Below are 57671 nucleotides of genomic sequence, written 5' to 3' on the forward strand. Positions count from 1 at the left end.
GAGGACACTACATATTTGGTAATGGCTTTATCAGGCTCCGGGTACAGAGAGTTATATCTTGGAACTTATGAAAAAGCTGTAGCAAATGGAGATGGAACTAAAGATAAGGGAAATGACAGCTGGATTCATGGATATTTAAATAATGATAGTAAATATGAATTCAAAATACCACTTACAGATGATATGTTAAGTGGAAAAAGCGTAGCAGTAACTGCAATATCAAACAGCTATTATGAGAAATATTTAAATGGCACAAATGACCTTGCAAGAATATTCTATCCAAGACAATTTCAGATAGATGTTGAAAAAGGTACTTTAACAACAGGAGATTATGATGAAAAGGTTAATGTTACTGTAACAAATTCTACGGAATTAACCGGGCTTGATATTACACAGGCTTTTCTTAATACTGTAGGTGGTCCAAATTCAAATAATTATTCAGAAAAACTTATTATTATGATGGCTGACAATCAATATGACAAAGCATTTTTAGGAAATGCCAAGGATGCAGCTGTAAATGGTGGCACAGCCTTAAAAGATGGTGGTTTTGAATTAGAATTTAAGGATAATTTTGAAATAAAGACAGTAGTATCTTTTCATGATGCAGCTGCTAATACCTGGAAAGAGTTAAATGTATTTTTTAACAAAGGGGATTCAAGATTATATATATATCCGGCAAAACTTACTTCAGGAAAATACTTAATTGATCTTACAAGTTCTTTAAAAATGTTTAAATATGATAATCCTGTGGATGTAGTTGTTAAGGGAGATACTGCAACTGTGAAAATTCATTCTGTAGTTTCTAATTCCCGTTATGACAGGATGTTTATTGGAAAATATGCAAATCTTGATGAATCAAAAGCTATTGTAGGGGAGGCAGACCCTGGAAATGCAGAAGATAAGTCCGATGCATATTACTTTACATTTGATATTCCAACAACTTCTTTAACAGATTTTACTCCAATTTATTATGTACTTCGTTATCGTGAAGGTTATAGCCAAGATCATAGTGGTGACTGGTATCAGTCAAAAAGTAAAGAAGATTATTATCTTACAGTTACAGGTATTAAAAAAGAAAATACCAGTGCTGTTGAAATATCCGAAAAAGATGTTTCAGATATTTTAGATGTAGTTTATACAGGAAAAGCTTTAAAACCTGAAGTGACTGTTACTGTAAACGGCCAAAAATTAACAGTTGAAAAAGATTATATTATTACTTATACAAATAATATAAATGCCGGAACAGCTAAGGTGACAATAGAAGGAATCGGAGATTATGAAGGAAGTATAACAAAGACCTTTAAAATCAAGAAAGCATCTCAAAGCATAACTACAGCCTTTATCTCAAAGAAAGTAAATGCAACTAAGACTACTAATTATTCCATTTCAGCTAAAAAAGCCCAGGGAAGTCTTTCTTATAAAGTTGCAAGCACACCAAAAAAAGCAGCTAACTTTATTTCAGTAAATAGTAAAGGTGTAATAACCTTAAAGAAAGGTGCTTATGAGGGTACCTACAAAATAAAAATAACAGCAAAAGAAACTAAAAACTACAAGAGTGCTTCAAAAATAATAAGCCTTAAGGTGGAAAAAGCAAGCCAAAAGCTTGAAATAAAAGTTAAATCAAAAAAAATAAATTACTCAAATGTTAAAAAGAAAAATCAATCCTTTGAAATAGGTGCAAAGGCAGCAGGAAAAATAACTTATAAAATAGCTTCTACACCATCTAAAAACGCCGGAAAATACATAAGCGTGAATAAAAACGGTAAGGTGACACTTAAAAAGAATGCACCAAAGGGAAATTATGTAATAAAAATTACAGCAAAAGCCACAACTATATATAAACAGGCTACAGGATTGGTAAAAGTTGTAGTGAAATAGTAACAGCTTTTTACAAAACATCTAAAACTAAAAAGAAAAAGATCTCTACCGGGACATATATATTTGATGACCGGGTAGGGGTCTTTTTTTATTAATAATACAGAAAAAGTCACCCTCTATTTTTAAAAGGTATTTACCCGATATAAATAACAGATGTGGATAATAACAATATTTTTTAAGGAGAAGGTGGAAAAATGAAATTTGTAAAAAAAATAATATTTACATTGTTCTTTCTTTTTATTTTAAACATTGCTGTTAATTTGTTTCCTGTAAGGGATTTGGGAGTTTTGAAGGTGGAAGCAGCTACTAATATGACCTTGAAACTAAAGGGCAGACAACTGGTTAATTATAAAGGAAATGCAGTTGTACTTAGGGGAGTAAGCAGCCATGGTCTTGCCTGGTATCCGGAATTTATTAATAAAAATGCCTTTAAAACTTTGAAAAAAGACTGGAAAGTAAACCTTATAAGACTTGCTTTATATACAAGCGAATATGGAGGTTATGTAACCGGCACAGATAAGACTAAACTTGAAAAACTTATAGATAAAGCAGTAAAGGCTACTAAAAGTCTTAATATGTATTGTATTATAGACTGGCATATATTAACTGATGGAAATCCTCTGACTTATAAATCTCAGGCCATAAGTTTTTTTAAGAAAATGGCTAAAAAATATAAAGGCTATAAAAATGTATTATACGAAATATGTAACGAGCCAAACGGGGTAAGCTGGTCACAGGTAAAAAAATATGCAGATAGTGTAATTCCTGCAATCAGAAAATATGACAAAAATTCCATAATAATTGTAGGAACACCAACCTGGTCTCAGGATGTGGATGTAGTAGCAAAAAATCCCGTAAAAAGTAAGAAAAATGTAATGTATAGTCTGCACTTTTATGCAAAAACCCATACAGATTGGAACAGGGAAAAATTGATTACCGCCATGAAAAACAATACTCCTGTTTTTGTCACGGAATTTAGCATTTGTGATGCATCAGGAAACGGGGAAATAGATTATAATAGTGCCGCAAAGTGGAAAAAACTTATAAAAAAATATAAATTATCCTATGCAGGCTGGAGCCTTTCAAACAAGGCAGAAACATCAGCTTTGATAAAATCCTCATGTAAAAAATATAGTGGCTGGACAAGCAAAGATTTAACTGCTGCCGGAAGGTGGCTTAGAAAAATGACGCTTGGCAAATAGTTGACTTTTAAGGAAAAAAGCATTAAAATTTTCTTTAAATGCGACGAACAGAAGTAGTAAGTATTGCAGTCCACCCACAGAGATAAGCCGTTTGGTGCGAGGCTTAGGCAAGGCAATATCGAACCAGTCTGGGAGCAGCAGAAGGGAAAACCGGAGCTTTTCGGAAACTTCTGACGGAGGTCACCGTAAAAGGACAGGTGGGTAGATGCTCACCATAGAGAGCAGGCAAATGCCTGAATTTAGGTGGTAACGCGGATTTTATTCGTCCTAAGTATACAAAGTGATGTATGCTTGGGACTTTTTTTCTTGGTTTAAAAAGCCCCTTCTTTCAAAAGAAAGTTCAAAAAGAGGTTATAACAAACGAAGTTTAAGACAAAAAAGTTCAAAGGCATACAAAATTTTAGAATTTTTATAAACTGTCCCAATAAAAATGTGGCAGAAAACTTTAGAAATTTCAATATCAGAAAGGAAAGGCTAAAATGAAACTTAGTAAGCTTGTAGGAGTAAGATTTAAAGAAAAACCGGCTGATTGTGTAATTGACAGCCATGCATTTTGTGTAAGGGGAGGTTATATCAAACAGGTATCTAACGGAATTTTCTCATTATACACACCAATGAAAAGAATCACCCAGAAAATTGAAAATATCATCAGAGAAGAAATGGATGCAGTAGATTCCCAGGAGGTAATGTTTCCAGTAGTATTACCGGGGGCACTTTGGGAAGAATCCGGAAGATATACCAGTGTTGGGGATGAATTATTAAGATTTAAAGACAGAAATGACACAGCAATGGTTCTTGGTATGACTCATGAAGAGGCAGCAGTACATCTTGCAAGAGATTATGGTAGAACCTATGCAAATTATCCATTTTCTATATACCAGATACAGACAAAATACCGTGATGAGGCAAGACCTCGTGCAGGACTTATAAGGGTAAGAGAATTTACCATGAAGGATGCTTATTCATTCCATACATCTCAAGAAGACTTAGAAGAATACTATGACAGAATGGCAAATGCATATTTTAGAATATTCCAAAGAGCAGGTATTGATAATATCATTTCCGTAAAATCTGATTCAGGAATGATTGGAGGAAGTGTTTCCCATGAATATATGCTTTTAGCTGATGCCGGAGAGGATTCCATTGTAATTTGTGAAGACTGCGGTTACTCTGCAAATATGGAAGCGGCAGATACAACTGTGGACAACAGCGGATGCAGCGAAAAAGGAGAACTTACAAAAGTTTATACACCGGATTGTAAGACCATAGAAGATGTATGTAAATTACTGGAAACTAAGGTTGAGGAATCCTGTAAGGCTGTAATTTATCAGATAAATACCACAGATGAATATGTTGTAGTATTTATTCGTGGAGATTATGAAGTAAACGAAACAAAACTTACAAATCTTTTAAATGAGAAGGTTCATCCGGCAGAAGTAAGTTATGACAGCGGTCTTGTAGCAGGATTTTGCGGACCTTATAAGCAAAATGCAAAATGTAAAATTATTTATGATAAATCCCTTGAGGGCATTGAAAATCTTTGTTGCGGAGCTAATGAAAAAGATTATCATTATGTGGGATTAAACATAAAAAGAGACATTGGAGATGTAGAATATGTAGATGTAAGTAAAATAAGACAGGGAGGAATCTGTCCGAATTGTGGTAAAAAGACCATAAAAATAAGCAGAGGAATTGAAGCAGGAAATATCTTCCAGTTAGGAACAAAATATACAGAAAGTATGGAAATGACCTATACTGCTGAAGATGGAAGCTCTAAGACACCTATTATGGGATGTTACGGAATCGGTATAGGAAGACTGGCAGCATGTGTTTGCGAAGCCTATCATGATGACAAAGGTCCTATCTGGCCAATCACTATTGCTCCATGGCAGGTACATATCTGTTGTATGAGAATTGATGATGAAGAATGTAAAAACATGTCAGAATATATTTATAACGAATTGACCAAAATGGGTATAGAAGTAATATATGACGACAGAAAAGTCAGAGCCGGAGCCATGTTTGCAGATGCCGACCTTTTAGGTGTTCCTGTAAGAGTTACTGTAGGACCAAAGGCACTTGCCAATGGAGAAATAGAGCTTTCCACAAGAGACAAGACTATAAAAATAAATGTTAAAAAAGAAGAAATAATTGAAAAAACCAAAGAACTTGTTGATTCATTATTTAATAAAATCAATGAAAAGGTACAGGATAGAAAATAAAATCTAGGAGCCTCTTCTATCGATTTTTTTGTCTTTGTAAAACTGGGATTTTGAAGCATACATTTTTTTATCTGCCAGTTTTACCATGACATCAATATCATAACCGGCTTCCATTGGGGTTACTACCCCATAGGAAATAGACAGTTCACTAACCAGTTCACCGGACCAGTTGTTTACGCGTTCGTTGAACTGGTTTTCTAATTGTTTTCTAAGTTTTTCATCAACACGAAGTGTAACAACAAATTCATCACCGCCGATTCTGTAAAGCTTTCCGTAAGAAGAAAGGATTTCTCTCATGCAGGTGGCAGCACCTATCAAAAGCTCATCTCCGGCAGCGTGACCATAATTGTCATTTATATATTTTAAGCGGTTTACATCCATTGAAATTAAGACAAAGTCGTCTTCTAGGGGATGTGTTCTGTAATAATCAAGATCCTCTTCAAAAACTCGTCTGTTAAAAAGACCGGTCATAAAATCAGTGGTGGAACGCTTGAAAAGTTCTTCTTCTTTTTTCTTTCTGGTGTCAATAATCTGGGTAGTAAAAATTACTCTTTCGGCATAACCGTCTTCATCTATGTCAACAACACTGAAAGTGGCAAGAAACCAGCCGGTATAGATTCCCACGAATTCATCAGAGATACTCTTTTTTCCTACCATTCTTTTAGAAAGGGTAGAAAGGTCGGTAAATTTTAATATTTCTTCCTGATACTCTAAAGGTATAATACTTTTCATAATATTTTTCATTATTTTAGTTGCACCTAAAGAATAATCCATATAGGGTTTCAATAAATTATTGTCAGAATATTCTATAACCGAGTCATCATTCAGGTCAATAAGATGCATACTAAAATACATATCTGCCATGGATTTAAGAACATGGAGTTCGTTTTCCTTTTCTTTATAAAGTTTAGCCAGACGCTCTTCATTAAGCTTTCTTTGGGTAATATCATCCAAAAGACCTACAAAAGAGATAGGAGTACCATCCTTTTTTCTTGACACCCGGCCGGTGGAATGAAACCATCTTATACCATTATCTTTGGTATACATACGATATTCCGCATCATATATATTATTATCATCATAATTATAAACTGCATCCCAAAAGGAGGTCATAACATCAAGGGCATCATCCTTATGAATAAGAGTGCACCAGGAAGAAAACATGTCAGGAAAATCTTTACTGTCTTTAAAACCCAGCATATTTCTAAACTGTTCACTCCATTTACAGGAGGTGATTTTATAATGCCTATTAAATTTCATACTCCATGAACCATAGCCCAATACTTCATGTATGCAAAACAGGGAATCAATATCCTGGGAGTATTGCTTGAGGCGTTTATCTTTAATAAGCTGTCCATGCTCTAAACGCATCATTTCATTAATATTTCGCACCCCAAGAACACATTCTAAATCAGGATGATTAGAATCGGTACTAGCAAAAGTCATTTGATGCCATTCAGTATTTCCCGACGCTCCAATTCGTTTAAAATTAAAGGAATATATGGAGTTTTCCTTCAACTGAGCCTTAACCTTTTTTTCACTAAGCATCTGATACATGTAAGCTCTGCCTTTTGGGTCTACAAAGTTTTCAATGTATTGATTTGTAACTTGTTCATAATTTCCATAGGAGTCATTAATATCAACTGCTTCGCGAATGGAATTTTCATTAGTTGAACGAAAAAGTCTTATGGAAAGATCTGCGAAATTAACAATCCAAATGGTATGGAAATCCCTGGTAAGACCTCTTAGTATATCCAGACTTTTCTCCAGCTGGCTTAAGGTTTTGTCAGAAGAATAAAGGTCTGGGTATGAAGTTTTTTTACTTGAAATATTAAATTCATTTTCATCTTTATGCATATAACATACCCTTTTAAATTAGTCCTTAAAAATAATTATGACTCTTCAGTCTTTATTTCGGCAAAAAAAAGTGTTTTATAATTAGTTATATCGGAAAAAAAGAGTACAAATCAGAATTGTAAAAATTTTGTTAATTTTTTAAATTTATTATATAAAAACTATAGCATTTCTTGATATAATACAATTAGTGACAATAAAAAATTCGTCCTCTTATCTAAAAAATGTGCTCTTTAATATGAGGGATTTAGTAAAAAAACGGAAAGGAAAAGAAAAAATGAGTGAAGAAATCAAAGAGAGAAAAGAAATGAATCCCGATTTTATGTGGGACTTATCAACACTTTATGAAAATGATGACAAATGGGAAGAGGCTTTAGAGCCCTTAAATAAGCTTATAGATAAGGCCACTTCATACCAGGCTACATTAAAGGATGCAAAAAGCATAAGAGAGTTTTTGGATTTTGAAGTTGAATTAGAAAGAAAATTTTCTGATTTTTATTGTTATGCAAGTCTTAGAAATTCAGAAGATACAAGAGATAATAAGGCTATGGATATGGAAGCAAGAGCAATGGAGGTTTATTCCAGACTTGCTGTGGCACTTTCTTTTGAAGAACCGGAAATATTATCTCTTCCAAAAGAAGAGCTGGAAAAGATTGTTAAAGATCCTGTCTTAGAGCCTTTTTCTTTCCAATTACAAAAACTTTTAGATGAAAAGCCTCATGTACTTTCAAAAAATGAAGAGGAATTATTAGCCACTTTTACAGAGGTTTTTGGTGCGCCTTCAAAAATAGCCGGAAATTTGCAAAATGCTGATTTGAAATTTGAAGATGCTTATGACAGTGAAGGAAAAAAATATCAGCTTACCCAGGCTAATTATATTTTACTTCAAATGTCAGAGGACAGGAAACTTAGAGAAAGTTCCTTTAAAAGCCTTTATAAAAGTTATAAAGAACATATTAATACTTTTGCGGCTTCCTATAACGGTTGTGTAAAATATGCTCAGGCCAGCGCAAAGGTGCGACATTACGAAGACTCAAGGGCCATGAGCATGGCAGCTGAGCATATACCAAAAGAAGTATATGACGCTTTAGTGGATACCGTAAGAAAAAATATGCCTAAAATGTATCGTTATGTTTCTCTTAGAAAGAGACTTTTAGGCCTTGAAGACTTACATTATTATGATCTTTATACACCTTTGGTAGAGGGAAGCTCCAGAATTTACAGCTATGAAGAAGCACAAAATATGGTGCTGGATGCAGTTACTCCCCTTGGAAAGGAATATGTGGACAGGGTAAAAAAAGCATATGAAGAAAGATGGATTGATGTTTATCCTAATGCCGGAAAAAGAGGTGGTGCTTTTTCTTCGGGAACCTATGATTCCAATCCATTTATTCTCACCAGTTTTACCGGAACCTTAGACAGTGTTTCAACTATTGCTCATGAAATGGGACATTCCCAGCATACCTGGCTTGCAAATCATAATCAGCAGCCTCAAAATGCTGACTATACCCTGTTTGTGGCAGAGGTGGCCTCTACTCTTAATGAAAATCTCCTGGTGGAGAGGCTTTTGGCAAATACTACAGATCCTAAAGAAAGGCTTGTTCTTTTAAATCAATATCTTGAGGGATTTAAGGGAACTCTTTTCCGTCAGACCATGTTTGCTCAGTTTGAAAAAGAAGCCCACGATATGGCAAAAAGAGGAGAATCTCTTACTCCGGATTCCTTAAACGGAGTTTATAAAAAGCTCATAGAAGAATATTTTGGAGAGGAACTGATTATAGATGAGGAAGTTTCCTATGAATGGGCGAGAATACCTCATTTTTACAGACCATTTTATGTATACAAATATGCTACAAGTTATTCTGCAGCAGTAGCACTTTCTGAAGCTGTACTTAAAGATGGTAAAGAAGCTGTTGAAAAATATCTGGAATTTTTGTCAATGGGAGGCAGTGCTTATCCATTAGATGAGCTAAAACATGCAGGAGTGGATTTTACCACATCGGCACCTGTAGAAAGAGCTTTAAACAAATTTGAACAGATTCTTGATGACGCAGAAGAAACAATAAAGAGACTTGGAAAATAATACATTACTCGGTGAATAGTTTTATAAGGCTTAAAAAAGTCTTTAATGTGAGGGGTTTCATATGAAGATGTATAAATTTGATGATAAAACAAAAAGCGAAATGCTAGAGAAAGAATGTATTAGTGAAAGTATAGGAAAAAATATTTCTTATGACGCTCTGACTGATTTACCGGATATGAAATATTTTTTAATATTGGCTCAGGAGGCAGCAAGAGAAATCACTCTTAAGGGGAAAATCCCGGTAATGCTGTCATTTCAATTAGATGCCATAAATGCCTTTAATAAAAATACCAGTATAAGGGTAGGTGAAAAGCTTATTATATCCGTTGGTGAGATTTTAAAAAAATATTTTTCCCAAAAGGCGGTAACCAGATACTCAGAAGACCAGTTTTTTGCCTATGATGAAAAAGATGCAATAGAATTTAAGCTTTTTAATATTTTTGAAGAAGTAAAAAAATTAGGCATGGGAAGAAATTTCCCTATCAGAGTAGGTATTTATTATTCAGAAAACCGCAAAGAGGCAGTTTCTCCTAGTGTAGCCTGTGACAGAGCGAAAATGGCTGCAAATAAAAATAAGGGAGTTTTTGAATCAAAATTCTTTTATTATACAAAACAGATGGAAATAGCCCAAAAGGAAAGAGATTATATTTTAAACAATATAGACAAGGCTATAGAAAACGGTTGTATAAAGGCTTATTATCAGCCTAAAATCAGAACCGTAGATGATAAATTATGCGGAGCTGAGGTTTTGGCCAGGTGGGACGATTCTGATTACGGATTTTTATCCCCGTCTTCTTTTATCCCTGTTTTAGAAGAAAGTGGACTGACCTATAAATTAGATACCTTTATAATTAAGCAGGTGGCAAAAGACCTTGCAAAATGTGATGAACTTGGCATAGAAAAAGTACCCATATCCTTTAACCTTTCAGCTACGGATTTTCAGGTGATTAATCCTTTGGATATCCTTGAAAAGGTAGTAGCTGATACAAAGCAACCAAAAAAATATTTCAGGGTTGAAATTACGGAATCCATGGTGATTGCTGACCCTTCCCACATGAAAAAAAGTCTGGATGATATCAGAAAAGCCGGATATGAGGTAATAATGGATGACTTTGGAAGTGGATATTCTTCCCTGTCTATTTTAAAAGAATATGAACTTGATGAAATAAAAATAGATACCAGCTTTTTGAAAAATTTTGATCATAAAAGCAGGGAAATAATAAAAAGCATAGTATCCATGGCCAAAAATCTTGGCATGAAAACAATAGTTGAAGGCGTTGATAATAAAGAGCATTATGCCTTTTTTAAAGAAATTGGCTGTGATATGATTCAGGGCTATTATTACGGGAAACCGGTGACTTTTGAAGAATTTTCCGGGAAACTTAACAAGGTGTGTTTTCATGATGAAAATGATAAAGAAGATTTAAAAAATCAATTTAAAATATGTAATGAAAATGACTTTTCAAAGGAAAGTGCCTGTCAGGATATTCAGGATTTTTTGCTTAAAGAAATGGATACAAAAAAAAGTGCTGTCAACTTGGAAGATGTACTTAATGTCTATAAAAATCTCCCTGTGGGAATTTCAATAGTAAAGATGATTTTAGATAAAAGTAACAAGAAGGTTGAAGATGTAAAATTTCTTTATGCCAATAAAAGATATTGTACAGGTGTAAATAAATCACTTCTTGATATAATTGAGAAAAAATCTTCGGAGTTGTTTTCAAAAGAAGAAAACAAGATACTTTATAAGCTTTGTCAAAAGGCCTTAGATAAGGGAGCGGAGATTAAGGGCAACAAATTCAGTAAAAAGGTAAACAGCTTTCTTAACTATGTAATAGCCCCTGTTTTAGCACCGGATTGTTATGTAATTATCTGTAATTACTCTAAAGGTTCTAATCTTGAGGAGGATTTTCTTAGAAAAAATGATGAATCTGATGATATTGTCATTAGAATAGCAAAACTTTTAAGTATTGACGGGGACTATAAAAAAATAATGAACAGAGTTCTTGAAGAACTCAGTCTTATAATACATTCTGACAGATTGCATATTCTTGAATATGACCAAAGTCATAATGTTACAGCCTTTGAATGGTGCAAAAAAGGTTTACAGTCCGTAAGAGGAGCCTTTGATGAATTTGAACTTGAACAGGATTTTAACTGGATAAATTACTTGGCAAATAACAGCTGTATAATTATTGATGATGTAGAAGAGCTTAAAGAAAATTCTCCTAAGCTTTATAAAATACTTAAGGGACAGAAAATAAACAGATTTATTGCAGTTCCACTTTATATGGTGGGAAGACTTGTAGGTTATATTTTAGCGGATAATTATCTTCCGAAAGAAATAGAAGAAACAAGAATAATAATGGAAAATGTGGGAACCTTTATTGCAAGAAAAATCGTTACTCACAAATTGCTTTCTAAAATGGATAATTTAAGCAATCATGACTCATTAACAGGTGTCAAAAACAGAAATGCCTACATGAATGAAATAAAAGAAATTACCCTTCGTTGTATGAAAGTGGGAGTTATATTTGTGGATTTAAACGGATTAAAAAACATTAATGATAATTTAGGACATGATGAAGGAGACAGATTCATAATAAAAGCCACCAACTTTTTATGTGATTTATATGATAAAGAAACGGTTTTTCGCCTGGGTGGAGATGAGTTTGTGGTCATTTTCAAAAACATAAATGAAGCAGATTTTGAACACCAAAAAATCAGGATGGAAATGGCTTTTAAGGAAAATGAAGATGTGGACTTTTCCTATGGTGCAGCCTGGACAGAAGATTCTGACAACTTCATAGAAACAGCCAACGAAGCAGATAAGGCCATGTATAAATGTAAAGAAGCATATTATTCAAATCACGAAAGGCGAAGAAGCCGCATTTATAATAATCAATTATAGAAAAACAAAAAGCATTCTGTAATGTAATAGTTACAGGATGCTTTTTTTGACATTAAATGAGAAAAATTATTAATTACAGGAGAGTAAAAAGCCGCATTAAGCTTGATATGAGATGATTGAAATTGTTATAATTGGTTAGATAAATCTAACTGTTATTGGACAGGTTTTATAAAAAAATAATCAGGAGGAAATTATGAAAAAAAGGTCAATATCGGGCTGTAGAGTCAAAATACTAATGTGCTTTTTATTGTCATTTATGTATTTTTTTTCTTATAGTCAAAGTCTTTTGGGAGCATCAGTGACTTATATTGATGGTCAATATGAAGGAGAAGGAGAGGGCTTTAATGGAATAATAAAAGTGTCACTTTCCATTAAAGATGATTATATTGAGAGTATTAAAATACTATCTCAAAACGAAACACCGAAGTATTGGGACAAAGCCAAAGTTTTAACTGATGAGATAATAAAAAATCAAACAGTTGAGGTTGATGCCATTAGTGGAGCTACTATATCTTGTAATGGTATAAAAAAAGCAGTTTTGGACGCATTAAAAAAGGCAGTTAAAGAAAATGAAGATAAGACTTTGGTCTTTGCAGGGGGAGAAGGAACAAAAAATAATCCCTATCTTATAAAAACAGAAAATCAACTTATTAATTTCGCAGGAAGTTGTAATGAGAATAATGATTATTCCGGGCAATACATAAAACTGGATAATGATATTAATATCACTAAAAATGACTGGTCTCCCATAGGTGGAGAGGAATATAAATTTAACGGTACTTTTGATGGTGACGGACATTATATAAAGGGTCTGAAAAAAGGATCTTATTCCAAATCCGTGACCATAACAAATTTTGGCTTCTTTCGCTCACTGGATGAAAATGCTGTGGTAAAAAACTTAAATCTTTCTGATATTTATTTCAATGTTGATGGAAATAGCATGGTAAGTGTAGGAGGTATTACGGCATATACAGAAAAATCCTACAAAGAAGGAGATGTTAGCGGAGCTTTAATAGATAATTGTTCTGTCACCGGAACAATAAAATTATCTTCAAATACGGGAAATAATTTTGTGGGTGGAATAACCGGAATGCAGGTTAAGGGTGCTGTAATAAATTCTTACACTGATGTAGATTTGTATACCATTGTAAATGATGGAAAAATGCGCGCAGAAGTGGGAGGAATAGTAGGTTCTTTGGGAATGGGAACCATTGCAAACTGTTATAGTCTTGGAAATGTAACAGCCCTTCATGACGGAAATGATGGAATAGCAGTTGCAGGAAATATTACAGCTATAGCTGATGGCCCTGTAATAAATTGTTATGCCTGCGGAAATGTTAAAGTAAGAGGAAATATATCCTATGGAGGAATTATAGCAGGAATATCTGATGAAGATGGAAAAGTGTATTCCTGCAGATACAATAAAAATGCAAAAATAAACGGTTCTGCTAAGAATACTTTAGGAGTTTGTCACCGGATAGAGGTTCCTGATGAAAAAAATATTTTTCTCGAAGGTGGAATTGTGGAAGATGTTACAGCATTTTCAGGAAAAAATTATAAAGAAATTGTGAGCAGGTTAAATGCGTTATTTTCAGAGTTTCCAATAGATATTTCATGCTATATTTCCGATGATTATACACTAAAAAAATGGAAACTTGATGAGGATGAAAATGTAGTACTAAGTGATGAAAAGGCTGATTTTTTATATGTTTTGGCAAAACCGGTTTATGTTCCCATAGATATGAAAGATGGAAACTGGACAGGTAGAGATAAAAATAAAAAATCAATTGTTAGTATTACCGTAAAAAACGGTGAAGTAGTTAAAAAAAGTATTGTGGGAGAAAAATGCGGGGAAAACTTTGAAGAAGCCTTTTATAAAGCAAGACAAAAGGCAAATATAGGTGATAGTAGTGATTATAAAAAAGCTGATATGACTAAATTTGACAAAGGCAAAGGAACAAAAGCCTCTCCATATCTTTTACATACAAAAGAACAGTTAAGTTATATAGCTAAAGCTTTAAATGAAGATGAAAGCTTTAAAGACATTTATTTTAAATTAACTGATAGCATAACCCTTACGGGAAGTTGGCTTCCTATTGGCTGGAGTATTCAAAATGAAGCCGGAGAAGTAGTTGCTTCCTATCCCTTTGAAGGACATTTCAACGGAGATAATTACACTATATCCATGGTAAATATAGATGGCAGTGATACCAGAGCAGTTAGTAATGCAGGGTTATTTGGAATTGTAAAAGGTTCGGATATTTCAAATATTCATGTAAAAAATATAAACATTAAACTTCAGGACAATATAAAATCCCATAACATAGGAGGACTTGTAGCATATGCCACTGATGCATTAGTTAAAAATTGCAGTACAGAAGGCAAAATGTGTGCATTGTCCCCAAAATCAACTATTAATATAGGTGGACTTATTGGATATGGATATAAATCTAATGTAAATAACTGTTACAGTGATATTGAAATTGAAGGGGATTCTCCACTTGGAATGGTTAATTTAGGAGGATTGTATGGTATGGAAGATATGTTACATACTGTTAATGTTTCAAGTTTTGGAAGTATATATGTAACTGCTTCAAATCCAAGAACAGGTGGAATATCCGGCCAAAGCCAAAATGGCTCACATGAAAATGTGGTAGCTTTGGTAGATCTTTTAGATAGAGGATTTTCAGGGGCAATTTATGGACTTTCTATTAACAATAAAAATAAAAATGTGTTTTATAAAGAATCTAATTTACCGGCTATAGCCTATCCGAAAGGTGAAGTTGATGGTGCATTAAAAAAATCCTTAAATGAGATATTAAAAAAAGATTTTATAGAATTCTTAAACGAAGAAAAAGATAAATCTGACAAGAAAGAACTTAGAGATTGGATAATAGATGGGGATAAAATACATCCTTTTATTACATTTAATACACAGTCAAAAACAGATGTTAAGCCTAAACCTGAGCCTACAGTCAAAAAATTAAAAAAAGGAGATACCTTTAGCTACAAAGGAGCAACCTATCTCATAACCAAAACAGATAAAACAGTGCAATTCAAAAAATTAAATAAAAACAATTATAAGAGTGTAGATATTCCTTCTAGCATAAGGATAAAGGGGACTACTTATAAGGTTGAGGAAATAGGGGCAAAGGCATTGAAAAATATGACAGTTATTAAAAAGCTGACAATAGGAGAAAATATAAAAATCATAGGTGACGAAGCCTTTAGAAATTGTAAGAATCTTGAAAATATAACAATAAAGACAACTAAACTTACCCTAAAATGTTTAGGGAAAAATATTTTTAAAGATCTTTCAAAGGATAATTACAAAAAGCTTATAATAGTCGTTCCAAAAAATAAAATTAAAACATATAAAAAAATGTTTTTAAAGAAAGGTTTAAACAGCCTGGCTAAAATAAAAATGATTAAAAAAGAGGGAAAGTAGAAGAAAAATGAAAAAAGATTTAAGAACTAAAACAATAAAAAAAGTAGCAATCATTGGTTTCTTTTCAATGATGATGGTGTCTATGTCACCAAAAATTAAAGCAGATGCGGCAGTGACATTTAATCTTAATGCTAAAGAATATGGCAGTGATTCAGAAAATTACTATCTGGATGATACGCTGGAATTTACGGTTATTGATGAGGATAAAAAATATGTGTCTGTAAAATACGCTTTGGATGAATCCTACGAAGAATATGACGGATATGAAAAATTTACAATTCCGTCAAAAGTAATAAAAGATGATGTTGAATACAGTGTTGTGGATATTGAGGATTTTACTAATTATGAAGGGGCTTCTTTGGTAATTCCGGATACAGTTTCAACGATTTCGGATACTGCCTTTAAAGGTTGTACATATATTGAAAACATAGTTGTATCAGAAGGAAATAATGATATTAAAGTGATTGATGGGGTTTTGTACAAGGATAAAGGAAAAACTCTTATATTTTATCCTCTATCAAAGGAAGAAAATACTTTTACAGTACCTGATGAGGTTACAGGTATATGTTCAGAGGCCTTCGTTCATAGTTATTCAAAATTTAATGCAATAAAAACACTTAATCTTGGAGCGGGAATTAAGGATTTTGAACCTTTAAGTCTTAACAACTGTGGAAATCTTACAAGCTTAACTGTAAGTGAAAATAATGCATATTTTAGTGCAAAGGAAAGTGTATTGTTTGACAAAACCGGCAGAGAATTATTGTATTATCTTCCATCAAAAGAGGATACCTGTTATAACATTTCAAAAGAGGTTGTCAAAATAGGTAATCAGGCTTTTGAAAATGCCATTAAACTAGAAGAAATTACTGTAGAAGAAAATGTTGAAAATGTAGGCGAAAAAGCTTTTGCTAATTGTCAGAATCTGAAAAAGATAAGCTTTTTAGGAGTTATAACCCTGGGAAAAGAGGCTTTTTCAAGGGATACAAGTCTTGAAGAAGTAACATTGCCGGATAATCTTGAAACAATAGATGATGAAGCTTTTTATGGTTGCAGTTCTTTAAAAGAAATAATTATCCCGGCAAGTGTTAAAAATATTGGGAAGAATGTATTCTTTCAAAAATATAATTCTAATAGTCTTAAAAAAGTAACCATGAAAACTTTTTATAAAGATGAAAGCCTTCCGGTTTTAGCTGTGGATAACAATGGAAAAATAAATTCATTTAAAGGACTTGAGATTTCAGGATTTGAGGCGGTTTTTGAAGTTGCAACACAGGCTTTAAAGGATCTTCTTACAAGTGCCGGTATTTCACCTGAGAATATTAATGTTGATTCTGGTCTGATTGAAAAAACAAAAAAGCAAATAGCTGATGAAGAAGCTGGAAAAGCAGTTAATGAGCTTATAAATACAATTGGTGAAGTGACTTACCAAAAAGAGTGTAAAGAAAAAATAGATGAAGCTTTAAAAGCCTATGAAGAAGAAATAGAAAAAGACAAAGAGGCAGGAGAAGAAGTTTTTTTACTGATTAAAAAAATTGGGAAAGTAAAATTTACAAAAGAGTGTAAAAACTTAATAGATAGGGCAAGAAATGCTTATGATTTACTAACTGATAAGCAAAAAGCTTATGTTAAAAATATAGAAATATTAGAGAAGGCAGAGAAGACATATAAGAAATTACAAGAAGATGCCAATAAAAAGAAAGTAGTAACTTTAAATGGAATTACTTATGAATTAAATAAGAATACTGTCATTGTTAAAAGTTCTCAAAAAAATATAAAGAAGGCAATAATTCCAGCCAAGATAAAAATTGCAGGTAAGTTTTATAAGGTAACTAAAATAAATGCTAAAGCATTTTCAGGAAGAAAACAGCTTAAAACAATAATTATTGGAGAGAATATTAATACCATAGAAAAAGAGGCTTTTTCTAATACTAGTGCCCTTAGTTTAATTCATATTAAAACCAAAAATCTTACTTCAAAAAAAATAGATAACAAGGCTTTTTACAAAGCAGGAGGGAAAAATTATAAAAAACTGGTTATCATAAGTCCTAAAGGAAAAAAGAATATTTATAACAGGATTCTTATTAAAAAGGGAATAAATAAAAAATCAATATTTAAATAGAAAACCTTTCTTTCAAAATACTTAACAAAAAGCGCTATACCCGGTCAAAGGATATAGTGCTTTTTTGCTGAGAGAATTTCCCTGTAAATATATTGAATATCACAATTTTGACGATACAAGTATTGAGATTTTAGAAGAAATGTACATGTTAAAAAATGAAAGATGATGTGGATACTTGTGAAATATACATCTTTGTTTCACTATATAAAAGACTACAGATATAATGGGGTCTGGCGAGGGGAGAAAGATGGATTTTATTAATATACTTAAAAAATATATTAGAAGTGGAAAAAAAATAAAGCCGGTTCAAAAATTTGGACATGTCTTTGCCATCAGGGCAATTGTTCGGATTTTTGCGGTGATTTTCTTATTAGGGTATTTATCAGGGACTTTCATGGTAGGATATGCCAATGAAACCTATGAAGATAAGAAAAACAGATGGGTGAAGAATCATGATACCATAACTATAGGTTATCTGGATGATTATTCGCCTTTTACTGATGTCAGAAAACGCTTTGGTGAAGATGATAAAGTAAGTGATGCTGCCTACGGTATCTTTATAGATATTATTAAATACTCTTTTAAAAAACTGAATATTTATGACTATTACAAAGAGGATGAAATAATCTATCAAAGTTATGAAAGTTTTGAAGAAATGGTCAGTGATTTAAAAAAAGGAAAAATTGACCTTATGGCACCGGGGTTTGATAATGATACCTATGCCGAGGAAAATGATCTTTTACAAAGTTATGATATTGCTACCTGCGAGATGCTTTATATTTATAAAGACAAGGAAAATATTTTTAATGATGTCTCAAAGGAAGATTCCACAAAAAAAGTTGCCGTTTCTGAAAATATTTTTATTCAGGAAAAGTATCTTATGAAGTCTTATAATATGCATGAAGACAGGCTTTTAAAGAGAAAGTCATTAAACGAATGTCTGGAAGCGGTAAAAAAAGGCTTAGTTGCAGGTACCATTATGAACTCCTATGGTGCAAAGGTGGTTTTAAGAAACTATAGTGATTTAAAAACTATAAGTTTAAAGGATGAAGTAAGTTTTTGCTTTTATTCTTCCAAAAAAAATAAAGACTTAATGGCAATAATCAACAAGGGAATATCTTTTTATGGATTTGATAATATATCTGAATCCCTGATAAAAAACACTGATATTGCATATGGAATCTATAATGATGATGTGGCTTCTTTTATAAAACAGCACAGTTTAGTTATTTTTGGCTGTTGTCTGGCTGTTGTTTCCTTAATAATCTTTCTTATAATGCTTTCTGTCACCAAGGACAGAGAGGGAAGAAGATTTAATGATATGGCTCACAGAGATATAATGACAGAATTGTTAAACAGAAGAGCCTATGAGGAAGAATACTCCAAATTGATAAAAAAAGGCAGAAATCTGGATAGAAATCTGATTTATGCCTGTTTGGATGTAAATGATTTAAAGGGAACAAATGATGCTTTGGGACACGCAGCAGGAGATGAGCTTATTATAGCTACTGCAAAATGTATAAAAGAAGTTGTTAATAATAAGGGAAATATTTATAGAATCGGCGGAGATGAATTTGTTGCCATATTTACCGCAGGCAAACTGGAATTTGAAAATATGAAAAACCAGATGGTAACAGCCTTTGATAACTGGACCGGAATTATGGTAAAGAGTCTTTCGGTTTCCGTTGGATTTGCCAGTTCCAGGGAGTTTTCCAATGCTACGGTGGAAGAACTGGCTCGTATTGCAGATGGCAGAATGTATAAGGAAAAATTCGCTAGAAAGGATACCTATAAAGTAAGAACAAATACCGGAACCATAAGGGATGTGGAAGGCTATGGATTTTTATATAAAAACGAGGAGGAACAGGCACTTTTAGATGCTTTTATGCTGGCATATTCTGCTCAGTATGACACCTTAACGGGAATACCTACCATGTCATACTTTTTAGAAATGATAAATTCTTCTTATAACAGTAAAAATTTCGCTTCAAAAAACCCTGCAATGATTACCTTTAATTTTAATGATTTTAAAAACTATAACTTTAGGTTTGGTCTTCAGGGGGGAGATGAGCTTCTTGTTATTTTTGCCAAAATTCTTGAAGAGATTTTTGGTATGGAAAATATATCCCGTTTTGGGGAGGACAGATTTTATGCATTTTCTACAGAGGAAGAAGTAGAAGAAAAGGTTAAAAAAGTATTTGAGGAAATGTCAAAGGCAAATGAGGGAAAGACCTTAAGTGTAAGAGCTGGAATATATGTTTATTCTAAAGAAGAGGAGGCAAAACGCCATGCCAGCTCAGCCTGTGATAAGGCAAGAATTGCCTGTGAGCACAATAAAAAAAGCAGGGAATCCTCCTACAGATTTTTTGATTCGGAAATGGATAAGGAAATTAAATGGAGAAACTTTATTATATACAATCTTGATAATGCAATAGAAAATGGTCATATTATTCCTTTTTATCAGCCTCAGGTTCTTGCCATAAATAATGAAATCTATGGTTTTGAGGCATTGACAAGATGGATTGACCCCCAAAGAGGAATGTTGTTACCGGGAGATTTTATACCGATTTTAGAGGAATACAATATTACATATAAGCTGGATAAATATATAGCAAATATGGTAGCAAAGGATATGTTAAAAATTATTGAGGAAGGAAGAGAGCCTTTACCGGTTTCGGTTAACATATCCCGGTCTGATTTTTTAATGTCAAATCCTTGCGATGATTTAATAAGTATTGTGGAGGAGTATGAACTTCCAAGAGAATTATTCAAAGTAGAAATAACAGAATCAAATATTATATCTGACCCCTACAGAATGAAAAAGGAGATAGAAAAATTTAGATCAGAGGGATTTCAGGTATTAATGGATGATTTTGGAAGCGGACAATCTTCCCTTGGAACCTTAAGAGACTTTGAATTTGATGCCATAAAAATAGATATGGGATTTATGAAAAATTTTGATGAAAGATCAAAAAGCATCATAAAACCTATAGTAATGATGGCAAGGAGTCTGGGAATTCATTCTTTGACAGAGGGTGTTGAAAACAAGGAACAGTTGGATTTTTTAAGAGAAATCGGATGTGAATTTATTCAGGGCTATTATTATGGAAAACCGGCACCTTTTGAAAGCCTTTACAAAGAAGGAAGAGGTGTTGGAAAGCTGGTAATTAACGAAGCAGTAAAGAACAGACAAAAAAAGAATTTGTTAAATAAGAAAGAGAAAAGCAAAGATAAAGACAATGAGCAGGATATGGCTATAGAAATCTTTAAGAAAATTTATAATACCGTACATGCATTAAATCTTGAAGAAGATTATTATGAAGAAATCGTGGCAAATTATTCAATTCATAAGTTTATGGGGGAAAAAGGAAGCCTAAGTTCAGCCATGTCGAAGGTTACCAGAGTTTTAGCTACAAAGGACAATCTAGATGATATATGGGAATTTGTCAATATTAATACCTTGCCCCAAAGACTTTCTGATAGTGATTTTATTGAATATGATTTTAAGTCAAATACCGGAGAATGGATTAAGAGCGCATTTTTTGTATTAAAAAGAGACAATAATAATAAGGTTGTTAAAGTCTTGTTTGTAACCAGATATATCACAAAAAAATAATAATGAAATCTCCGGATGCCAAAAAAAAATATCAGCATCCGGAGAATTATTATAAATTAGACATTAAACCGTTTAACACCTGTTCTATTAAAAACAAACTGCCTTTAAATCCAAAGTGAGCTTTTGGAATTATGTCAGTATATCCCATTCCTGGAAGTGCGATTTCAATACCGCAAAAAATATGCTTATTAAGCTTTAATGAGGCTATAGTATTGGCATTTCCAAAAACCAGTTCAGCTTTACTTTCTTGAATATCCTTAAAGACATCCTTGAAAACTTCCTCTTTTTGAGCATGCTTACTTAAAAGCTCTTTGGTTTTTTCTTCAAGAATTTCATTTTCAGGTCCTACAAGACTTAAACATTCCGGAAGCATTCCCAGATAGTCCATAAAAAATTTGCTGTAGGAATAAATCTGTGACCAGTTTCCCTCCAGGGCAAAATATACTCCCTTGGGCTTTCCATAGCGTAAAAAGGTTTGATTTATGTAATACCAGGCTTTGGCTCTGCTTTTTTCTGCCTCTTGTTTAACAAGATTTTCTTCTATTTCATAGTTTTTACTTTTTAAAAGCTCACAAAGATCTTTTACCATTTTTTCTATGGCATCAAAACCAATTGGCAAACAATCGCATACATAAAAATCAGTACCGTAAGCTTCCTTTAATTTTTGGGCTGTTTCAAGACTTCTTTCCGGATAAAGGACTATATTTAAGTCTGCATTTGGTATTTTTTTAATATCTTCCAAAGAGGATTCCATACACAAAAAGCAGCCTGTATCAATGTCCATTTTTGTAAAAATATTCATTAGTTCTGCCTTATTTCCTTCATGGTATAAGTCATAAATTGACAAGCCAAGAATATTTACAAGGGGTCTTTTGTGAGTGATATTTTTAATTTTTTCATTGGTTAAAATCGAATCTAACAATAAATTTGAAGCTTTTTTATATCCGTCATCAAAATCCTCAGATAACCCCGGAGATTCTATAACCACTACAGGAATGTCAAGTAGTTCTTTGGCAAGAAGGGACGGATTATCCCCTATAAGGCAGGCTCCCGGAGAGTTGATTATTGCCATAATATCAAAATCAATATTATCTCTAAGATAGATTATGGCATCTTTAATTTTGGGAAGAGTCCCGTAAACATAATCATAGCCATCTAAATATGTGCAAGGTACCCTTGGCTGCATGAAAAAATAATTATTTAAAAAGGTATTACTTACAGGTTTTTTCTCATTATCATCTTCACCGGGAACATAAAGAATTGGTCTTATAGTTAAAAATTCCGAAGTAGAACTATGATAAAACTTGCAACCCATAGGTCCGTTAATAAGAACAATGATATTTTTTACTCCCTCTAAAGCCATGATACTGCCTGTTATGGAATCAGGCGAAATATTTTTCGAATAATGCTTTGTCATTCATCCACTCTCCATTTCTTTTTGTTTCAAAAAGCTTAGCCCAGCGTTTTAATATATTAATTCCCGATTGAAATCCGCAAACTAAAGTCATGGGAATTGCCTCAGCTACATAATCTCCAGCTCCCACTCTTTGGGTATGGTTGGAAATTACAAGATCAGGATGAAGCTTTTTGATATAATCTTTGGCAGTATCCCAATGAGTATATTCTTCAACTTTTATTTTTGAATCCTCGGTTATCATAATATCTTGGTGCAGGTAATTAATAACACCTATCCACACAAATTTCATTCCCACATCCTTGCAGGCAGAAATCAGCCAGTCAAGATTGGTATTAATAGTGGTCATAAGGATTGTTTTTCCATTAAGAACAGGTTTTAACATAGCTATTTCTTTTTCATAGATTTCTTTTTGATTTTCTACGATTCCATAAAGCTTATCTTTGCAGTTAAAAAATTCTGCTAATTCATTGAGCCATTTAACGGTCTGCTTAAAGCCTATAGGAAAAGATTTTTCAATAAAATTCACTTGATAATTGTCCTTAAGCCAGCTTTCAAGCATTCTTCCTGTTGGATTATCATCGGCAATGAGGTTTAAAGATGCTTTTTTAAAATTAATAATATTTTGTGTGGTGGTATCTCCTCCTAAGCGACAGTTTATTTCAATTCCCAATTTGTCTAAAAAAGACTTAATTGTGTTAAAATTAATGCTGCTGTTATTGGAAACTCCGGTTTCGTTTATAATATTTACAAATTTTCCACAGGGGATGATATCTTTATTTGCAAGCTTTTCCATAAGGATATGCCTGCACATTTCTATCCCCTTCATATAGTCGCCTTCAATATCCCCGTCTGCATTTATGGCTATAATCAAAGTATCTTTGGTAGACATTTCCTCAATCTGCTTTATATCATCACCGATAATACCACTGACACAGGAACTGATAACAATTATAAGTTTTGGTTTATTTAAAAGAGCCTCCGTAACTTTTTTTCTTAATTTATCCATTCCTCCAAATACCGCATCTGCGTGGTTCATATTTGTGGAAAAAAAGTTGGGATTTAGGGAAGAGGGCATAAGAATACCCCTGTTAAACAGATTTCTCCTTCCCGGGGATGTAATATTTTGCCAGGCATAAAATGAGCATGCTTTGGGAGCATGAGCTATTATGTAGGCATCTCTGACATGTATAGCTTCTGTGGTGGCACCATTAAAGGCACAGCCATAAAGAGGCATACGCTCAGGTACTTCCTCCTTTAAAGAATTATCCAAACAAGAATCTGAAAAATCCTTATTATCAATATCAGACTTAATAACAAGGTCATTATTATCAGTTGATTTTTCTTCAAATACTTTTCTTCTTTTTTCAGTTCCCAAAACTACATTTTCCAGTTCATCATCATCTAAAGGAAGAGCCTTATAAAGAGGTAACTGACCGTCAATATAATCAGCTATTTTAGTAAAAATTTCCTTTTCAGCCTCAAAACCCTCAATTTCCATAACAGTCATATTTTCTTCTTCAGCATAAGAAAAGGCATTGCTTCTTGGAACTTTGACAATAATGGGAAGATTAACGGCTTTGGCAAAACGATTTACCCTGCCGTCCTCATCACTTATTTTTCTTTCGTTATAAATTATTCCTGCTACTCGTTTTCCATTTTCACCGTCATAGTTTCTAACCCCTCTTAAGATATTGTTGGCAGCATAAAGGGACATATATTCTCCGCTGGTAACTAAAAAAACTGCATCGGCATATTCCTTCCTTACAGGAACGGCGAAACCTCCGCATACCACATCTCCCAAAACATCATATAAAATCCGGTTACAATCATCCTTTGCATGATGCTTCTTTAAAAACTCAAAGGCTGATATTACACCCCTTCCGGCACATCCCACACCGGGACGTGGGCCCCCTGCTTCTATACACTTTATTCCAAAACAGCCCTTTCTTAAAACATCAGAAAGAAGAGCCTTATCTTCTGGAGTTTTTCTTAAATATTCCACCACTGTGGGGATAATTTCCCCGTGCATAAGATATCTTGTGGAATCATGTTTAGGATCGCAGCCTATTTGCATAACCTTATTGCCCTTAATAGCTAGGGCAGCAGAAATATTTGCGCTTATGGTGGATTTTCCTATACCGCCTTTTCCATAAACGGCAAATTCTATTTTATTTTTATTCAATAATTATCACCCCTTAAAAAATAAAGACCATAAATAATATTTGTTAATAAGAATATTTTAACACTTATTTTAATAATACAAATACCTGAATATTAAACGGACGATATTTTTTCTTACCAAAAATAAAAAAATATTAAATAATCCCTTTTTAAATTTATTAATTGATAATGTTGATAATGTGAAATTCATATATAAGGTGCGAATTTAGTAATAATAATTACTGTTTTAGTTCTGACAGAATTGGAAAAATTGTTAATGCCGATAAAGATAATGATAGGTGGAGTGGGATAATAATGAATAAAAGAGGAACTTTTTGATGGAAGAGAATGAATACGCAAAATCTGATTTGAATAAAGAACTAATAACAAAGGTTATATCCTTTATGCCGGGAGGCTTCTTTATCTATCGTGCAGATGATAAAGAAGAGTTTTTGTATGCCAATAAAATGCTTTTAAACATATTAGAATGTGATACAACACAGGAGTTTTATGAGCTGACAGGTGGTACTTTTAAGGGAATGGTTTTGCAAGCTGATTTGGAGTTTGTAGAAGAAAATATTAATAATCAGGTAAAAAACAATGCAGACAGGCGAAATAATGCGGTATACAGGGTAAAAACAAAAAATGGTCTTATAAAAAGTGTGGCTGATTTTGGGATATATGTGGAAGATCCCAAAGAAGGTCCTCTTTATTATGTTTTTATTACTGATGCAAAGATAGGTTACGATGTTTTAACGGGACTTCCAAATCGTGACACATTTTTTGGAAATGTGATGGAAGATTTGGAGGAAATTCAAAAAAGTGAAGATATACCTGTGATGGTGGCCTTTGATTTAAGGGGATTGAGAGGATTTAATATAAAATATGGTATTTCAGAAGGGGATAAACTTCTAAATATTTTCGCCAATATTTTAAGAAAACATTTTGGTAAAGATAAGTGTTCCAGGTTTGAAAAAGACCAGTTTTATGCCCATACCCTAAAAAATATTTATGAAGAAAAAATAAAAAGTGTCTTTGATGACATGAAAATCGCAAATGAAGGAAAGACCTTGTATGTAAAGGCGGGAGTCTGTGATTATGAAAAGGATCTTTTGGTAAATGTATATTGTGACAGAGCCAGGATGGCCTGTGATATTCAAAAGGCCACTTATGAATCAGGTTATGGAATTTTTGACGAAACCTTGTCAAAAAATTATGAAAACAGGGAATACATTCTTAGTCATTTTGATGAAGCTTTAGAAAAGGGGTGGATTAAGGTTTACTTTCAGCCGGTAATAAGAACCCTTACAAATATGGTATGTAGCGTAGAAGCTTTAATTAGGTGGATTGACCCTGTAAGAGGCTTTATTTCACCGGGAGATTTTGTGCCTTTATTGGAGGAAAACGGACTTTCTTATAAACTGGATACCTATATGATAAACAAGGTTGCACAAGTACAAGAACAAGCCATGATTAAGGGACGTATTGTGATTCCGGTTTCAGTTAATATTTCCCGTTCGGATTTTGAACATTGCGATATAGTAGATGTGGTAGTCAGGGCTTTGGATGAGCACAATCTAAGAAGAAAATTAATTTGTGTAGAGATTACTGAAAGTGCCTTCATTACTGACGAAGGAATACTTGATGAAGCAATAAGGCGTTTTCATGAAGCAGGTATTGAGGTGTGGATGGACGACTTTGGAAGCGGTTATTCTTCCCTTAATGTCCTTAAAGACTTTAAATTTGATGAAATAAAAATAGATATGCTTTTCCTTAGAAATTTTGGGGAAAGGTCAAAGGTTATTGTTACAAAAGTTGTAGAAATGGCTAAAAGTCTGGGAATTCATACTTTAGCAGAAGGTGTGGAGACAGAAGAACAACTGAAATTTTTAAAAAGCATAGGTTGTGAAAAAATACAGGGCTATTATTATTCCAAGGCTATGCCTTATGATGACCAGATAAGACATTTAAATAATAAGGGAATGACATCGGAAACAAATGAACTGGCGGCCTTATATGAAAAAACCGGACTGGTTAATCTGGTATCCTATAGAGCTTTGGCACTTATTTTTTATAATGGTGAAAGTTTTGTAACCCTTTATGGTAATGAGAAATATAATATGACAATTAAGGATGCCGAGGTGAAAATCGGCAGAAACAGGGATGATAAGGAAAATAATAATATAACTCCGGATATAAAGTTTATAAAACTGGCTGAAAAAGCAATTCACAGTAAGAGTGAAGAGCCTATGACTTTTGTTAATAAAGACAAATATTTTTACTTTTCATTTAAGGAGATAGCCAGCAGCAGAAATGGCAGTATGCTTTTAGCTACCATTGACGGCTCGATTTATGAAACCAGAGAACAAAATAACAGACTTGATGATATTATGAGAAATATTATGTCTGTTTATGAAAGTATTTATCTTATAGATTTAAATGAAGACAGCAGATTTATCGTAGTAAGTAATCTTCCTAACGAAAAAGTGGGGGATGTTGCTTATAATCTAAGAGACTTTTATTACAATTACAATGCCAGATTAATCTTTCATGAGGATACAGACAGGTGGGGTGAATTTATAAAAATATTCAATGAAAAAAGAGAAGATTTTCACTTACAAAATGGCAGTATTTCAGAAGCTTTTCGTGTAAAAAATCCCATGGGAAATTATGAATGGACAGAATTTACGGTAATTGAATTAAAAGAAAACAGATATAACAGATATTTGATTTGTACAAAAACCTCGGCTTTTGAAGAAAACAATATGACTAAAGTGGATAATAGCGATATAAACAAGGAACTGGTAGAAAAAAATGTTTATGATGCCATAAAACACGGCTCCCCTATTAAATTCTTCTGGAAAGATACAAATAGAAGATTTGTAGGTGTCAGTGATGAATTTTTAAAGTATTACGGCTTTTCTTCATACAAAGAGGTAGTTGGAAAATGCGATGAAGAAGTTGGATGGCATATAAATGATGAGCTTTTAAAAAGTATAGAAGAAGAAGTTTTAAATAAGGGCAAGGTTTTTAAAAATGTATTGGCGCAAAATATCGTAGATGGAGCAGTTCATAATATAGCCACTACCAAATTTCCGATTTACAATGAAGGAAAAATAGTAGGTCTTATGGGATATATGATAGATCTGGATGAAGATATTAATGCAAATATTAAACTTAAAAGTGGTAGCTTTATAGATGAACTGACAGGTCTTATGAATATAAACGGACAGATTGTTTCTATTACGGAATTAGGTGATAATCTTAGAATCAATGGCGAGGATTATTCATATACCTGTTTGGAAGTTTTGAGTTTTACTGATATTATGAATGATTATGGTAAAAAAATAGCAGAAAGACTTATATTAAAGGTATCAAGAATAATTAAAGAAACCTTTGGTGTAAAAGCTGTTGTATCAAGGGTTTATGCCGGAAGTTTTGGAATATGTCTTAGAGGTGCAAGTTTTAATTATAGTGAAGAATTGGCTCAAAAGTGCATAGAAAGCATTAACAAAATCAAAGAAGTAGGTGGAATGACCTGTTATGTATATGCCCAGGCCGGTGTGGCTATGGGAAGTGAATGTGATACCATACATGAGCTTTTAATGGTAGCAAAAAACAGAATGATTGCCAAAAGCAGGTTTAGTGACAATGTTTCAAAGATTTATTCAGTTTATAATATGTATGGAAATTATAATTATATGAAACCTGATCCTTATATTGATATACCGGCTTGCTATTTTATTGGAAAGGTTCGTTTAAATGAGGATTTAAATGGAGCTGAGGACTTTGAATTTTGCTATGTCAATAAGGCTTATTGTGAATATATTGGTAAACAATATGATGACCTTGTGGGAAAAGGCTATATGGAGCTGTTTTACGAAAATGCCGATCCAAGCTGGGTTTACATCGGTTATAGTGCGGCTGTGCTGGGAGAAAGGATAAGAACCAGAAAAAAGAGCAGTATCACGGGATTATGGACAGATTCTCTTGTGGTTCCTGCTGCCAAATATGGATATTTTATAACCTTGTTGATGGATATTACAGAAAATTATGAGAAACAGAAAAAACTTCAGGATATTAAGGACAGAGATGAAATTATATTAAGAATTGCCAATCTTATGATGAGGGAAAATGATATAAATGTAGCTATGTCTAGTGTCCTTTCTATTTTGAATGAATCAATTTTTGCTGACAGGTTATACATAATGATAATAAAGGATGGAAGATTTAGAATGGCCACGGAATTATGTGCTTTAGGAGCTCAGGAAAACAAGAAAACAACCCAGAATGAATCTATAGATATTTTTGAAAAAAGTGGAAAAATTCTGGGTATGACAGATTATATTCACTTTAATAATGTTGATATTTTCAAGGAAAAAGACAGTGAAATATATGAATATTACAGGGAAAAGAATGTCAGAAGTATATTGTTGGTTCCTTTATATGGAGAAAAAGAGTTGCTAGGCTACATAGGTACTGACAACTACGAAATCAATAATACGGAATATGTTTTGGATTTGTTAAAGAGAGTGTCATTTTTCGTATCCTCCAGACTGATGTTTTATAATATTCTTAAGGCTGAAGGATTGACAAAAGACGAATACGAATAAAGATATAATTCATAAAATTATTCCGGACAGGAAATCTCATGTGTTAAAGATTTGTTTCTGTATACCAATTGATATAAATTATCTGTAAATATGAGAAAAATTCTTGATAATTCCCTTATGCAATTGAATATTATAAAAAAAGTTTTACAATTAAAGGGAATATCAAAGGGGGATAAGACAAATATGTATAATGAAGATTGGTACAATAATGAAACAAGGGTTCTTGAAGAAAAAGATAATTATTTAAAACTGGATTATGGATGCAAAGGTAAGGGAGAATTAACGGTTTACAGAGTATTTCCCAATATAGATTTGTATTTTATGGATATGGATACAGGGGATATTTTTAAAACAGCGGATTTTCCTCAGGGAATACTTAGTATAAGTCATTGCAAAAAGGGAAGATATGAATGCCAATTTGCAAATGAACATCAAAACTGCCTGTCTGAGGGGTGTTTTAGTATAAATGGAACAGATTTTTTGCCAGAGCGTTTTTGCTTTCCCATGAAAAAATATGAGGGTTTATCCATAGTAGTAGACTGGATAAACATACCTGAGAAGGTTTTAAGTATGATGAATGTATTTGGCATAGATTTTGAGAGATTGAAAAGTCTTATGGATGGGGAAAAAAGCTGGTTTGTCAGCGATACAGACAGTGAACTTTTTAATATTTTCAATGATCTTTACAAAGGGGTTAGAAAAAATGAAATGGAATATCTGAGGCTTAAAGTAATGGAAGCCTTGTATTATATAGGAAAAATAGAAATTGAAAAAAATAATGATTATAAATATTTTGACAAAGAGATGGTCAATAATACAAGAGCCATAAGGGAATATATTATTAATAATATAGGCTCAAATCTATCCATAGAAAAACTTGTAGCTAAAACCGGTATGAATATAAATACCTTTTACAGTATTTTTATGAAATTATACGGGGAAACCCCTTATGCTCATTTGAAAAAATACAGAATGAATCTTGCAGCAGTTTTGCTTCTTACAGGCAAAAGAAAAATAGGTGATATTGCAGTGGATTTGGGTTATTCAAATGCCAGCAAATTCTCAAAGGCCTTCTATTCAGTATATGGAGAACTTCCAAGCAGTTATCGTAAAAAAAATATTTAAGAATGGGCTATTTTTTAAATAAAAAAATATAAATGGAGTAGAAGACAATAAAAGGATATGTGTATAATATGCACGTGGTTAGAAAAGACTAACTGCGTGCATATTTTTTATACAAATGCCCAAAAGAAATTAAAGCAGGGCATGTAAATTTAACGGGAGGAAAAAATGAAAAAACAGGATAATTTAATTCCCCACATGTTAAGTTTTGCCGGGGATAAAGGTTTTTTATTGAAAGTTTCGCAGTTTTTGTCTGCCATTAGCGCCATTTTTATTCTTTTGCCCTTTATTTTTGTATATTTTGCGGCAAGTAAGATAGTAGATGCGTTTATTGGAACTTATTTAGATTCCGGTGAACTCTTAAAATGGGGAATTTTGGCACTGGTAACAGAATTAGTAGGATTGCTGCTTTATTTTGGGGCATTACTATGTTCACATACTGCGGCTTTTAACCTTGAAAAAAATTTAAAAATGGAGGCACTTAAACATCTTTCTAAAATGCCCTTAGGATATTTTGAACAAAATCCCAGTGGAAAGCTTAGAAAGATAATTGATGAAAACAGTGCTCAGACTGAAAAATATGTGGGGCATCAGTTGCCGGATCTGGTAGGAGCATATGTAACCATGATTGCAAGTCTGATTTTACTTTTTGTTTTTGACTGGAGAATAGGATTGCCCTTGTTTTTACTTTTTGCCATAGGATTTGCCCTTCAGTTTCTTCTTATGGGAAAGGAAACAATGACCTATATGCAAAACTATCAGGATTCGTTAGAAACCATGAATCACGAGGCAGTTGAGTATATAAGAGGAATTTCTGTTGTAAAGGTTTTTGGACAATCAGTGAATTCATTTTCAAAATTTACAGGTGCCATAGATTCCTACAGTAAAAATGCCATGGCCTTTACAATGGCCTGCCAAAACGGAATGGTGGCTTTTACCACAGTTATAAATTCACCTTTTTTAGTGCTTATTCCGGCTGCAGTTATTGTATCCCTTTTTTCAGGGGATATGGTTGATTTTACAAAAAACTTTTTGTTTTATCTTATTTTTACCCCTGCCTGTGCAGTAATGTTAAATAAGATTATGTATATGAATAATAATAAAATGCAGGCAAATGAGGCAATGAGAAGAATCGACATGATTTTAAATGCTCCAATTCAGGAAGAAGCAAAGGAGAAAAAAATTTCTAAGGAAAATGATATCGTTTTTGAAAATGTTACTTTTTCTTATGAAAACGCCCATAATCCGGCTATTAAAAACATTAGCTTTGTTGCAAAACAGGGAAGCATGACAGCTTTAGTGGGAAAAAGTGGCTGTGGAAAGAGTACAACAGCCAGTCTTATTCCAAGATTTTATGATGTGGACATGGGAAAAATAACAATCGGAGGAGTTGATATTAAAGATATATCACAAAAAGACCTTATGGAAAAGGTGGCATTTGTTTTTCAAAATCCTAAATTATTTAAAGAATCTTTACTGGATAATATTTTGTGTGGAAATAAAAATGCTACCAGAGATGATGCTTTAAAAGCGGCTCGTTTAGCATGTTGCCAGGATATTTTTGAGAAATTTCCTAAGGGAATAGATACAGTTATTGGAAGTGAAGGGGTTTATCTTTCCGGAGGAGAAAAACAGCGTATAGCAATTGCAAGAGCCATTCTTAAAGATGCGCCGGTTATAGTTTTAGACGAGGCTACGGCTTATGCTAATCCTGAAAATGAGGTATTGCTTCAAAAGGCAATTAAAAAACTTACACAGGGAAAAACAGTTATCGTTATAGCTCACAGACTTTCTGCCATAACAGATGCCAACCAGATACTTGTAATGAAAGAAGGAGAGATAGTTGAAAGGGGAACTCATCAGTCTCTTTTAAAGGATAAAAAAGATGGAATATATGCCCATATGTGGAATGATTATATGAAAGCAACCACCTGGCATATTGGAAATGAAACAGGGGAAGGAAATGAGGTGAAGGCATGTTAAAAAAATTGTTTGCCCTTAGTGATACCGGTGCAAAAAATCTTAAACTGGGGATTATTTCTTCTGCTTTTTATAATCTTTTAGTTATGTTCCCGGTGGGATTATTAATGATGGCTCTTGGAGATATTTTAGAAGCCATAAAGTCCGGAAAACAGCCAATGCAGGGAAAGACTTTATTTTATATTGCAGCAACCATTATTTTGTTTTTATTAATTTTTCTGGCTCAATGGATACAGTACAGGCAAACCTATACTGCATCATACAAAGAAAGCTCTAAAAGAAGAATAGCCCTGGCTGAGAAAATGAAAAAGCTTCCTTTATCTTTTTTTGCAAAAAAAGATTTAGCTAATCTTACTACCACAATAATGGGAGATTGTACCTCTTTGGAAATGACTTTTTCAAATGCCATTCCAACATTATTTGGAACCCTGATTATGTTTTTGGTAATTTCAATAAGTTTAATTGTCATGGATTATCGAATGGGACTTTGCATTTTATTACCGGCTTTTTTAGCTGCAATTGTACTTTTTGCCGCAAGGAAAGGTCAGCAAAAAGCTGATTTAAGGTGTGCCAATGCAAAAAGAAAAGCCTATGATGGTGTTCAGGAATTTTTGGATAATATTCAGGAAATAAAATCATCTTCAAGACAGGAAGAGTATCTTATTGGATTAGAAAATAAATTAGAAGATGTGGTTAAGCTGTCTTTTAAAAACGAGCTGCTTCCGGGATCGGTTTTGGCTGCTTCACAGTTTATATTAAGACTGGGGCTTGTTGCAGTTCTTATAACCGGAGGAATTCTGGTTTCAAAGGGAAGTCTTTCTTTGATGATGTTTTTGCTGTTTCTTTTAATTGCAGGAAGAATTTACGATCCTTTTTCCTCGGTTTTTATGCTTCTTGCTGAAATATTTTCCGCTATGGTAAGTATAAAAAGAATGAAAGAAATTGAGAAAACACCGGAGCAAAGAGGACAAAAGAGCTGTCCTAATAAAGGTTATGACATTGTATTTGACAATGTGAGATTCAAATATAGTAAAGATGAAGATAAAAATGTACTAGATGGAGTATCCTTTAGAGCCTGCCAGGGGGAGGTTACTGCATTAGTAGGTCCAAGCGGTTGTGGAAAATCAACAGTTTCAAAACTTGCAGCAAGATTTTGGGATGTTGACTCAGGAAAAATTACTCTGGGAGGAGCAGATATATCCAAAATTGAACCGGAGACCTTATTTAAGAATTTTGCAATAGTATTTCAGGATGTAATGCTATTTGATGAATCCGTCATGGAAAATATAAGACTGGGAAGAAAAGATGCCACAGACGAGGAAGTTATTGCAGCAGCAAAAGCAGCCCTTTGTGAGGAGTTTATTCAAAGACTTCCTGATGGCTACAATACCAACATTGGAGAAAATGGAAGCTTTTTATCAGGAGGAGAAAGACAAAGAATTTCCATTGCAAGAGCTTTGTTAAAAAACGCTCCGGTAATCCTTTTAGATGAAGCTACGGCTTCAATGGATGCTGAAAGCGAGACTTTGGTGCAGGAAGCCCTTTCTACCTTACTTTCAGGAAAGACAGTCTTAGTTATAGCCCACAGGATGCGTACGGTAGCCAGGGCAAATAAAGTTATATTTTTAAAAGATGGAAAAGTAGCTGAAACGGGAACACCTCAAAAACTATTGCAAAAAAACGGACTTTTTGCAGCTTTATATAAAGCTCAGGGTCTAAAAAATTAAAGAAAAGAAGGAGAAGAATCATGGAAAACAATAACAGATTATCAGCTAAAGATTTAATCAACACCGGTATTTATACCGCAATTTATGCAGTAGTAATGTTTGCATTTACTATTGTAACCTCATTCGCACCTATTACATATGTGCTTTTACCAGCCTTTTTGGCAATAATATGCGCCCCTATTTATATGCTTTTTATTACAAAAGTTAAAACCTTTGGAATGATAACCATAATGGGGATTTTAATTGGAATTCTTATGATGTTTGTAACAGGAAATTCCTGGATTATGTTTGTATTTTGTGCTTTATTGGGACTTATAAGCGATTTAATTACAAAAGCAGGAGGATATTCCAGCAAAAGTATGGCTTCATTTGGATATTATATTTTTTCATTCTGGCCAATAAGCTCATTTTTCCAGATTTGGTTTATGAGAGACAAATATTTTGATACTGTGGTAGCTTCAATGGGACAAAACTACGCAGACGGATTAAAAGCAATTACACCATACTGGATAATTCCTGTAATGTTTATTTATACTTTTGTTGCAGCAATTATCGGAGGCCTTATAGCTGGAAAAATCAATAAAAAACATTTTGCGAAAGCCGGGATTGCATGAAAAGCCTGGATTCCACAACAAAGATTTTATGCATCATAGCGGTAAATTTAATAATCACTTTCGGCATCAGCATTAAGATGGAATTTTTTATCCTTGCCTGTTTGAGTCTCTTGTTTTTAACCTATGGAAAAATAAGAAAATGCCTTGTATATATATTGATTTTTGCTTTTATGATATTTGGTGATAAGGTCTTGCTTCACTATATTACCATAGACTGGCTGGTAAGTTTTCTTTGCCTGATATTTATTACTTTTAGAAAATTTTTCTTTTGTATTATGACGGCAGATTTTTTCATATCAACCACTAAAATCAATGAATTGATTGCATCCCTGGAAAAAATCCATATTCCACAGGTAATAATAATACCTCTTGCAGTCCTTATAAGATTTTTCCCTACAGTTAAGGAGGAATGGGAACATATCAGGGCAGCTATGCATATGAGAAACATAGGAACAGGTTTTAAGGAGGTTGTATTTCATCCGGTAAAGACTATTGAATATATGCTTGTCCCCCTTTTGTTTTCAACAGTTAAAATAGGTGAAGAATTATCAGCAGCAGCTTTGGCAAGGGGGATAGGAATGGAGAAAAAACGCACCAATCTTTATAAAGTGTCTTTTAATATGGCAGATTATCTGGTAATGATTTTTTCTCTGGCTATGGTAATTTTTCAAAAAATATATGGAGGTTTTTAATCTGTATGGAAGCAATTAAACTGGAAAACCTGTCTTTTAGCTATAATGGTCAGAATTTAAACAACGGAATACACAATATTAATCTAAGTGTAAAAGAAGGAGAATGTGTATTACTTGTAGGAACAAGCGGCTGTGGTAAATCTACAGTTTTAAGGGCTATTAACGGCCTGGCTCCATATTTTTACGAAGGAAAGCTTGAAGGCGAAGTTTTTCTAATGGGAAAATCTGCAAAGAAAATCCGTTTTGAGAATAAATCAAAGATTTGCGGCAGCGTATTTCAAAATCCCAGGTCACAATTTTTTTATCTAAATACTTCCAGCGAGATAGCCTTTGGTTGTGAAAATCAGGGGCTGTCTCAAAAAGAAATTGAAAAACGGGTAAATGAAAGCATAAAACTTTTTCGCATTGACAATCTGGCAGACAGGGATATTTTAAAGCTCTCCGGTGGTGAAAAACAAAAAATCGCATTTGCGGGAATATATGCTTCAAGACCGGATATATATGTTTTGGATGAACCCTCTGCAAATCTGGATCTTGATGCTATAAAAGACATTAAAGCCATTATTAAAAAAATAAAAGAAGAAAAAAAGACAATTATAATTGCAGAGCACAGATTATATTACCTTATGGATATTGTTGATCGCATATTATACATGGATAAGGGGGAGATTGTTGAAGAATTTACTTTAGATGAATTTAAAAAACTCTCATCAAAAGAACTTAGAAAAAGAGGCCTTAGAGCACCGGATTACAGGATGCTTAAAAAAGAGGCATTTAATATAACAAAGAAAAAATCAGATTTTGATGAAAAGCTTATTTTAAAGGATATTACCTGCCAATATAAAAAAAGCAGATTTAAAACTTTAAATATTAAAGAGTGCCAATTACCCTTACACGAAAAAATAGCCATTATAGGACACAATGGCGCAGGAAAGTCAACTTTCGTAAATGGATTTTGCGGAATGAATAAAAATGTAAAAGCCAGGGTTTATAAAGATGGAAAACTTATTCCTTTAAGAAAAAGAGTAAGAGAAAGCTTTGAAGTTTTTCAGGAGGTAAACCACCAGCTTTTTACCAACAGTGTAGAAGAAGAGGTTTCTTTAGGCAGTGAAGATAATACCGGCAAAAACAAGCTGGAGTTATTAAGCAGTTTAGGTTTAAAGGATTTTCTTGATACTCATCCTATGGCATTGTCAGGGGGGCAAAAACAGCGTGTAGCTATTGCCTCAGCTTTATACAGTGGACGAAGAATGATTTGTCTTGATGAGCCCACAAGCGGACTGGATTACAGACAAATGGACAAAGTTGCCGGTCTGTTAGATACTCTGCAGTCCAAAGTGGACCTGACAATGGTCATAACTCATGACCTGGAATTAATATTAAAAACCTGTACTTATGTTTTGCATATTGAAAACGGTCAGTTAGTTGAAGAATATCCGTTAGATAAAGAAGGGAGGGAAAAACTTTTTTCGTTTTTTGATTATGAAAAATAAATTGTTTTTTGAAAGTTATGATAACAAAAATGAGGGAATCAATATCTTTTGCTTTCCCTATGCAGGAGGAGGTTCTCTGGTTTTCAGGGAATGGAAAAACAGGTTTGGAGAAGAGTTTTCTATATACGGGGCACATTATCCGGGACATGAAGACAGAATAATGGAAAAGCCTTTGTGGGATATTGAGGAACTGGTGGATAAAATTCATTATGAAATGAAAAACAGAGATTTTGATAAAAAACCTTTTATTCTTTTTGGTCATAGCCTTGGAAGCAGGGTAGCCTATGAACTATCTCTCAGATTTGAAGAAGAAAATAATAAGTGGCTTAAGGGACTTATTGTATCAGCAGGTCGTTCACCGGATAAGAAAGAGAAAAATCCCATATATGATTTACCGGAAAGGGAATTTTTTGAAAAATTGTCAAGATACAATAAAACCCCCAGAGAAATATTTGAAAATAAGGATTTATGGGAGCTGTTTGAACCGGTATTAAGAGCTGATTTTACAATGGCAGAGACCTATGAAGATAAAAAATACCGCAAAATTCATGTTCCCATCCTAGCTTTGAAAGGCACTTTGGATTATGAAATGACAAGGGAAGATATAGAAGGATGGGCTTCTTATACTACAAATGATTTTTATTATAAAGAAATTACAGGGGAGCACTTATTTATTGATACAAATGCAAAAGAAGTGATAATGGAAATAAAAAAATACATAAAAAAGGAATGTTTTGAGGGAATTTATGCTTAATAAAAAAGAAATAGAAGAAGTGATAAAAATATATCGTAAGGTATTAGAGGATGAATCCTTTAATATAGGGGATGATTTCTTTGAAAAAGGGGGAAATTCCTTATCCGCTGCAAAAATCTGCAAAAGGATAAAAAATGAATCAGACATTGCTATTACCATTGCAGATGTTTTACAAAATCCCACCATTGAAGGTTTATCAAAGGTTTTAGACAGTAAAAAAGTCATGGATAAAGAAAATAAAATTATCCCTAAAATCTGTCCTAAAAAAAGATATGATACCTTTCCTCTTACGAAAATACAAAAAGCCTATCTTTTAGGCAGAAAGAGTAGCTCATGGGCATCTCATTATTACCTGGAATTAAAAAGAAAAGAATTAGACAAAGAAAAACTTGAAAAAATAATCAATGTTTTAATAAAGGAGCATGACGCCTTAAGAATTGTAATAGAAGCAGATGAAAATTCACAAAGGGTATTAAAAGATGTTTTGGATTATAAGGTGGAATTTAATGATTTAAGCGTAAATGAAGACACCACTCTTTTTAAAGATATCAGAAGCCAAATGGAAAATCAGATTTTAGATGTTCATACCTGGCCTTTATTTGATATTAAAGTTACAAAGAAAAAAACAGATGAATATATATTGCATTTTAGCTTTGATAATGTGATATTGGATGGCTTTAGCATTCTTTCGATTTTAAAAGAAATAGCTTATCGATATGAAAATGATGACTTTTTAATAAAAGACCAGGAGGTTTTATTCAGGGATTATGCCATAAGCTGTGACTTATTAAATCAAAGTGATATTTATAAAAAGTCAAAAGAATTCTGGCATGAAAAAATCAAATCCATGGCTTTAGCACCTGCTATTCCTACAATAGAAAAGAAAAAATATGGAGGATTTTACAGGCTTTTTGGATGCCTTAAAAAAGACAAATGGGAGAGATTAAAAAAGCTTGCTGCCAAAAACAAAGTAACAGCTAATGCAGTATTACTGACAGCTTTTTGTGAAGTTTTATACAGATGGAATTTTAATAAAAGCTTTACGCTAAATCTTACAGTTTATAATAAAGATATATTTGAAGAACCTTTTAAGAATGTATTAGGTGATTTTACTGCAGTAAGTCTTTTAATGGTGACAATGGGGGAAAAATTAACCTTTATTGAAAAATGCCAAAAAATCCAAAGGGAATTATCCTGTGTACTTGAAAACAGATATTACGATGGAGTAGAAGTTCAAAGGGATTATATAAAAAATAATAACCTGGCAGATAAAGTGCCCTTTCCCATTGTATTTACCAGCACATTGGGGGTTTTATCAGAAAGTAAACTTCCGGGAGAAAGATATTATGGAATTACTCAGACTCCAAATGTATGGTTTGACCATCAGATATGGGAAGTTGATGAAGAACTTTTATACAACTGGGATATTTTAGAAGGCAAATATAAAAAAGAAATGATTCAGGATATGTTTTGTGCCTATGAAAATATTTTAGAAGAGCTTTCTAAAGATTTTTCTGTATGGGAAAAATCCCAAAAAAGTATTGTTAAAATACAGGATAAAGAAATAAGAAATGCTGGTTTAATGGTATCTGAAGAGCTTAAAGGTCACAGTTTAGTTGAAATTGTTTTAAATAATTATGAAAATAAGAAAGATAATGTAGCAGTAATTTTTGATAATAAAAAGTATAGCTATAAAGAATTATTGAAACTTGCATTTACATTAAAAAACAAACTATGTCAAGAAGCTCTTTTTGGAATTTTAATGGAAAAAGGTATAAATCAGATAGTGGCTGTGTTAGCAGTTTTGCTAAATAAAAGCGCATATGTACCAATAGATATTAAAAATCCAAAAGAAAGAATAGAAAAAATTGTAAACAGTTCAGGGATAAAAACCCTTATTACTGATGATATTATTCCTAAAAAAGCAGATGAAAATATTGATATAGAAAAAGAGATTGAAGAAATATTAAAAACTGATTTTAGTGAAAAATTAGCTTATATAATATACACTTCAGGCTCTACCGGCCAGCCTAAGGGGGTAATGATATCTCATAAATCAGCTGCCAATACAATACTGGATATTAATAATAGATTAGGGCTTTCTTTTTTTACATGTGGGTTAGCTATATCTAACTTATCCTTTGACCTTTCTGTTTTTGATATTTTTGGAATATTAGCCGCCGGAGGAAGGATTGTAATACCTAAGGAAGATGAAGTAAAGGATCCGGAAAAATGGATAAAGTTTGTGGAGGAAAATCAAATATCCTTATGGAACAGTGTACCTCAATTTATGGAAATGCTGCTTTTGTATATTGAAAAAAACCACAAATCCTACAATATTTTATCTTCTTTAAAATTTGTCTTGTTAAGTGGAGACAAAATAGAAAAAACTCTTCCCAAAAGAATAAGAAATGTTAATCCTTTTACCAGGGTAATATGTATGGGAGGAGCCACGGAAGCCTCTATCTGGTCAAATATATATGAATGCTATGAAAGCGAAGAGGAATGGAACAGTATTCCCTATGGATATCCTTTAACTAATCAGAAATATTATGTTTTAAATAAAGAATTATTAGAGTGTCCTGATTTTGTAACTGGAGAGCTTTATATAGCAGGTGAAGGACTGGCTCTTTCTTATGCAAATGATAAAGAAATGACTGAGAAAAAATTTATCTTTAGCAATGAATTGGGAGAGAGAATTTATAAAACCGGAGATTTGGGAAGATATGACAATAAGGGAAGGCTTATTTTTGTGGGAAGAGATGACAGGCAGGTAAAACTTCAGGGTTACAGGATAGAAACCGGTGAAGTGGAAGCAGCATTTTTAAATATTAATGGGGTTTCGTCTGTAAAAGTGATTTTACATAATTGCGAATTATGGGCATTTGTTATTTTAAAAGTTTCTGAAAATACAGATTATTTAAGGCAAAAACTAAAGGAAAAACTGCCCAATTATTATATCCCAAAACATATTGTTGAAATAGAAGAATTCCCGGTGAGTATAAACGGGAAAATTGATGAAAAATCTCTGGGGTTAATGTGTGAAAACCTAAAGAGCAAGGAAGTTGTCAATGAATTTTTACAAACGGATACAGAAAAAAACATTGCGGATATATGGAAAAAACATCTAAATAAACAAACATTTTCATTGGAGGATGATTTTTTCTTATGTGGAGGAAACAGTCTAAGTGCCATAGAAACCATGGCGGATATAAAAGAAAAATACAAGGATTTGGATATTGGAATAAGCGATTTATATGAAAATTCCACAATAATGGAATTTTCTAAACTGATTGATTCAAGAAAAGAAAAAATCAGTGCTGTTGATAGTTTTGTAGTGGGAGTAATTTGAACGCAGTGCCACTGCGTTCATGAGGAAGTAGCGAAGCGGATTTAAGAATGTCCGCTTTACAATAAAGAATCAGAGGAAAGGAAAAGATATGAGCGCAAAGCAGATTTTAAGTCAGATGCATCAAAGAGGAATTGTATTTTGGTATGACGGAGAGAATTTAAACTATAAAGCTCCTGAAAATACATTTACCAATGATGATATGAGTATAGTAAAAGAAAACAAAGAAAAAATAATTGAATTTTTAAAAAATACCAATGATGTAAATATTGAGCCTGATGAGATAAACAGATATGAAAAATTTGATTTAACACCTATTCAAAACTCTTATGTCAGGGGAAGAGATTCTAATTATGAGCTTAGTGGAATCGGTTGTCACGGATATATTGAGGTAACCTATGAGGAAGAAATTGATGGAGAAAGATTTGAAGAAGCATGGAATGAAGTTATAAACAGACACGATATGCTTCGTGGGGTTATATCTGCAAAAGGATGTCAGAAGGTTCTTGAAAATGTTGAAAGGGTAAAAATACCTGTATTTGATCTTCGTAAAAAAAATGAAACAGATATAAAAAATAAAATTCAGGAAATTCGAGATGAGTTATCTGATAAACAATATGACCTTGGAAGCTGGCCTTTGTTTGATTTAAGGATAAGTATATTTGAAGGAAAAAGTATTATTCATTTTTCTCTTGATATGCTGGTGTGTGATTTTATAAGTTCTAATATTATTTTAAATGATTTAGAGGCAATTTATCACGGAAGAATTAATGAACTAAGTCAGCCAAAAACCTTGTTTAGAGACTATATTCAATACAAGAAAAAAGAGGAAGAATATAATTTCCTAAAAAAAGAAGAAGATGAAAAATACTGGGATAATAAACTTGTAAATATGGGTGAAGCTCCGGAACTTCCTATTTTAAAGGGAAGTGACTATGGAGAAGAAAAAGAATTTGAACAGTTTAAGACTTTTATTTCAAAAGAAAAATGGGAAAAAACAGAAAAATTAATGGCATCTAATAAGGTTACCCCATCAATGGTTATTTTTTCTGCATATGCTCATGTATTGGCTTACTGGTCAAAAACAGAGAGATTTTGTATAAACCTTACTCTTTTAAATCGTCCGAAAATCTCAGAAGATATAAGCGAAATAGTAGGAGATTTTACTGAAGTAAATGTATCGGATGTAAACATAAAAAAAGATAAAAGCTTTTTAGAAAACACAATGCAAATGCAAAGTAATCTGTGGGAAGATTTGTCACATAATTCTTTTAGTGGAATAGAAGTCCTTAGAAAGATGAAAAATGACAGAAAAAAGAATGTTATTATTCCCGTTGTATTTACAAGCACTGTAGGTATAAAAGAAAAAAATTCCATACTGAAAAATCAGAAAATTACATACAAAATCAGTCAGACACCTCAGGTTTGGATTGACTGTCAGGCAGAAGAAAGTATGGATGGGGTAACAGTCAACTGGGATGTAAGAAAGGGCGTTTTCAATTACGAAGTTATTAAGGAAATGTTTGAAAGTTTTAAAGAGCTTTTGGAGAAGCTTTCTTCAAAACCGGAAGATATTATTAATGAAAAAAATATTGATTTACTGCCAAAAGATACCAAAACTGTCAGACAGGAGGTTAATAATACTAAAAAAGACATAGAAGAAAAAATGCTCTTTCAGGGACTTCTTGATAATGTAAGAGATTATCCTATGCACACGGCACTTATAACCTCAAAAGGAGATTACACTTATGAAGGTTTTGCAAAATATGTAAGCGCTGTTAAGGAAAAACTTCTTGATAGTGGTGTAAAAGCTGGGGATGTAGTTGCAATTTTACTTGATAAGGATATCTGGCAGATTGCAAGTGTTTATGGAGTGTTACTGGCGGATTGCGTTTATCTTCCAATAGATTATAATATGCCGGCTAAAAGGAGAAATTCTATAGTTAAAGAATCAGGGGCAAAATTTGTTATTACAGACAAATTTGTGGAAGATTTTGGAGATGCATCCACAAAAACAATTTATGTAAAAGATATAGAGGTAAAAGATGAAATAGATCTTACACCTCTTTCAAAGGATGTTAATAAGCTTGCTTATATTATTTATACCTCGGGAACAACGGGAGTTCCAAAGGGTGTAATGATTAGTCATAAGGCAGCAATGAATACCATTACAGATATGAATGAAAGATATAACATTGGAAGAGAAGATATTTTCCTTGGAATTTCAAATCTTGCATTTGATTTATCTGTTTATGATGTTTTTGGTTCTATGTCTGCCGGAGGAAGTCTTTGTCTTCCGGATTCATCAAAATACAAGGATGCAAAACATCTTTATGAAAATCTTGTAAAAAATCACATTACTGTTTGGAATTCTACTCCTGCCCAGGGGAAGATGTTAATGGATTATATGGAATCAGAGCAAAAAACTGCCACAAAATATTTGAGAAAAATGTTTTTATCAGGTGACTGGATTCCTGTAAATCTGCCGGAAAGAGTGAAGTCTTGTTTTGAAAATGCACAGGTAATAAGTTTAGGAGGTGCCACGGAAGCTTCTATATGGTCAATTCATTATGACATTCCAAAAAATTATGTTAAAAGAAATAGCATTCCTTACGGCACACCTCTTTCAAACCAGCGTTTTTATATATTAAATAAAAATCTAAAGCCTTGCCCAAATGAGGTAGAAGGTGATATTTACATTGCCGGAGATGGATTATCCATGGGTTATTACAAGGATGAAAAACTGACTAATGAGAAATATATTATTTATCCTGAAACCGGTGAAAGAATATACATGACAGGGGATGTGGGTAAATACCATAAAGATGGAGTGATTGAATTCATAGGAAGAAGTGACAGACAGGTAAAAATTCGTGGTCACAGAATAGAGCTTGCTGAAATAGAGTCAGTTTTGGCAAAACAAAGTGGTGTATCAGGAGCAGTTGCGGAAATTATCGGTTCAAAACCTGAAGAATATAAAATTCAGGGAATAGTAATTCCTGCCAAAAAGAAGAATAAAAAACCATTTAAGGTTAATAAGGAAGAGATTAGTGCATTAGAAAATTCTGTAATACAAAATACTCAAAAAATAGATAAAGAGCTTTTTAATAACTGGAATAATGCCATGGACCAATTGGTAAAAACAGATGTAATGCTTTTGTTTCAAAGTCAGGACATATTTACAAATGATAAAGAATACGAATTTGAAAGCATTGTTGAAAAGTTAAAAGTACCAAAAAAACTGCATAAATTATTGTACAGATGGCTAATAATGCTTGAAAAAGAAGGCATGATAAGTATTAAAGGAGAAAAATTTAAAAGAGAAAAAAATGTTTTAAAAGAGGATTCCCTTAAAATCTGGACTGCTATGTATGATATGGCAAAAAGACTTGAAAACGGGGAAAACATTCTAAATTATATGAAAGTTTCCCATGAAAATTTATTGGGACTGATAAAGGGATTAGAAGATCCTTTGGCATATCTTTTCCCTAAAGGAAATACTGATGTTGCTCTTTCAATCTATCATGACAATATTATTAATCAGGCTTTAAATAAGATAGCAAGAGATGAAATAGCTTTTCTTTCAAGTAAAAAAAGGGGAAACAAGACAGTAAAAATCTTAGAAATAGGAGCCGGAGTGGGAGGAACTACAGTAGATGTTATACCGGCTTTAGATGGAATGGATGTTGAATATTATTTCACGGACATTTCTGAATTCTTCTTCAATAAAGCAAAAGAAATGTTTAAAGACAGATCCTGGATTAAGTATCAGATTTTTGACATTAATAAAAATTATATAAGTCAGTTAATGGAGCCTTTTTCCTTTGATATTATTTTATGCGCCAATGTTTTGCATAATTCAACTGATGCCAAAAAAGTAATAGGAAATTTAAAAAATCTTCTTAGGGATGATGGTTCAATTATCATCATTGAGGAAACAAGGGAATCCTATAATCTTTTAACAACAATGGAGTTTAAAAACGGATTGACGGGATTTGAAGATGGTCGTGAAGAAAATTATCAAACCTTTATCTACATAAAACAATGGGAAGAAATACTTTCAAGCCAGGATGCCAATGTGGTATTTGAATTTCCTAAAGAGGGTGATGGATTTGAAAGTTCCGACCAGACTATTTTTGTCACTCATTTTAAAAAGGAATATGAAGATATAGACACGGAAATTATTTCAAAGCATTTAAAAAATAGTCTTCCTGAATATATGGTTCCATCAAATATTTCTGTAATGACTAAGCTTCCGGTTACGAGAAACGGAAAAGTAGACAGAAAAGAAATTAAGGAAATATATGAAAATCAAAACAAATTAAGAGCTGTTGAAAAAGAAGATAGGGAAGAAAAGACAGATTTAGAAAAAAGAATGGCAAAAATATGGTGTGAGGAATTAAAACTTGTAAGTATTTCCAAAACAGATAATTTCTATCTTGTAGGTGGTGATTCTTTGCTTATTGCCCAGGTTATAGCAAAAATGAAAGAAAGACTTCCTGAAGCGGCAAAATGGGAGTGGGACGACCTTATGCAGGAAATGATGTCTTCACCTACGATTATGGAGCTTTCAAAGAAATTATCTGAAAAGAAGGTTATTGATAACAATCCTGAAAGTAATCCTTCTTTTGTAAGTTATAAAAGAAGTCTTAAACCTAATGAAAATTCCCATGCCCTGGTTTTAATGCATGCCGGACTTGGAACCTTGTCCTCTTATAAGGCAATGCTGCCATATATGGTAAAAATCAGTCCTGAGGATGAAAGTATATTCGGATTTAGTTATGGAGATGAGGCAGAGTATCTGTCCATTCCTGTGGAAGATACATTTAAAGTTCTTGCAGAAAAATACGGGAAACTTTTACTTGAGATGGGATACGAGGATTATCATATTTTAGGTCACTGTGTAGGTGGAAGTCTTGCTCTTGAAACAGGAAGATACTTAAGAAATCAGGGGGCAAAGGTAAAAGAAGTTACTATAATCAGTACCCATTTATTAAACGGTTCCTTAGAGGCATCTGCAAAAGATATGGATACCAAGGTCTTTTCTAAAATGCTTTCAACCAGTATGGCAAATGAACTGTTAATGGAAAGAACCTTTGCAAGGCTTATTGATGCAGATATTTATAAGGCGGGATACACAATTAAAGATGATAGATTACAAGACTATATTGAGTATGTAGGTGAACATAATAACGGACAGGTTACAGTTGCAGCTATATGTAAAGACTGGGATGATTTTAAAGATTGTTCTGCTGAGTTTAAAAGACTTGCAAATATGTCAAAATCCGAAAGATTAAATGCCTTGTACCAGACAATCAACGCACCAAATGGCGAAATAATGGAGCATCAGCTAAAAATGTTAAATACCCTCTTTAATATTTTTGTACAAAATTTTACCTGCGTAGCCACATATAAACCTGAAATCTACTATGGAAAAATGAGGGTATTTGAGTGTGAAAATTCAAGAGAGCTTTTATTCCCAGAGCTGGTTGCAGAAGATTATGCTACCTGGTCACCTTATGGAGGGGGCGAATTTGAATTTGATACCATAAAGGGAGCGCATCTTACCTGTGTAAGACATCCTTTTATCGAAGAAAATATTGGACAAATTCTTAATATCTCTAAAGAAGAAGCTTTAAAATTAGTTAAGAATGATTGATAAGGGGGATTAGTATGAAAGTTGCCGTTATAGGCGGAAGCGGTGAAATAGGCAACAGTTTAACAGATATTTTAAAAAGTGATAATACTTTGGAATTAACTGCCACATACCATTTAAGGTCTGTGGCAGAAGATAAAAATATCATATGGGAAAAGTGTGACCTTGAATCTAAAGAAGACCTTAAAAAAATAGTAAAGGAAGCTGACCTGGTGATAAATTGTGCAGGAGCATCCTACCTAAACAGCGAAAAAGTAGCCAGAATAACAGGGGAATTTGGAAAAATCTATATTGATCCCTTTGGAGGAAAATATTTAAAAAACAAATTAAAAGATTTAGAAAATGATGGGATGTTTATACTTTCCGCGGGTTGTTTTCCCGGAGTATCAGGATTTTTTATAGATAATCTTTGCAAATTGTTTGATAAGGTTGAAAGAATCGAAGGGAAAATGATTCAAACTGAAATCCCAAGTAAATGTGCCATTAAAGACTATGTTTTAAGCAGTTTAAACGGATTCGGAAAGCCCGGACAATATTTAAAAAATAAAGCTTATCAGGCAGATAGGAGTCCCAAAGACAAAGTAAAAGAATTTGATAATGGCAAAAAAGCTGATTTAGGACTTTATTATACGGAAGAACTTGATGAGTTGGTAAAAAAATATCAGGTGGAGGAGGCTTACTGGTACACCATGAAAATGTCCCCTTCTGTTTTAAAAATTATGCAAAAATGCATTATGGACTATGTAAAAAACAAGTCAGAAGAGGAACTTGATAAGGGGGCAGATGCCATAAGAGATTGTCTTTTAAAAAACTTTGATAATAGTAATAATCCTGATTTACCAAAAGTTAATATAGAAATAGATGTTGAAGGAACTATTAAGGGAAAGGAAAAAAGAAAAAGCATTGATTATTATTTTGACAATGGCAGCAGGCTTAGTGCCTTCTTTATCAGTCAGATTGTTATGAAACTTAAAAGTAAAAAGAAGAAAAATGGAATATATTGGGGAACTGACATAGTTGATTATGACTGTATGAAAGAACTGTGCCAGTTTTCCGGAAACAGAGGGGAAAATGAGAAATAAATGGATTGCCCATGAAAGATTTAATGAGGATGCCAAAATAAATTTAATATGTATACCTTATGCAGGAGCCAGTGCAAATATGTTTGGAAACTGGAAATATTTATTTCCTGAAAAAATAAATGTACTTCCGCTGCTATTTCCTATGAGAGAAATGAGAATTTCCGAGAAAATGCCGGAAACAGTAGAAAAAATGGCCAGGGAGTTTTTTGAGGATTCAAAAGAGCTTTTTAATAAGAAAGTTTTGATTTTTGGACATTGTACGGGAGCGATATTAGCTTATGAAATTGCGAAAACAGTTAAAGCTTTACTTGGAAAAGATGTTTTTGGAATAATTGCCTCAAGTTCTAATGAACCGGGGATGATGCCTGAAGAAATGAGAGAACTGGCCAGTGCAAATGACAATAAGCTGATTGAATATTTAAAAAAAGAAAAACTTGTTGAAGATGAATTATTAGAGGATGAGGACTTTTGTACTTATTATCTGCCCCTGCTTCATGCAGATTTTGATATGTATGGAGCCTATAAAGCAAGTAGGAAGAAAAAGTTAAAATGCCCCATAATAACAATTTATGATGAAAATGATAAAAAAATAAGTAAAGATGCAGTACATGCATGGGCTGATTATACACAAGGAAACTATAGCTTTAGGCAGGTGGACGGAGGACATTATTATATTAAGAATCCGGAAAATGTAATAAAAGTACTTAATGAATTTATAGAAAAAGCAAATAATTAAAGGAGTCGGGCGTGATTAATTTAAATGAGGATGAATTTTATGAGTTAGGCAAATATTTGTACCATAAACGCTGGAACATAGAAACGGGAGAAAATAGCCAAAAAGAAATAAATAATTACTTGAATTTTGGAAAAAGGATGGAATATCTTGCAAAAAAATATCCTTCAAAATGCGCTATTGTATGTGAAGATGAGCAAATTAGTTATAGCGAGTTTAGAAAAAGATATTTAAGACTTTCTTATTATTTTAAAAACCAGGGTTTTAAAAAGGGGGATAAGTTTGCCCTACACTTAGAAAACAGTGAAATGTTTATAATTATACTTTTTTCTTTACTTGAACTGGGAATTGTACCGGTACTGCTTTTACCGGCCCATGAGAAAAAAGAGATTATGGGGGTTGTTAAAAAAGCTGATGTTAAAGCAATCATAGTAGATAAAAGAGATGCTTCTTATGAAGAAATAATAGATGAAGTTGTAAGGGAAAATATCAATCTTGAAAAAGTTTATATTTCAATGGAATTAAAAAATATTTCTTTAGATGAAAATATTGATTTTACAGATTTTGTATCTGAAGAGGTTGATTTTAATGATACGGCTTTACTACTTTTATCAGGGGGAACTACAGGACTTCCAAAGCTGATAGCCAGAACACAAGGAGATTATATCTACAATAATGAAGCACTAGCCAGAAGACTTTTATTAAATGAGGAAAGTGTATTTTTATCCATTCTTCCCCTTGCTCACAATTTTCCTTTGGGGGCACCGGGGATTATGGGAACCTTGCTTTGTGGAGGAAAAGTAGTGGTGGGAAAATATGCAACTCCTCTTGAAATATTATATCTGATAGAAAAAGAAAAAGTGACTTTTGTTTCATTGGTTCCAACAGTACTTAATATGTGTATGCAATATAGGAAAATAGATGATTCTGATGACTTAAAAAGCCTTGAATTTATAATGGTTGGAGGGGCTGTCCTTCCAGCCAAGCTTTCTAAAAATGTTGATAAGCTATTTGGAGCAAAACTAATTCAGATATACGGTACTGCAGAAGGATTGTGTTGTTGTAATTTTTTGCAGGATGACTTTGAAACAAGAATTTCCTGTCAGGGGAAACCTTGCAGTCCTTTTGATATTTTAAAGATTGTTGATGAAAATGGTAATGAGTTACCTAAAGGAAAAGAAGGAGAACTGGTTACAAAAGGTCCATATACCATAAAAAGTTATTATCAGTTGGAAGAAAAACAAATGGAGTATTTTACTAGTGACGGATTTTATAAAACAGGAGACAGGGTAAAAATAGATAAAAGGGGCAATGTTTTTGTACTGGGAAGAGCAAAGGAACAAATAAACCGGGCAGGAGAAAAAATAATGCCTTTGGAAATTGAAGAGGCACTTTTGACTAATGAAGCCATAGATGAATGTGCCATAGCAGGAGTTAAAGACGAACTTTTAGGAAACAGAATATGTGCATTTGTAAAAGCAAATAAAAATATCACCTTAAATGATATAAAAAAATATCTAAAATCTAAAAACATGGCTTCCTTTAAGATGCCGGATGAGTTGATTTTAGTGGATTCTATGCCTTATACGGCAGTAAAAAAAATAGATAAAAATAAGTTGATTAAAATCTTTGAAAAAAGAAAGCCGGTGTTTACATAAAAATGGAAAGTCAAGAAATGACACGATTACAATGCGCATATCAACTGGCAGAAAGTATGGATTTTGATTTGTGTGGAATAGAATGCAGTGTTTACATTGAATTTAAAACAAGAAATTTAGACTATGACAGATTAAATAATGCCTGGAAAGAAGTATATAAAAGACATCCTGCCTTAAGAGGAAGGATAGTTGAAGATGGCTACATTGAATATGTTGATTTTAACGGATTTGAGGACATAATTCTAATAAATAAAAATGATGATGCAAAAAAAATATGTCAGGAAATGATAAAAAGAGAAAATTCAAATATGGCTGTATTACTTGCTTATAAAGAGGCTCGAAAAGTAAAAAAAATGTATTTTTCCATGAATATAATATTGGCTGATCCTTTAAGCTTCCAGATAATATTGGAGGATTTGTCCAATTATTATATAAAAGGAAAATTTGAAACAGAGATAAATGATGAAAAAATAAATGAATATTTTGATATTGTCTGGAAAACTTCAAGACAGGAAAAGAAAAAAGACAGACAGTATTGGAAAGAAAAAATCACTGACTATGGAATATGCTATAAAATTCCTGCCTGTTTTCGGAAAAATTATACAAAGGAATACGAAAGTCATAAAGCTTATTTAGATAAAGAAAGCTATGCTTCTTTACTTAAATGTTCAAAAAAATATGGGGTATCTTTGGAAATGGTACTTCTTTCAATTTTTGCATTAGCAGTAAAAGAAGAAGTAAAAGAGGAAAAGATAGTTATAAATTATCCATTATTTGAAAGGGAAAAATCTTATGAAGACTGTGTAGGGGATTTTTCAAAAAATCTTCTTGCCGGACTTGATTTAAGAAATCTCACAAGCTTTAAGTCCTTGGTTTTAAAGGTTTTTAACCAGATTAAAGAATATAAATCTCACTTAAGTTTAGACGGACTTGAAGTTATGACTTTATATAACAGCTATCTTTTAGATGATAATTATAAAGAAGCCCTGGTCTTTTCTCCAAGTATAAAAAAAGACTTGATATCTAAAGATTTTCTTGAACAAATAGGAGATATTGTTGAAATATCCTCAAAAACTCCTGATGTGGCCTTGGATGCTCAGACCTATAAAATTAAAGATACTTTGTTTTTTATATGGGTTGTTCCAAAAAACTGGTTTAATAAAGGACAAATAGAAAAAATGTTTAAAAAATATATGAGCTTATGCGAAAAATACGCAAATGAAAATCAATGGGAAAAGGGAGAAGATTTTAAAGCAAAAGAATTGAAAGGAGAATTGGCATGAAAGAAGAATTAGAAGAAAAGATAAAAAGCATGGTTTCTGGAATTTTAAACATAACAGACAGCTTTGATATAAATGAAGGTTTTATTCAATTAGGGGCTGATTCTATGTTTTTTGCAAAGTTACAGATAGAAATAAAAAGACAATTAGGCAAAAGATTACCCTTGAAAGTAATTTTTTCAAATGCCAGTGTAAGTATGCTGGCTGATGAAATTTTGGGAGAGAGCTTATGAAACAAAATGAATATGAATATGAATTAACAGATCTTCAAAAGATGTATCTTGTTGGGGAAAAAAAGGATATGCTTTTGGGCGGGCGGGCCAGTCATGCTTATTTTGAAATAATAGTAAAAAATTCAAAGTATAAAAAAATTGATGAAGCCCTAAAAAAACTGGTTTTGGTACAGGATGTTTTTAGAGGGGTAATAAAAGAGGATAAGTTTATTATTAAAGAAAAGATGCCTGTAAAAATAGGCCATGCAGATCTTTCAAAAATGAATACTGATTTGAAAGAGATTCTATTAAATGAAATTGCAAAAAGGATGTTTGAAACGGATTTTAATCTGGAAAAAGGGCCTTTGTTTACCTTCATTGTATCTAAAATATCAGATGAAGAAAGCATCATTCATATATGTCACTCAGGGGTAATCGCTGATGGTAGCTCTCATGAGATAATTCTTAAAAATATCAAAGTTTTATATGATAAAGAAGAGGTGACACTAAAATGCAGTTTTAAAGATTATGCAGATTACTTAAATGAATTAAAGAAAAGTGATTATTTTAAAACTGATAAAGAAACTCTTTTAAAAAGATATGAAGGTTATGACTTTTGGCCGGAACTTCCTTTAAAAAAAAGGGAATCTGAAATAGAATTACCAAAGAATAATAATATAGAATTTTTCCTGGAAAAAGAAATATATGAAAATGTATGTTATATTGCCAAAGAATATGAGCTTACTTCCTTTGCAATTTTGTTTTCCCTGTTTTCAAAAATTATTTCAAGATATTCTTTTAACAAAAAATTTTTGCTGAATATACCGGTTTCAAACAGAAATATTTTTTTAGATGGAGTAGATGAAATAGTAGGGCTTTGTTCAAATTTTATTATATTTGATGTTGATGACTCAAAAAATATTTCAGTTTTAGATTATGCAAAAGAAGTTCAGGAAAAATTATTAGCCATTATGGATTGTGACACCTGTCTTGGAAGTGATGTGATTAAAGAACTTCAAAAAAATACAAATGGAGCTCTTGTTGCCCCGGTTGTGTTTACAAAGATTTCAAAAAATGACTCCTGTAATATAGAAAATATGGCTATACGCCGTACAAGAAGCTATACCAGCCAGGTGTGGTTGGAAGTTTTAATTAGCGAATGCCAAGAAGGAATATCTGTGGGAATAAGTTATGTAGAAGACTTATTTCAAGAGATTATCCCTAAAAACATAGGCAAAAATTATATTAATTGCATAAATCTTTTGGCAAAAAGAGAAATTGACATACAAGATATTTATGAACTTCCATTAATTGAAGAAGATATGGAAATTATTAACAAAATAAATGATACAGGTAAGAGTCTTGATGAAAGAAGTATATTTGAAATTCTTGAGTATAATTTTAATAAATATGCCAACAAACCTCTTTTGTGTACCCAAAATGAAGTATTAACCTATAAAAATGTAAAGGAAAACGCTGAAGATATTGCATTTCTTGTAAATAATAATATAAAAGACAAAAAAAGCATTGTGGGATTATATTTAAAAAAGGGTATGTCCCAGGCCTTGTGGGAAATAGCACTTTTATACGCCGGAATAAGCTTTTTGCCCATTGATATAGAACTTCCTGCAAAAGCAGTAGGAGAATGTATAAAAAGGGTGGGAATAGAACTTATTATTACAGATGAAAATCTCCATGAAAAAATAAAAGATGATATAAATTGTAAAATAATTGAAATTTCTGCAGTTGAAAAAAGTAAATATAAAGTAAGTGATAATTATAATGAAAGTCCTGTTTTTATAAATACTTCAGGAACTACCGGAGTTTCAAAAACTGTGGAATTAAGCCAAAAGGCAATAGTAAACTGCATATTTGACTCGGTGGATGTGTTTGGTCTTACAAGTGATATTACATGTTTTGCCATTACAAATTATTGTCATGATATGTCTTTATTTGATTTTATCGGAATACCCCTTATAGGTGGTAGCATTGTTATTCCGGAAGATATTGAAAAGGAGCCTGATGAATGGATTAAGTTAATGAATAAATATCAGGTTAATTTCTGGAATTCTGTTCCTGCATTAATGCAAATGCTTATTCTTTCAGAAGAGGATAGAAAAAAAGAGGCTTTTTCTTCCTTGAAGCAGATAATTTTAGGAGGAGATTATCTTAACACTAAACTGGCAGAGGATATAAAAGCCCTTAATGAAAATATTAGATTATTTAATGTTGGAGGACCAACTGAAACCACTATTTGGAATATAGCCCATGAAGTAGTTAGTGAAGATATTAAAAAGGGTCAAATTCCTTATGGAATGCCTTTTCCTTCTACAAAATATTATATTTTAAACGAAAAAAAGGAAATTTGTCCTGTGGGAGTCAAGGGAACTATGTTTGTAGAGGGGCTTGGAGTTTCTAAAGGATATGTAGGAAATAAAAAGGAGACAGAAAAAAAATTTACAGACTATAGGGGAAAACGAGTCTACAATACAGGAGACCTGGGCTGTTATACAAAAAACGGCGAAATTATAATTTCCGGAAGAAAAGATTTTCAAATTAAAATAAACGGAAAGAGGATAGAGATAGGACAGGTAGAAAATGCCATGTCAGAAATTGAAAAAATAAAGTCCTGTGCTGTAGTTTATAATGAAAAAATAAAAAAGATGGTTGCTTTTTATACCGGTGATGAAAACATTTCTGAAACAGAAGTGGAAAAGCAAATGCATTTAAGGCTTCCTTCTTACATGGTACCGACAAAATTTTACAAAATTGATACTATTCCTCTTACAGCAAATGGAAAAACCGATAGAAAAAAACTTATTATAAGCCTTGAAAATAAGCAAAATCCAGAAAATAACAAGAGGGAAAACAGTGACATCATGGAGAAACTTTATCAATTTTGTGAGGAAGTATTTGAAAATGATGAAATTTATGAGGAAGAAAATTTTTATGATATGGGAGGAGATTCGATTTCTGCAATGAAGCTTGCAGGAAAAATAAAAAGAAACTATAATATTTCATTTTCAGTGACTGATATATTGACAAATCCAATGCTTAGTGAGGTTGAAAATGTAATAAAAAGAAAACTTCTGTCCTAGCTTATTAGAAAAAAAGCTGCTGTCTTAGGTGACAGGGCTTTTTTTGTTTAGCAATTTACAATTAAAAGGAATTATCTGTAAATTAATTGCAATTCTTAATATTTTCTTAATACAATTGAAAGGTTTAGAAATATCTTCTACAATGATACTGGGGTGACGGTTTGATAATTGATTATCCCTGAAAAATAATGAAAAATCCCATAATGAGTGTGAGATTATCGAATAATAAGAAGAATGGGCTATTATTAGAATTGATGAAACAAATGGAGTAGAAGACGCAAATTACCAAGTATATAATGAGTAAAAAGACTGAACTTTTGAATGATTTTAACTATATTTTCGGAATTTATATACAAGATATTTTTTGTGTATAAAAAGATATTGCTTAATCTAATTATTGAATGGAGGATTCACATGAAAAAAAAGATTTTATTTGTAGTATTGATTGTTATGGTATTTGGTATTGTTGCCTGGGGTAAAACTAATGAAACTAAAAAAACGAACGAAGAGGCAACAAATGTTATTAGCACTAATGAGGATGGGGAAAAGTTGTCAGCTACAAATAGCAAAGAAAAACCAAAAGAAATAATAATGTCAATAGATACAGATGCAGATATGGATAAATCTTTTGATAATATTGATGAATTACAGGATAATTGTGACTTAATAATAAAAGGTGTGGTAGAAGCAATCAAGCCTTACTGTGATGAAACTGCAACAGTATATTCAAATTATAGTGTGAAAATCTCAGAATCCTTTAAGGGAGATTTAAAAGAAGGGGATACACTTACTATTTCAGATTTTGGCGGTATTATCCCGGCAGAAGAATATTTAAAATATCAGGACGACCCAAAAGCTGTGGAAGAATTTCAAAAATATGAAACCTTAAAGGATAAATATGTGGAGTATTCCTTTGAAGGTGCATGGAGACCGGAAACAGGTAAGACATATATCTGGTATCTTGAAAAAAATAAAGTGGGTGATAAAACATATTATAATCCGGCTAACGCATATCAGGGTATTTTCAAAGTAAAAGGAAATGAACTGGAAAGATATAATCCGGAAGTGAGTGATAAAAACTATCAGACAAAATGCACCATGGATGAAATAAAGTAATAAAAAAATAAATCTAGATAACATATATAACATGTAAACGAAAGTGAAGGTCTTTTTAAAAATTTATACAAGCATCAGTCAATAAAGTGGAAAGGTAATGAAAACTGACTGAAAAATAGAAAAAATAAATATATCATACTATATTAACCAGTAAAACTAGTTGCTATAGTATGATATATTTTTGCAAAAAAATCTTAGTGTCCTCGGGGAACTTTGGATAAAAGATCTTTTTCGTAGGTTCTATCGGCTATTGCCAGTCTTATAAAGATGAAAAGTAAAAGGGGAATAACACAAAGGATTGCTTTAACATCAAAAAATGTGCAGACAACTGTGGCAAAAATACCCCCAAAAGAAAACATTAATAACATTATTCCATGCATTTTCCACCTTTTAGAAGCCTCTTTATCCTTATCTCGAATTGCCTTTACAATATTGCTTCCGGTTTGTCTTATGTGGTTTGTGACAAAGGTAGTAGCCATTGGTATTCCTTCGTTTTGGCGATAGGTATTAAATTGCATGGAGCAGATAAAATTTAAGGTAATCTGACATATCTGATCCGGAGCGCTTTTGGGTAAAAGACCTAAAAAGATAACGGCTAAAATTTCAATAGCCACCAAAATGGTATCCCATCTGAAAAAGTGAAATTTTTTAATTTTCTTTGCCAGTATTTCAGAGAGAATGGCTCCTAAAAAATAGGATGAAATGGGAATAATAAGATACATTACCTGAGCTAGATTGGCAGTTCCTATTGCCATTGATAAAAGGACTATATTTGCTGTCTGGGCATTGCAGAAAATACCACCTCTAACGCTGTAGGTATATGCTCCGTAAAAACCGCCCACTGCAATAAGAAGCCAGAAAGTCCAATGCTTTTCACACTCAAGAAAAAAAGAATTTTTCGGGGTACTCATTTTTAACATCTCTTTTCTTTTTTAAAAGTAAAATATTTACAACAAACGATGCCTCATATTTAAGCACAAAAAATTTTAAGTGTCAAGGAAGGTATTGTTTATAGCTAGGGCACAAATAACTATTCACAAAAGAATATTAATGCTTTAGAATAAGTAGAAAAGATTTAATATAAATTTGTGAATATTTATTAAAAAAAGAGGAGAAAATGACAAAGATTTTATTAGTGGAAGATGATGAAAGCATTGTTTCATCTCTTAGTGAATATCTTTCCATGGAAGGATTTGCCATAAAAAATGTATCCGGGCAAAAAGCTGCCATTGAAATGATTAAAAAAGAACTTTTTGATATTGTATTACTAGATATTTCCCTAAAAGACGGAAATGGATTTTCTGTATGTTCAAGTATAAAAGCCCAATTAGACATTCCCGTTATTTTTCTTACAGCTTCTGGGGATGAAGGAAGTATTGTGGCAGGCTTTGAACTGGGAGCAGATGATTATGTTCCAAAACCATTCAGACCAAGAGAACTGGTATCCAGAATAAAAAATGCCCTTAGAAAATATCAAAATACCGGAAATGAAGTAAAAATTGATAATGTATATGTGGATATGGACAAGGCAAGGGTCACAAAAAAAGGAGAAGAGTTAAATCTGTCTGCATTGGAATACAAA

The 57671-nt window shown here is 32.7% G+C and carries 29 protein-coding genes, 1 pseudogene and 1 other annotated feature (1 of these 31 running past the window's edge); of the genes and pseudogenes, 26 read left to right on the forward strand and 4 right to left on the reverse strand.

Annotated elements, in window-relative coordinates; translation table 11 throughout:
• From BM153_RS13670 to BM153_RS04885, 3 genes and pseudogenes are all read left to right on the forward strand, one after another.
• A pseudogene (locus BM153_RS13670) lies at positions 1–1878 on the forward strand (hypothetical protein); the annotation flags it as partial.
• Positions 1879–2072: 194 nt separating this feature from the next.
• Positions 2073–3080: a glycoside hydrolase family 5 protein gene (locus tag BM153_RS04880; RefSeq protein ID WP_092871333.1), complete on the forward strand. Its 1008-nt coding sequence runs from the start codon at positions 2073–2075 to the stop codon at positions 3078–3080.
• A 34-nt stretch (positions 3081–3114) separates the two neighbouring features.
• Positions 3115–3353, forward strand: a binding site (T-box leader).
• Between the two features lie 206 nt (positions 3354–3559).
• Positions 3560–5302, forward strand: a complete 1743-nt coding sequence (locus BM153_RS04885; protein ID WP_092871335.1) for a proline--tRNA ligase — start codon at positions 3560–3562, stop codon at positions 5300–5302.
• Between the two features lie 3 nt (positions 5303–5305).
• Here the strand turns inward: BM153_RS04885 and BM153_RS04890 are convergent, their stop codons facing one another.
• Positions 5306–7159, reverse strand: coding sequence for a diguanylate cyclase domain-containing protein (locus tag BM153_RS04890; RefSeq protein ID WP_092871337.1), 1854 nt, complete (start codon positions 7157–7159; stop codon positions 5306–5308).
• A gap of 274 nt (positions 7160–7433) precedes the next feature.
• On the opposite strand from BM153_RS04890, the gene pepF reads away from it, so the two are divergent.
• From pepF to BM153_RS04915, 5 genes are all read left to right on the forward strand, one after another.
• A complete protein-coding gene (pepF, locus tag BM153_RS04895; RefSeq protein WP_092871339.1) occupies positions 7434–9239 on the forward strand; it encodes an oligoendopeptidase F in 1806 nt (601 codons plus the stop codon).
• Between the two features lie 61 nt (positions 9240–9300).
• Entirely contained in the window at positions 9301–12150 is a 2850-nt protein-coding gene (locus BM153_RS04900; RefSeq protein ID WP_092871341.1) for an EAL domain-containing protein, read from the forward strand.
• A gap of 193 nt (positions 12151–12343) precedes the next feature.
• Entirely contained in the window at positions 12344–15598 is a 3255-nt protein-coding gene (locus BM153_RS04905) for an FMN-binding protein (RefSeq protein WP_092871343.1), read from the forward strand.
• Positions 15599–15605: 7 nt separating this feature from the next.
• A complete protein-coding gene (locus BM153_RS04910; protein WP_092871345.1) occupies positions 15606–17717 on the forward strand; it encodes a leucine-rich repeat domain-containing protein in 2112 nt (703 codons plus the stop codon).
• 247 nt (positions 17718–17964) lie between these two features.
• Entirely contained in the window at positions 17965–21333 is a 3369-nt protein-coding gene (locus BM153_RS04915) for an EAL domain-containing protein (RefSeq protein WP_177205576.1), read from the forward strand.
• Between the two features lie 49 nt (positions 21334–21382).
• Here BM153_RS04915 and BM153_RS04920 read toward each other — a convergent pair whose 3' ends face one another.
• Together BM153_RS04920 and BM153_RS04925 are read right to left on the reverse strand one after the other, a co-directional pair.
• Positions 21383–22750: a nitrogenase component 1 gene (locus BM153_RS04920; protein WP_092871349.1), complete on the reverse strand. Its 1368-nt coding sequence runs from the start codon at positions 22748–22750 to the stop codon at positions 21383–21385.
• A complete protein-coding gene (locus BM153_RS04925; RefSeq protein ID WP_092871351.1) occupies positions 22716–24932 on the reverse strand; it encodes a nitrogenase component 1 in 2217 nt (738 codons plus the stop codon). The genes BM153_RS04920 and BM153_RS04925 overlap by 35 nt, the downstream gene beginning before the upstream one ends.
• 316 nt (positions 24933–25248) lie before the next feature.
• Here BM153_RS04925 and BM153_RS04930 point away from each other — a divergent pair, with 316 nt between their 5' ends.
• The 17 genes from BM153_RS04930 to BM153_RS05010 all read left to right on the forward strand — a co-directional run bounded on the left by BM153_RS04930 (position 25249) and on the right by BM153_RS05010 (position 56089).
• Positions 25249–29523, forward strand: coding sequence for an EAL domain-containing protein (locus BM153_RS04930; RefSeq protein ID WP_092871353.1), 4275 nt, complete (start codon positions 25249–25251; stop codon positions 29521–29523).
• A gap of 183 nt (positions 29524–29706) precedes the next feature.
• Positions 29707–30648 (forward strand): helix-turn-helix domain-containing protein, encoded by a 942-nt coding sequence (locus BM153_RS04935; RefSeq protein ID WP_177205577.1) that lies wholly within the window; start codon positions 29707–29709, stop codon positions 30646–30648.
• Between the two features lie 165 nt (positions 30649–30813).
• Complete coding sequence (locus BM153_RS04940; protein ID WP_092871357.1) at positions 30814–32628, forward strand: ABC transporter ATP-binding protein; 1815 nt, start codon at positions 30814–30816, stop codon at positions 32626–32628.
• Positions 32622–34352: an ABC transporter ATP-binding protein gene (locus BM153_RS04945; protein WP_092871359.1), complete on the forward strand. Its 1731-nt coding sequence runs from the start codon at positions 32622–32624 to the stop codon at positions 34350–34352. The genes BM153_RS04940 and BM153_RS04945 overlap by 7 nt, the downstream gene beginning before the upstream one ends.
• A gap of 20 nt (positions 34353–34372) precedes the next feature.
• Entirely contained in the window at positions 34373–34966 is a 594-nt protein-coding gene (locus BM153_RS04950; protein ID WP_092871361.1) for an MptD family putative ECF transporter S component, read from the forward strand.
• Positions 34963–35658: an energy-coupling factor transporter transmembrane component T gene (locus tag BM153_RS04955; RefSeq protein ID WP_092871363.1), complete on the forward strand. Its 696-nt coding sequence runs from the start codon at positions 34963–34965 to the stop codon at positions 35656–35658. Before BM153_RS04950 ends, BM153_RS04955 begins: the two co-directional genes overlap by 4 nt.
• Positions 35659–35663: 5 nt before the next feature.
• Positions 35664–37151 (forward strand): ABC transporter ATP-binding protein, encoded by a 1488-nt coding sequence (locus tag BM153_RS04960; protein WP_092871366.1) that lies wholly within the window; start codon positions 35664–35666, stop codon positions 37149–37151.
• Position 37152: 1 nt separating this feature from the next.
• Positions 37153–37905: a thioesterase II family protein gene (locus tag BM153_RS04965; protein WP_177205578.1), complete on the forward strand. Its 753-nt coding sequence runs from the start codon at positions 37153–37155 to the stop codon at positions 37903–37905.
• Entirely contained in the window at positions 37898–41257 is a 3360-nt protein-coding gene (locus BM153_RS04970; protein ID WP_092871370.1) for a non-ribosomal peptide synthetase, read from the forward strand. Before BM153_RS04965 ends, BM153_RS04970 begins: the two co-directional genes overlap by 8 nt.
• An 88-nt stretch (positions 41258–41345) precedes the next feature.
• Positions 41346–46913 carry a non-ribosomal peptide synthetase gene (locus tag BM153_RS04975; protein WP_092871372.1) on the forward strand — a complete coding sequence of 1856 codons (5568 nt, stop codon included), beginning with the start codon at positions 41346–41348 and terminating at the stop codon, positions 46911–46913.
• 14 nt (positions 46914–46927) lie between these two features.
• A complete protein-coding gene (locus BM153_RS04980; protein ID WP_092871374.1) occupies positions 46928–47992 on the forward strand; it encodes a saccharopine dehydrogenase NADP-binding domain-containing protein in 1065 nt (354 codons plus the stop codon).
• Positions 47982–48728, forward strand: a complete 747-nt coding sequence (locus BM153_RS04985) for a thioesterase II family protein (RefSeq protein WP_092871376.1) — start codon at positions 47982–47984, stop codon at positions 48726–48728. The genes BM153_RS04980 and BM153_RS04985 overlap by 11 nt, the downstream gene beginning before the upstream one ends.
• A gap of 11 nt (positions 48729–48739) precedes the next feature.
• Positions 48740–50383: an AMP-binding protein gene (locus BM153_RS04990; RefSeq protein WP_092871378.1), complete on the forward strand. Its 1644-nt coding sequence runs from the start codon at positions 48740–48742 to the stop codon at positions 50381–50383.
• Between the two features lie 17 nt (positions 50384–50400).
• On the forward strand, positions 50401–51666 hold the full coding sequence (locus BM153_RS04995; protein ID WP_177205579.1) for a condensation domain-containing protein: 1266 nt from the start codon (positions 50401–50403) through the stop codon (positions 51664–51666).
• A complete protein-coding gene (locus BM153_RS05000) occupies positions 51663–51896 on the forward strand; it encodes an acyl carrier protein (protein ID WP_092871382.1) in 234 nt (77 codons plus the stop codon). The genes BM153_RS04995 and BM153_RS05000 overlap by 4 nt, the downstream gene beginning before the upstream one ends.
• Positions 51893–54973 carry an AMP-binding protein gene (locus tag BM153_RS05005; protein WP_092871384.1) on the forward strand — a complete coding sequence of 1027 codons (3081 nt, stop codon included), beginning with the start codon at positions 51893–51895 and terminating at the stop codon, positions 54971–54973. The genes BM153_RS05000 and BM153_RS05005 overlap by 4 nt, the downstream gene beginning before the upstream one ends.
• A gap of 414 nt (positions 54974–55387) precedes the next feature.
• Positions 55388–56089 (forward strand): hypothetical protein, encoded by a 702-nt coding sequence (locus BM153_RS05010; RefSeq protein ID WP_092871386.1) that lies wholly within the window; start codon positions 55388–55390, stop codon positions 56087–56089.
• 194 nt (positions 56090–56283) lie between these two features.
• On the opposite strand, the gene BM153_RS05015 is transcribed toward BM153_RS05010, so the two are convergent.
• Positions 56284–57000, reverse strand: coding sequence for a YoaK family protein (locus tag BM153_RS05015; RefSeq protein ID WP_092871388.1), 717 nt, complete (start codon positions 56998–57000; stop codon positions 56284–56286).
• A 206-nt stretch (positions 57001–57206) separates the two neighbouring features.
• Between BM153_RS05015 and BM153_RS05020 the strand changes: the two genes are divergently transcribed.
• Positions 57207–57671 carry the 5' portion of a response regulator transcription factor gene (locus BM153_RS05020; protein WP_092871390.1) on the forward strand. 204 nt of this gene lie beyond the right edge of the window, so 465 of the gene's 669 nt are visible here — the first part of the coding sequence; its start codon is at positions 57207–57209; the stop codon falls past the right edge of the window.

The sequence above is a fragment of the Acetitomaculum ruminis DSM 5522 genome, assembly GCF_900112085.1.
In the GTDB taxonomy this organism is placed as follows: domain Bacteria; phylum Bacillota; class Clostridia; order Lachnospirales; family Lachnospiraceae; genus Acetitomaculum; species Acetitomaculum ruminis.

Coding starts and splice junctions, on each gene's coding strand:
- BM153_RS04880 (WP_092871333.1), top strand. CDS start 2,073: ATGAAATTTGTAAAAAAAATAATATTTACATTGTTCTTTCTTTTTATT.
- BM153_RS04885 (WP_092871335.1), top strand. CDS start 3,560: ATGAAACTTAGTAAGCTTGTAGGAGTAAGATTTAAAGAAAAACCGGCT.
- BM153_RS04890 (WP_092871337.1), bottom strand. CDS start 7,159: ATGCATAAAGATGAAAATGAATTTAATATTTCAAGTAAAAAAACTTCA.
- pepF (WP_092871339.1), top strand. CDS start 7,434: ATGAGTGAAGAAATCAAAGAGAGAAAAGAAATGAATCCCGATTTTATG.
- BM153_RS04900 (WP_092871341.1), top strand. CDS start 9,301: ATGAAGATGTATAAATTTGATGATAAAACAAAAAGCGAAATGCTAGAG.
- BM153_RS04905 (WP_092871343.1), top strand. CDS start 12,344: ATGAAAAAAAGGTCAATATCGGGCTGTAGAGTCAAAATACTAATGTGC.
- BM153_RS04910 (WP_092871345.1), top strand. CDS start 15,606: ATGAAAAAAGATTTAAGAACTAAAACAATAAAAAAAGTAGCAATCATT.
- BM153_RS04915 (WP_177205576.1), top strand. CDS start 17,965: ATGGATTTTATTAATATACTTAAAAAATATATTAGAAGTGGAAAAAAA.
- BM153_RS04920 (WP_092871349.1), bottom strand. CDS start 22,750: ATGACAAAGCATTATTCGAAAAATATTTCGCCTGATTCCATAACAGGC.
- BM153_RS04930 (WP_092871353.1), top strand. CDS start 25,249: ATGGAAGAGAATGAATACGCAAAATCTGATTTGAATAAAGAACTAATA.
- BM153_RS04935 (WP_177205577.1), top strand. CDS start 29,707: ATGTATAATGAAGATTGGTACAATAATGAAACAAGGGTTCTTGAAGAA.
- BM153_RS04940 (WP_092871357.1), top strand. CDS start 30,814: ATGAAAAAACAGGATAATTTAATTCCCCACATGTTAAGTTTTGCCGGG.
- BM153_RS04945 (WP_092871359.1), top strand. CDS start 32,622: ATGTTAAAAAAATTGTTTGCCCTTAGTGATACCGGTGCAAAAAATCTT.
- BM153_RS04950 (WP_092871361.1), top strand. CDS start 34,373: ATGGAAAACAATAACAGATTATCAGCTAAAGATTTAATCAACACCGGT.
- BM153_RS04955 (WP_092871363.1), top strand. CDS start 34,963: ATGAAAAGCCTGGATTCCACAACAAAGATTTTATGCATCATAGCGGTA.
- BM153_RS04960 (WP_092871366.1), top strand. CDS start 35,664: ATGGAAGCAATTAAACTGGAAAACCTGTCTTTTAGCTATAATGGTCAG.
- BM153_RS04970 (WP_092871370.1), top strand. CDS start 37,898: ATGCTTAATAAAAAAGAAATAGAAGAAGTGATAAAAATATATCGTAAG.
- BM153_RS04975 (WP_092871372.1), top strand. CDS start 41,346: ATGAGCGCAAAGCAGATTTTAAGTCAGATGCATCAAAGAGGAATTGTA.
- BM153_RS04980 (WP_092871374.1), top strand. CDS start 46,928: ATGAAAGTTGCCGTTATAGGCGGAAGCGGTGAAATAGGCAACAGTTTA.
- BM153_RS04985 (WP_092871376.1), top strand. CDS start 47,982: ATGAGAAATAAATGGATTGCCCATGAAAGATTTAATGAGGATGCCAAA.
- BM153_RS04995 (WP_177205579.1), top strand. CDS start 50,401: ATGACACGATTACAATGCGCATATCAACTGGCAGAAAGTATGGATTTT.
- BM153_RS05000 (WP_092871382.1), top strand. CDS start 51,663: ATGAAAGAAGAATTAGAAGAAAAGATAAAAAGCATGGTTTCTGGAATT.
- BM153_RS05005 (WP_092871384.1), top strand. CDS start 51,893: ATGAAACAAAATGAATATGAATATGAATTAACAGATCTTCAAAAGATG.
- BM153_RS05010 (WP_092871386.1), top strand. CDS start 55,388: ATGAAAAAAAAGATTTTATTTGTAGTATTGATTGTTATGGTATTTGGT.
- BM153_RS05015 (WP_092871388.1), bottom strand. CDS start 57,000: ATGAGTACCCCGAAAAATTCTTTTTTTCTTGAGTGTGAAAAGCATTGG.